Annotated in this window: 43 protein-coding genes and 8 pseudogenes; 35 read left to right on the top strand and 16 right to left on the bottom strand. The window is 55.6% G+C overall.

Annotated elements, in window-relative coordinates; translation table 11 throughout:
- The 3 genes and pseudogenes from DM373_RS23505 to DM373_RS23495 all read left to right on the top strand — a co-directional run.
- A pseudogene (locus DM373_RS23505) lies at nt 1-184 on the top strand (NAD(P)-dependent alcohol dehydrogenase); the annotation flags it as partial.
- Nucleotides 185-251: 67 nt separating this feature from the next.
- Nucleotides 252-1142 (top strand): transporter, encoded by an 891-nt coding sequence (locus DM373_RS23500; protein ID WP_110995835.1) that lies wholly within the window; start codon nt 252-254, stop codon nt 1140-1142.
- Nucleotides 1143-1238: 96 nt separating this feature from the next.
- A complete protein-coding gene (locus tag DM373_RS23495; protein ID WP_021018598.1) occupies nt 1239-3068 on the top strand; it encodes a sigma-54-dependent Fis family transcriptional regulator in 1830 nt (609 codons plus the stop codon).
- Between the two features lie 18 nt (nt 3069-3086).
- Here the strand turns inward: DM373_RS23495 and DM373_RS29465 are convergent, their stop codons facing one another.
- The 3 genes from DM373_RS29465 to DM373_RS23480 all read right to left on the bottom strand — a co-directional run bounded on the left by DM373_RS29465 (nt 3087) and on the right by DM373_RS23480 (nt 3889).
- Nucleotides 3087-3287 (bottom strand): aminotransferase class I/II-fold pyridoxal phosphate-dependent enzyme, encoded by a 201-nt coding sequence (locus DM373_RS29465; protein ID WP_038405178.1) that lies wholly within the window; start codon nt 3285-3287, stop codon nt 3087-3089.
- A gap of 195 nt (nt 3288-3482) precedes the next feature.
- Nucleotides 3483-3650: a transposase gene (locus DM373_RS29800; protein WP_356632538.1), complete on the bottom strand. Its 168-nt coding sequence runs from the start codon at nt 3648-3650 to the stop codon at nt 3483-3485.
- Nucleotides 3647-3889: a transposase gene (locus DM373_RS23480; RefSeq protein ID WP_079386423.1), complete on the bottom strand. Its 243-nt coding sequence runs from the start codon at nt 3887-3889 to the stop codon at nt 3647-3649. The genes DM373_RS29800 and DM373_RS23480 overlap by 4 nt, the downstream gene beginning before the upstream one ends.
- 133 nt (nt 3890-4022) lie before the next feature.
- Between DM373_RS23480 and DM373_RS23475 the strand changes: the two are divergent.
- Both DM373_RS23475 and DM373_RS23470 read left to right on the top strand, forming a co-directional pair.
- Nucleotides 4023-4643, top strand: a pseudogene (locus DM373_RS23475) (Tn3 family transposase); the annotation flags it as partial.
- Between the two features lie 32 nt (nt 4644-4675).
- Nucleotides 4676-5305, top strand: a pseudogene (locus DM373_RS23470) (SdiA-regulated domain-containing protein); the annotation flags it as partial.
- A gap of 89 nt (nt 5306-5394) precedes the next feature.
- On the opposite strand, the gene DM373_RS23465 reads toward DM373_RS23470, so the two are convergent.
- The 5 genes and pseudogenes from DM373_RS23465 to DM373_RS29930 all read right to left on the bottom strand — a co-directional run.
- The gene (locus tag DM373_RS23465; protein ID WP_079384160.1) at nt 5395-5811 is read right to left on the bottom strand and encodes a TetR family transcriptional regulator; all 417 of its coding nucleotides are present in this window, start codon (nt 5809-5811) and stop codon (nt 5395-5397) included.
- Complete coding sequence (locus DM373_RS29115) at nt 5804-7543, bottom strand: tyrosine-type recombinase/integrase (protein ID WP_223271185.1); 1740 nt, start codon at nt 7541-7543, stop codon at nt 5804-5806. Before DM373_RS29115 ends, DM373_RS23465 begins: the two co-directional genes overlap by 8 nt.
- A 98-nt stretch (nt 7544-7641) precedes the next feature.
- Nucleotides 7642-9249, bottom strand: a complete 1608-nt coding sequence (locus DM373_RS23455; RefSeq protein ID WP_032904191.1) for a hypothetical protein — start codon at nt 9247-9249, stop codon at nt 7642-7644.
- Nucleotides 9250-9259: 10 nt separating this feature from the next.
- Nucleotides 9260-10417 carry a tyrosine-type recombinase/integrase gene (locus DM373_RS23450; protein ID WP_028692960.1) on the bottom strand — a complete coding sequence of 386 codons (1158 nt, stop codon included), beginning with the start codon at nt 10415-10417 and terminating at the stop codon, nt 9260-9262.
- Between the two features lie 119 nt (nt 10418-10536).
- Nucleotides 10537-10632: pseudogene (locus tag DM373_RS29930) on the bottom strand (Y-family DNA polymerase); the annotation flags it as partial.
- Between the two features lie 89 nt (nt 10633-10721).
- Between DM373_RS29930 and DM373_RS23445 the strand changes: the two are divergent.
- From DM373_RS23445 to DM373_RS23405, 8 genes and pseudogenes are all read left to right on the top strand, one after another.
- A complete protein-coding gene (locus DM373_RS23445) occupies nt 10722-11867 on the top strand; it encodes a tyrosine-type recombinase/integrase (RefSeq protein ID WP_041506144.1) in 1146 nt (381 codons plus the stop codon).
- On the top strand, nt 11867-13543 hold the full coding sequence (locus DM373_RS23440; protein WP_041506143.1) for a hypothetical protein: 1677 nt from the start codon (nt 11867-11869) through the stop codon (nt 13541-13543). Before DM373_RS23445 ends, DM373_RS23440 begins: the two co-directional genes overlap by 1 nt.
- On the top strand, nt 13540-15429 hold the full coding sequence (locus tag DM373_RS23435; RefSeq protein WP_041506142.1) for a site-specific integrase: 1890 nt from the start codon (nt 13540-13542) through the stop codon (nt 15427-15429). Before DM373_RS23440 ends, DM373_RS23435 begins: the two co-directional genes overlap by 4 nt.
- Nucleotides 15426-15833 (top strand): TetR/AcrR family transcriptional regulator, encoded by a 408-nt coding sequence (locus DM373_RS23430; RefSeq protein ID WP_041506141.1) that lies wholly within the window; start codon nt 15426-15428, stop codon nt 15831-15833. Before DM373_RS23435 ends, DM373_RS23430 begins: the two co-directional genes overlap by 4 nt.
- Nucleotides 15834-16484: 651 nt before the next feature.
- A complete protein-coding gene (locus tag DM373_RS23420) occupies nt 16485-16961 on the top strand; it encodes a cytochrome P460 family protein (protein WP_041506140.1) in 477 nt (158 codons plus the stop codon).
- A 357-nt stretch (nt 16962-17318) separates the two neighbouring features.
- Nucleotides 17319-17567: pseudogene (locus tag DM373_RS29325) on the top strand (helix-turn-helix domain-containing protein); the annotation flags it as partial.
- 88 nt (nt 17568-17655) lie between these two features.
- On the top strand, nt 17656-18000 hold the full coding sequence (gene tnpB / locus DM373_RS23410; RefSeq protein WP_041506139.1) for an IS66 family insertion sequence element accessory protein TnpB: 345 nt from the start codon (nt 17656-17658) through the stop codon (nt 17998-18000).
- Between the two features lie 38 nt (nt 18001-18038).
- A pseudogene (locus DM373_RS23405) lies at nt 18039-18371 on the top strand (transposase domain-containing protein); the annotation flags it as partial.
- A 15-nt stretch (nt 18372-18386) separates the two neighbouring features.
- Here DM373_RS23405 and DM373_RS29320 read toward each other — a convergent pair.
- Nucleotides 18387-18581, bottom strand: a pseudogene (locus DM373_RS29320) (YbaK/EbsC family protein); the annotation flags it as partial.
- Between the two features lie 371 nt (nt 18582-18952).
- On the opposite strand from DM373_RS29320, the gene DM373_RS23395 reads away from it, so the two are divergent.
- The 10 genes from DM373_RS23395 to gpmI all read left to right on the top strand — a co-directional run bounded on the left by DM373_RS23395 (nt 18953) and on the right by gpmI (nt 31147).
- The gene (locus DM373_RS23395; protein ID WP_057978705.1) at nt 18953-19795 is read left to right on the top strand and encodes an MIP/aquaporin family protein; all 843 of its coding nucleotides are present in this window, start codon (nt 18953-18955) and stop codon (nt 19793-19795) included.
- Nucleotides 19796-19892: 97 nt separating this feature from the next.
- The gene (gene glpK, locus DM373_RS23390; protein ID WP_060501489.1) at nt 19893-21398 is read left to right on the top strand and encodes a glycerol kinase GlpK; all 1506 of its coding nucleotides are present in this window, start codon (nt 19893-19895) and stop codon (nt 21396-21398) included.
- A gap of 95 nt (nt 21399-21493) precedes the next feature.
- The gene (locus DM373_RS23385) at nt 21494-22249 is read left to right on the top strand and encodes a DeoR/GlpR family transcriptional regulator (protein ID WP_057978701.1); all 756 of its coding nucleotides are present in this window, start codon (nt 21494-21496) and stop codon (nt 22247-22249) included.
- Nucleotides 22250-22447: 198 nt separating this feature from the next.
- The gene (glpD, locus tag DM373_RS23380; protein WP_057978699.1) at nt 22448-23986 is read left to right on the top strand and encodes a glycerol-3-phosphate dehydrogenase; all 1539 of its coding nucleotides are present in this window, start codon (nt 22448-22450) and stop codon (nt 23984-23986) included.
- A 196-nt stretch (nt 23987-24182) separates the two neighbouring features.
- The gene (pyk, locus tag DM373_RS23375) at nt 24183-25631 is read left to right on the top strand and encodes a pyruvate kinase (RefSeq protein WP_057978697.1); all 1449 of its coding nucleotides are present in this window, start codon (nt 24183-24185) and stop codon (nt 25629-25631) included.
- Nucleotides 25632-25645: 14 nt separating this feature from the next.
- The gene (locus DM373_RS29005) at nt 25646-25816 is read left to right on the top strand and encodes a hypothetical protein (protein WP_166729440.1); all 171 of its coding nucleotides are present in this window, start codon (nt 25646-25648) and stop codon (nt 25814-25816) included.
- The gene (eno, locus tag DM373_RS23370) at nt 25809-27110 is read left to right on the top strand and encodes a phosphopyruvate hydratase (protein WP_060501487.1); all 1302 of its coding nucleotides are present in this window, start codon (nt 25809-25811) and stop codon (nt 27108-27110) included. Before DM373_RS29005 ends, eno begins: the two co-directional genes overlap by 8 nt.
- Before the next feature lie 3 nt (nt 27111-27113).
- Nucleotides 27114-27911: a triose-phosphate isomerase gene (gene tpiA, locus DM373_RS23365; protein WP_057978693.1), complete on the top strand. Its 798-nt coding sequence runs from the start codon at nt 27114-27116 to the stop codon at nt 27909-27911.
- A 78-nt stretch (nt 27912-27989) separates the two neighbouring features.
- Complete coding sequence (locus tag DM373_RS23360; RefSeq protein WP_057978691.1) at nt 27990-29615, top strand: NADP-dependent glyceraldehyde-3-phosphate dehydrogenase; 1626 nt, start codon at nt 27990-27992, stop codon at nt 29613-29615.
- A gap of 8 nt (nt 29616-29623) precedes the next feature.
- Nucleotides 29624-31147 carry a 2,3-bisphosphoglycerate-independent phosphoglycerate mutase gene (gene gpmI / locus DM373_RS23355; protein WP_057978689.1) on the top strand — a complete coding sequence of 508 codons (1524 nt, stop codon included), beginning with the start codon at nt 29624-29626 and terminating at the stop codon, nt 31145-31147.
- On the opposite strand, the gene DM373_RS23350 is transcribed toward gpmI, so the two are convergent.
- Both DM373_RS23350 and DM373_RS23345 read right to left on the bottom strand, forming a co-directional pair.
- Nucleotides 31112-31537, bottom strand: coding sequence for a TraR/DksA C4-type zinc finger protein (locus DM373_RS23350; RefSeq protein WP_110995834.1), 426 nt, complete (start codon nt 31535-31537; stop codon nt 31112-31114). The genes gpmI and DM373_RS23350 overlap by 36 nt on opposite strands.
- Complete coding sequence (locus DM373_RS23345) at nt 31530-32018, bottom strand: phage regulatory CII family protein (RefSeq protein ID WP_110995833.1); 489 nt, start codon at nt 32016-32018, stop codon at nt 31530-31532. Before DM373_RS23345 ends, DM373_RS23350 begins: the two co-directional genes overlap by 8 nt.
- A gap of 489 nt (nt 32019-32507) precedes the next feature.
- Between DM373_RS23345 and DM373_RS23335 the strand changes: the two genes are divergently transcribed.
- The 10 genes from DM373_RS23335 (at nt 32508) to DM373_RS23285 (ending at nt 37975) form a co-directional block, all read left to right on the top strand.
- The gene (locus tag DM373_RS23335; RefSeq protein ID WP_110995832.1) at nt 32508-33305 is read left to right on the top strand and encodes a LexA family transcriptional regulator; all 798 of its coding nucleotides are present in this window, start codon (nt 32508-32510) and stop codon (nt 33303-33305) included.
- A gap of 318 nt (nt 33306-33623) precedes the next feature.
- Nucleotides 33624-34190, top strand: coding sequence for a deoxynucleotide monophosphate kinase family protein (locus DM373_RS23325; RefSeq protein ID WP_110995830.1), 567 nt, complete (start codon nt 33624-33626; stop codon nt 34188-34190).
- Between the two features lie 10 nt (nt 34191-34200).
- Nucleotides 34201-34485 carry a phage antirepressor KilAC domain-containing protein gene (locus DM373_RS23320; RefSeq protein ID WP_110995829.1) on the top strand — a complete coding sequence of 95 codons (285 nt, stop codon included), beginning with the start codon at nt 34201-34203 and terminating at the stop codon, nt 34483-34485.
- Complete coding sequence (locus DM373_RS29000) at nt 34482-34736, top strand: hypothetical protein (RefSeq protein ID WP_167409857.1); 255 nt, start codon at nt 34482-34484, stop codon at nt 34734-34736. Before DM373_RS23320 ends, DM373_RS29000 begins: the two co-directional genes overlap by 4 nt.
- Entirely contained in the window at nt 34733-34969 is a 237-nt protein-coding gene (locus tag DM373_RS23315; protein WP_208642828.1) for a pyocin activator PrtN family protein, read from the top strand. The genes DM373_RS29000 and DM373_RS23315 overlap by 4 nt, the downstream gene beginning before the upstream one ends.
- 36 nt (nt 34970-35005) lie before the next feature.
- A complete protein-coding gene (locus DM373_RS23310) occupies nt 35006-35350 on the top strand; it encodes a hypothetical protein (protein WP_110995827.1) in 345 nt (114 codons plus the stop codon).
- A 47-nt stretch (nt 35351-35397) separates the two neighbouring features.
- Nucleotides 35398-36216: a DUF2303 family protein gene (locus DM373_RS23305; protein ID WP_110995826.1), complete on the top strand. Its 819-nt coding sequence runs from the start codon at nt 35398-35400 to the stop codon at nt 36214-36216.
- A 76-nt stretch (nt 36217-36292) separates the two neighbouring features.
- Complete coding sequence (locus DM373_RS23300) at nt 36293-36703, top strand: hypothetical protein (protein WP_110995825.1); 411 nt, start codon at nt 36293-36295, stop codon at nt 36701-36703.
- A gap of 25 nt (nt 36704-36728) precedes the next feature.
- Nucleotides 36729-37703 carry a DHHA1 domain-containing protein gene (locus DM373_RS23295; protein WP_244215122.1) on the top strand — a complete coding sequence of 325 codons (975 nt, stop codon included), beginning with the start codon at nt 36729-36731 and terminating at the stop codon, nt 37701-37703.
- Nucleotides 37700-37975, top strand: a complete 276-nt coding sequence (locus DM373_RS23285; protein ID WP_110995824.1) for a pyocin activator PrtN family protein — start codon at nt 37700-37702, stop codon at nt 37973-37975. The genes DM373_RS23295 and DM373_RS23285 overlap by 4 nt, the downstream gene beginning before the upstream one ends.
- Before the next feature lie 275 nt (nt 37976-38250).
- On the opposite strand, the gene DM373_RS28840 is transcribed toward DM373_RS23285, so the two are convergent.
- The 4 genes from DM373_RS28840 to DM373_RS29460 all read right to left on the bottom strand — a co-directional run bounded on the left by DM373_RS28840 (nt 38251) and on the right by DM373_RS29460 (nt 40071).
- Nucleotides 38251-38664: a DUF7713 domain-containing protein gene (locus DM373_RS28840; protein WP_157966880.1), complete on the bottom strand. Its 414-nt coding sequence runs from the start codon at nt 38662-38664 to the stop codon at nt 38251-38253.
- A gap of 110 nt (nt 38665-38774) precedes the next feature.
- Nucleotides 38775-39278, bottom strand: a complete 504-nt coding sequence (locus DM373_RS28835) for a hypothetical protein (RefSeq protein WP_157966879.1) — start codon at nt 39276-39278, stop codon at nt 38775-38777.
- 89 nt (nt 39279-39367) lie between these two features.
- Nucleotides 39368-39943 (bottom strand): hypothetical protein, encoded by a 576-nt coding sequence (locus tag DM373_RS23280; RefSeq protein ID WP_110995823.1) that lies wholly within the window; start codon nt 39941-39943, stop codon nt 39368-39370.
- The gene (locus tag DM373_RS29460; protein WP_279630492.1) at nt 39940-40071 is read right to left on the bottom strand and encodes a hypothetical protein; all 132 of its coding nucleotides are present in this window, start codon (nt 40069-40071) and stop codon (nt 39940-39942) included. The genes DM373_RS23280 and DM373_RS29460 overlap by 4 nt, the downstream gene beginning before the upstream one ends.
- Nucleotides 40072-40372: 301 nt before the next feature.
- On the opposite strand from DM373_RS29460, the gene DM373_RS23275 reads away from it, so the two are divergent.
- Entirely contained in the window at nt 40373-40582 is a 210-nt protein-coding gene (locus DM373_RS23275; protein ID WP_110995822.1) for a hypothetical protein, read from the top strand.
- 17 nt (nt 40583-40599) lie between these two features.
- Nucleotides 40600-40809: a hypothetical protein gene (locus tag DM373_RS23270; RefSeq protein WP_110995821.1), complete on the top strand. Its 210-nt coding sequence runs from the start codon at nt 40600-40602 to the stop codon at nt 40807-40809.
- Between the two features lie 61 nt (nt 40810-40870).
- Here DM373_RS23270 and DM373_RS29315 read toward each other — a convergent pair.
- Nucleotides 40871-41060: pseudogene (locus DM373_RS29315) on the bottom strand (site-specific integrase); the annotation flags it as partial.

Here is a 41060-nt window from a genome sequence, read left to right as displayed (position 1 = left end):
AGGCATTGTTGAAGGTGACAGTGTGCCGCAGAAGTTCATTCCCGAGCTCGTCTCCCTTTACCTGCAAGGGCGTTTCCCCTTCGACAAGCTGGTGAAGTTCTATAGCTTCGAGGACATCAACCAGGCAGCCGAAGACAGCGAAAAAGGCATCACTCTCAAACCGATCATTCGCATTGGCGGCTGAGTGACATACCCGGAGCGCATAGCGCTCCGGTGCTTCTCTAATAACAAAAAAAAGCAGGAATCCCTTCGTGCATATCATTTCCCGAAATTCCTTGGGCTTACTGGCGTTCGCGCTGAGTTCAACAAAAGCTCTGGCCGTCGACGTCAATGCTGGCGACTACACCGCCCTGCCCGCCGGTACCAATGTCGCCGCCTGGTATCAGCAATATAGCCATGCTGATCGCTTCAACGCTGATGGTGCGCCCGATAACCGGCGGGATACCAGTCTAAAATCGAATATCAGCATCCTGCGATTGATCCACTTCATGGACATCGGCGGTATGACCGTCGACCCGCAAATACTCCTGCCCTTCGGCCATGTGTACGACGCGCGTATCGCAGGCCAGTCGTTGGGTAGCGCCAGTGGTCTGGCCGACCCGATCATCGGCGCTACCTTCTGGCTGGTCAATCAGCCTGCCGCCGGGGCCAGTGGCCGCTACTTCGGAATTACCCCTTTTCTATACCTGCCGTGGGGCAGCTATGACAAACACGACACACTGAACCTTGGCGAGAACCGTTTTAAGGGCGATTTGCAGTTGGGCTGGGTTGAGCCACTGTGGGGTAAGGTATCCATGGAGCTGTACGGTGATGCCGTGGTGTATGGACATAATGATGATGCTGGCACCGGCAACCAGACGCTCAAACAAGACGCGACCTATCAGCTACAAGGCAACTTGCGCTATGACTTCAATCCGGCCCAACGCGTGGCTCTGGGCTACAGCACCAGCACGGGTGGCAAACAGTATCTAGATGGTAATTACACCGGGCAAAAAACCGAGGTGCAGCAAGTGCGCGCTGAATTCCAGCAAATGGTCGGTCGTACTGTGCAGCTCAGTGCGCAGCTAACCCATGATATCCATGTGGTAGGTGGTTTTCAGGAGGACATAGGCGTCAACCTAAGGGCGCTGCTGCCGTTTTGATCTTGACGTTGGTTTAACGAAGGTATACATCAAAGCGTGTCGTGACCAGCCTATAGCGGTCAACGGCACGACTCCAACCAATAAAAAGGTGTCTCGATGGATGCCCACACCCTGCACGATCAGCAACGTCTGGTAATTGCCCGCCAGCGTTTCGTCGAAGGTGTCGCCCTGCCCTCCAATCTTCTGCCGAGCACCATCGCTCACTCCTGGGCGCGATCACGTGAAGCCGGCCTGTTGCCCTGGCAATCCTGGCTGGCAGAACAGGACGACAGTCTGCTGCCGCTTGATGAGTCAGACCAGCAACTTGCAGAGTGTGTACGACCAGAAATCGACCGACTCTGGCAGCAAATCGGCGGTGCTTCATGGACAATTTTCTGCGTCAATACGCGGGGGGTCATCGTCCACGCGCGCCAAGCACGCACGCTCGACGGGCCACTGCTGCCGTTGCAAATTGGACGTCGCATTCAGGAATCCGACATTGGCACCACAGCACCCAGCTGCACCTTGGCCGAAGGTGTTCCGATGGTACTGATCGGCAACCAGCATTACCTCAGTGACTTCGAGCATTTCTTTTGCGTGAGTGTGCCCATCCGGGGCCTGCATGGTGAAGTGATTGGCGTGCTGGACATCACGGGGATCGGTGACCGTCAGGCTGGTGCTGTATTGGAACAATTGAGTCACGCGGCGATGGCGGCCGAAAATCGCTTTTTTACCACGCTGGGCGATTGCCGGATCCTGTCGCTGCAGCATGACCCACGACTGTTGGGTACGCCATTGCAGGGCCTCTTGGCAGTTGACCAGACAGGACGCATTCAAAATGCCAATCGCGCTGCCCAGCGATTGTTGGGACTTGAACAATTTCGCCCCATAGGCAAACGCCTGGATCAACTGTTCGAAGAAAGCAGCGCTATCGATCTGCACCGAGCACAGCAACAATTGACCCTCAGCGACGGTTCCCGGTTGTATGCACAGGTGATTGAGCAACGTCGAGAATCAACTGCGCTGCACGTCTGCTCCCCGCTCCTTTGCGTGTCCATACTGGGCGCCGACCCTCAGCTCAATCGCCAGTTGGACAACGCCCGCAAGGCCTTCGCTGCAGGCGTCCCCATTTTGCTGCAGGGCGAAACGGGCACCGGTAAAGAGGTATTCGCCCGAGCCTTACATGATCAATGGAACGCCCAAGCTCCCTTCGTTGCGATCAACTGCTCGGCGATCCCGGAAAGCCTGATCGAGGCTGAGCTTTTCGGTTATGTGGAAGGCACTTTCACCGGTGCGCGCAAAGGCGGGGCCAGCGGGCAACTGGAAGCTGCACATGGCGGAACCCTGTTATTAGACGAAATTGGTGATATGCCGGCGGCGCTGCAAACCCGGTTATTGCGGGTGCTCCAAGAGCGCGAGATCACTCGTCTGGGTAGCACGACACGGCGAGCCCTGGATGTACGGGTGATCAGTGCCACCCATTGCGATCTGCAGCAACGCATGCTTGATAAAAGTTTTCGTGAAGACCTTTATTACCGCCTCAATGGCCTGAAAATCCGCTTGCCGGCCTTGCGTGAACGTCAGGATCTGAACACCTTGATCGACCTCCTGCGCCAACGCTACGGCGCTCCACCGCTGGAGCACCAGGCATTAATGGCTCTGCACCGCCAGGTCTGGCCAGGCAACATTCGCCAACTGGAACAGACACTGCGCCTTGCGGCGGCGCTGGCCAGTGACCAACCGATGATACTGCTGGAGCACCTTCCAGCAGATATGCGAGCTGAAAGTGAGCAGGAGAGAGGGAGCGATTTGCAGGACGCCGTGCGCCGTACTGTCGAATCAGCGCTGCAGGCCAACGCTGGAAACATTTCTGCCACCGCCAGCCAGCTCGGTATCTCCAGGACCACGTTGTACAAAAAGCTGGGGCGGATTACCAAGTCTGAGTAATCAGCATCACAATAGGCTTCACGCCTTCCAGACCTCGATCAACGCATGAGCAACGCAAGGCAAGTTCGTCCCGTTGAGCCCAGCCATACACATGCGACCGCTGCCAAAGAGATAAACACCAAACTCATCGCGCAACCGTTCCACTTGCGAATGGGAGAGGCCAGTAAAGCTGAACATGCCCTTCTGCTGAACAAAAAAATCGAAGTTCCGTTCGGGCAATGCTTCTCTCAGGAGTGCTGCCTACATCTGCCGCATACTTGCAATCCGCAGACGTATTGCTTCTACCTCTTGTAACCACAACGCAAAAAGCATGGGATCGCTCAGCACCTGGGCGACAATTTCGGCACCGAAACGCGGGGGCTGGAGGAATTGCGTCTTACGGTCGCTTTCAGCTGGCCTAGGTGGTGTTCTCAATCAGGCCAGCCATATGACGGCTGACACTAGGCTCAACATCGACTGATAGTTTCTTGCCAGTCGTTCATACCTTGTTGCGATCCGGCGAAACTGCTTCAGCTTCTGGAAAAAGCGCTCCACCAAGTTGCGCGCCTTGTAGAGATGCCGATCCAGCTGGCGAGGTTTCAGGCGATTTCTTTTCGAGGGGATGACCGCTTCCGCGCCCCTGCGCTGGATAGCCCAATGAAGGCGTCAGAGTCATAGCCTTTGTCAGCCAATACCGCCTCGGGGGTAAAACCCTCGATCAGCGCTTCGGCTTGTCTGTATTTCGAGGCTTGACCAGGCGTCAGTAGCAGACGCACCGGATTGCCCATGGCATCTACGGCTGCGTAAATCTTGGTGCTCAGTCCCCCTCGGGATTTGCCCATGGCTTCGACGTCCTGATCGGTTTTTTTGCCGCGCCATGCTGATGAACGCGCACGATGCTGCCATCCACCATCAGATGCTCCAGATCAGCGTCAGCCGCGAGTGACGCCATGATTCGCAACCAAACGCCCTTGCGAAACCAAGCTGTATGTACCACAGAGTGTCCAGGACTACCCGACACTGCGGCCAATGATCGGAGGCACCCCACCATCAAGCACATCCGCGCTCACTGGGACGAGATTCTGCGTCTGGCAGCATCGATCAAGCAGGGCACCGTCACCGCCTCGCTGATGTTGCGTAAGCTGGGCAGCTATCCGCGCCAGAATGGCTTGGCCGTGGCCCTGCGGAAGCTGGGCCGGATTGAACGCACGCTGTTTATCCTGGACTGGCTGCAAAGTGTCGAGTTGCGTCGTCGTGTGCATGCCGGGTTGAACAAGGGCGAGGCGCGCAACTCCCTGGCCAGTGCGGTGTTCTTCGACCGCCTCAGTGAAATCAGGGATCGGAGCTTCGAGCAGCAGCGCTACCGGGCCAGCGGCCTCAACCTGATCACCGCCGCTATTGTGCTGTGGAGTCTACCTGGAGCGGGCAACCCAGGGGCTGACTGACGCCGGAAAGCCGGTGAACACCGACCTGTTGCAATACCTTTCGCCGCTGGGCTGGGAGCACATTAACCTGACCGGCGATTACGTCTGGCGGCAGAGCCGCAAGCTGGAAGACGGTAAATTCAGGCCGCTACGGCAGGTCGGAAAACCTTAGCGTACGATTTTTTCCGAATTCTGCGGGCTCCCCTGGAAAGGCGCTATAGCCTGGACGGTTTCCACGATGTGGAGGCGGTGTCCTATGCCGGCAACGGCCAACTGGTAATCGCCGAGGAGCGCCGGCAGAGCCTTGTTATCGTGGATGTCCCCCTCGCCGAAGGCAGTAAGCTTTCTCCCGGTCGCTCATTGAGCCGAGACCAGTATCCAGCTCTGACCTTGGCACTTGGCAAGGCGGACAACAAAGGCCTTGAAGGGCTCGCCTACGACCTGAAAGGTGATCGCTTGTTTGTGACCAAGGAGCGTGACCCTCGCCAATTGCTGGAAGTGGGCGGCCTTCGTGCCAGCCTGGCAGGAGGTTTTTCCCTGCACGTGCGCGACCTGTCCAACTTGGTAAAGGACAAGGTATTTGCCACTGACTTGTCTTCGGTCGTCTTCGATCAACAGAGTGGCCACCTGATATTGCTCAGCGACGAGTCGAAACTGCTGATTGAAATCACCGATGAGGGCAAGGTGGTGAGTTTCCGCTCCTTGGCGAGGGGGTTTGCTGGTTTGCTGAAAGGCATACCCCAAGCCGAAGGCGTAACCATCGACGATGAAGGGTATTTGTACGTGGTCAGCGAGCCGAACTTGTTCTATCGCTTTACCCGCGAGACAGACTGACCAGTCAACAAGCTACAGTCAGGCGTGGCCGGGACGCTTGAACTGTTAGCGTGCGATTTTTACGAATTCTGCGGGTTCCCCATCAGGGCCTAGTTGGGCCCTGGTTTCAGAGGGAGTGCGGTGACCTTACCGTTGGCAACCGCCTTCAGCTGAATCATCTCGAATATTAGTCGCTGGTTAACCGAAGCCAGCCGAGCTACCTCCGCTAAAAGCTGATCATTCTCTGCACGGAGCACCCTGTTCTTTTCTTTCTCGCTCATCAACGCTTGATGCTTAGAGTCTCGCTGGGCTCGCACCGACTTGCCAACGATGTTGCGAATCCTTTCCGCTATGCTTGGGTAAGTGTTATGGATGAGTCCCGGAGTCACACCTGCGGCACGGGCAACGGATGTGATGGAAAGCTTTCCGTCACCAGCAATGAGATCGTCGACGACCTTGTTGAGCGCGGCGAGTGTCTTCGACCTGGAGCGAATAGGAGAGTCAGGGCCCACCGCCTGTCTAGTCATTTGCCGCCTCCTCCATTTCCTCAACTGGAGAAAGGCCAAGGCTGGTAATTACATCTAGTGCAACCTGCAAGTCGCGTTCTGCGCGCTGCCTAACAGCCGGGCCTGCATCCTCAATTTTTATCAGCTCTCGCTGTTGAATGTAGATGTCCTGCCAAGTGCTGGCGAAGACTTCATCGATCACCGAATTTTTGCACCCTGGACACCGTGTGGCTTCGTATAGACCAGCACCTCCGCAGCCCCGCTCTGTGGCGATGCACCAGCCGTGTCCAGTCGCACGAATGTTGGCATGTGGGGCGGTCTGGGCAAGCAAAGCAGCTCTATCCTTGATTGGAATTGCCCGCAATTCCACAATCTTTTCGCCAGCGCCCCCTGCCAGTGGCTGATCATCGAGCCATGATTCGATCAGGTCAATTTTAAACTCTGTCATCTGCTGGAAGATCTCATCAAAGAGAGTCAGGTCTTGCTGCGGATTGGATGCATAGAGTTGGGTCATACTCATGCTGCTGTGTTTGAACTGCCATTTGAGGTAGATCAATGAAGTGCGGCCCATACGGGATTCTACAAAGCATCTTGCATATGTTCGCCTGCATTGATGCGTCCTCAACGGCCAATCGCTTCCAGCGGCTTTAGCTATACGGTCAAACGCAGCATTGGATGCTTGCCCGCTGAGAGCCTCAACATGATGGCTTTCCTGAACTTTCCCTCCTTGTGTGTTTCGTCCCAAAAATAGTTTATTCGCGTCTTTTCGGGCTTTTTCGAGCCTAAGGAGATGTTCAGTTGAATACGAAAAATCCCGATTGCTTGCAAGCTGTCTAATCTCTTCATCCAGCTCTTTTCTGATGGGTGCTGAATATTTTGCCAAAAGACTTAAAGCTTCAATCGTTAGTTCTGGCACAAGATATTCGACTTGGCCTTTACCTGTCTTGTGCTCGACTGTGGTCACCCAGCAAAAATTAATTCCATTTCTTAACTCTTTGCGCCAAGCGCCAACCTCAATTCCAATTGCCTCGTCATTGCGCATGCCGCTAGTGATTGAAACTATATACAGAACAGCATCTCTGCAACGAATTGCCATCCGTTCATCACTAGGATGATATCCAATACCATTGACTGCCAATTCGGCCTTCATCTCCCGGACAATGCTTTCGCAATAGTTGAAAATCCTAGATTGTTCATCATGAGGAATGATATCTGTTCGCCCGACGTTTTTAGTGGCAGCACCCAACCCTTTTACATTCGCGACCCCACAAATCCGCCACAATGTCGAATTACCCCAAGGATAACTCTGAATGGGAAACATCGTGTCGACAGAAAACACCCAAAGAAAATCAATAACCCGTAATCGCCCATACAGCGGGAGAGGCCTTAACTTCAATTCATATTTGCAATGATGAACGTAATTGCTGACATGGATCGGACGGACATCTGCAAAGCTTGAAACTCCTAGATTGTTTAACCAGCGAACAAAAGGCATCACGCTGACGACGGCGAAAGTAGTAATGCCCCGTGCGATAGGAGGTTTGGATCTAGGCATTCCTCTTTTAAACCAAGCATAAGCAACAGCTTTGCAGTCATCAATAAGCGCCCGAGGCATGCCCATATCCCAGTTGATGAATTTATAAGAATGAGCAATATTGGCCTGATCAAAAAACGGGCGAAGATCCCACTGTGCATCGCCAAACCTGCTAAGAACGAAGGTTTCTCCATCTTCATTAACGATAGCGCTGATCACGATTGCATCCCGCTCTGCGGGACTTAGACCATTCGCTGAAACTGGCTGTGCGATGAGGACATCATATGCCTTTAACACCGCATTCGTGGTTCTTATGCTCAAATTTCGCCGCCCAATTTTTTCTTCATGAACTCGATTTTTTTAGCCCAGAACAAGTGCGGAGATGACTCAGCCTGAGCCCTTGCTTGCGAAACCAATGCAAGATCAAACTTCTGGGTGAAATCATCTATCAATCGAATATAGTCAAACTGACGCTTGCGCCATGCGCCCCACTCGTCCGTGAGAAAGTATTCGACTTCTGCATACAAGAATTGTTGGTAGCTGAACAGCCGGTATAAGTCCTCCAAGGTGCCTACAATTGCATAGCTAGGGCAACCGAGGCAGTGGATGAATTCAGAACAATGATTGACGCCATCCTTTGGTGCCAGACTACCGTAAAGGCTATCTTTGCAGCCGCCTGGTGGGGTTGGTATAACGTTTATGCCACGTAGTTTGTCCGGAAAAGCCTCCCCAACAAATGTCGCCCCGTCGACCTTGATCTCATCGTTGATTTTCAAATAGTGATTATCGGCGACACCAGGGGTATGACCCATAACGGAGGAAACTTCTATAATGTCGCCACCGCTCAGTTTCCACAAACGGCTTTCCATAGTCTTTCGCAGCCGACTAAGCGTGACATTTAGCCGATTGCCTTGATCATCCTGAAGCGCATGACGCTCACAAATGCTTTTTGCCGTGACATATAAAGCACCGGGTGTAAGGGTAACGATGTCGTTCGAGCGGCCAGGCTGGCCCGAGCGATATAACCACACACATGAAGATATTTCATCAGGTGCCAGTGCTACGAGTGGCTTAGAAATCTCCAGCGCCTTATTGAGGACTGCCACCCCATCCAGGGGAATAGCACTGTACTCATCTAGCAGATTAGTCTGACGGATTGTTTTGCTCTGTGCGCCTTTACCTCGACGTTTGACGGTAGTAATCAACCTGAGATTAGGAATAAATGGGTGAGGCTGTAGGGCATCCCTTTTCATCTCCAAGAGCGGCGTAGTATTGATTCCAGACCTTGCCGCAGTAATTAGTAGCAATACAGCCATCGCCTCCGCGCCATTTCCAAGGAATGTACCCTTATGGATGGCAATAAGATCTGACTTCAAAGCGCCAATCAGCCTTTGCATTTCACCCAAGGTGAGCGGATCTGCATCTTTAGTGCTCTGCGAATTATTAGGAAATGGATTGAGGGGCAAAAGATCGTCAAGATTAACTTCAATAAATCCATATTCAGCCAAAACAACAACTAACGACTTGAAGCTAGTATAGTAATTCTTGGCTGTCGAGCCGTTAGGGTATTTTAGCCTCAGCCAAGAGACGTATCGATCCAAGTGGCTTTTGGTAAGACTGTTTGGCGTTGCAGGTGGCGACTTGACCGAACCTCCACTCAAGAAATTTATAAAAAATCTCAGCCCGTTCGTAGAGTAACCAATCAAGGTCGTCACTGAGAAGTTTCCTCCTTGTAGCAAAGCTTTGATAACGTGAAGACTTTGAATTGCCCAAGCGTCGAAGCCCAAGCCTAAATATTTCGTATGATCGAGTTGCCTGTGGTTTCTCGGGTTTCTCGGCAGGTCAATCTTGATATCATCTTCGACAGCCTCGAATCCTTTTGTAACCGACCGCATAACCGCCTTGTAGCTTTTTTGCCGAGCCAATGGTGCTACCTCAAATACGCGAAACCGAATCAGTCATAAACATCATGTCAATTTCGTCCTCGTGAGCAAGGACGGATTGGGCTTCAAGCTGGTTTATGAGATGCAAATAGATCATAGTTGTTTGCACATCTGAATGCCCCAGCCTATCTCGGACATACAACAATGGCTCACCTTCAAACTCTTTGCTTTTTCGAAGAGCAAGCAAGGTATAAGTCCCATAGGTGTGGCGTAGCATGTGGGCCCGAACATAGAAACCGCACTTTCTTTCATAGGACTTCATAACGTCCACTACGGAATCTTTTGAATAATGCCTGCCTTCATTAGTCAGCAGCAGCGCGGTAACACGTCCATCACCATTGGACTTACGAACCTCTCGTTGGTGAAGGGAGTAAGACCACATGCTCTCCATCAACGACCATGGCACGTCGATAGTTCTAGGCCGGTCGTACTTGATATGCATGTCTGAAGGATCAAGAGCAACACTGATCATTTGCCTTGGGCGCAGTCCCTTCTTCAACCTGGGGTTGAACACATATTTGAGAGGAAAAGACCTCGCTTCACAGGAGCGAAGGCCGGTACGCACCATGAGGTGGAACAATATCTGGTGGCTTGGATCGGTATCCAGGGCAAGGCATACCTTGACTTGATCCTTGGTCAGGAATTTGGTCAAGCGCTTTCGGTCGCGAACCATCACCGAAACTTTCGTGCTCTCGGCTCCGGGCAGAGCGATATGACTGAGAAGACCGGAATGTTGGGCAACTCTTACCCTTTTCTCACCGAAGGGCAGCACAGTTATCAGGTTGCGCTGCTTAGCCCATCGGTAGAACCTCACGATCAAGGCCAGACGATTGTTCACCGTGCCGGGATCAAGTGCTAATTCTCCGCTCGACCAATCCCTGTACCTCGACAGAGCACTCAGACCGTGAGCCGGGCTTTCCTCGTCCCAGCCCAATCCATTGGCTTCCAGGAAGGCAAAGTAATCGTACAGACGCCGTCCATAGGCTTCCCAAGTCAAATCGCTTAGGGCCTCACCTGACTCGATAAGCGTGTGCCAAAGGAAGGATTGAGCTGGCTCGACTGGCCATCCCTCTGACCCAATCAGCAACGGAAAGCCTTCAAAGGATCGACCTGCTAATGCTAGGTCTTTTGTTGCGAATACCAGCCTCATGCCGCTGCCCTAAAACACTTCCAATGGATTGCCTTATGAAGCCTGGAAACTGCTGTTCCAGAGGGGTTCAGAAGGTGGCGCGGACTCTACAGGATTTACTAACGATTCCCACCCCTCAGATCGTTGTTGCTCAGCACCACGATCGGCGTGCGCGCAAGGTCGGGGCGGAACACCCGCTCGCAGCTGGCGTAGAAGCTGTTGTTCTGGGGCTTGATAAAAGTTAGAAGGTAAGTACTTTATAAACAGTAATTTAGAAAGCAACCATAGAAGCATTGGTTTAGATCATAGGTTGGGGGGGCGGTTGATGGAGCTTGTGTGGGCTACTGAACTCTTGGTGATTGGCGGTCGCCCGTATCCAGGCTTTCCGATCTTGCTTTGGGACACGATGGACAGTTGCGTTCCTGCCAATGAATTCATGCGCCACTTTCTATTGCGGGGAGCCATTGGGTCGCGGAAATCTTGGCCAAGCACGGGGCGTGCTCTTTACGACTTTTTCAGTTTCCTTCAGGCACATGAGCTCGACTGGCGAGACGTAGATCGTGGCGAGGCCAAGAGTGTCGTTGCCGGTTACCGGGACTACTGCCTGGTGGAGTGTCAGTTGGCCCGATCAACAACCCGGCAACGACTCCACTATATCTGCAAGTTTTATGAGTATGCCCAGCAGCAGGAATGGGTGAGCAGACTGCCGTTTGGTTATGAGGAGCGGAAGATCAAGCGGGCTCCCGGCTTTCTTGCACACATCGATGCCAGCGGCGGAAAGGCAATGGTGAACGACGTCATGCCGCGTCAGCATCGGGTGCTGCCGAAGTTCCTCAGCATGGATGAGATTAAGGAGTTGCTGGAGAAGGCGGAAAATCCGCATCACCGAATGATGATTCGACTTGGACTTCAGACTGGCCTGCGGCGAGCGGAAATCGCCTCTTTTCCGTTGGCGTATGTCTTCGATCCGGACAAAGCCGGTAGGCACGAGCGCAACATCCGGATTCGCCTTGATCCACACGATGGTCACGGAATGCGAACGAAGGGAAGCAAGCCGCGTGACATCTATATCAGTCGACGCTTTCTCGCGGATCTGTACCGGTATGTAGTGCAGGTTCGTGGTGAGCGGGCTTCACTGAGTCGTACTCAACACAAATCGCTGTTCTTGAATCAGTTCGGTGAGCCCTACGCCGATGATGGTAAACGCATCGAACGCATTGTCCGAGAAATTGGCAAGCGTGCGGATATCAAGGTTCATACGCACATGCTTCGCCACACCTACGCGACCCATACTCTGGTCGCCCTTCAGCGCAATGGCAGCAGCCTGGAACCGCTCGTGTTTGTGCAGCGGCAGCTCGGTCATAGTTCGATCCAGACGACGATGGTGTACCTGCACTTGGTCAACGAACTGGCCGACAACGCGGTGCTGGCTTACGACGATGAACTGTCTGACGACTTGGGAGCTGTTTAATGGGGAAGCGCAAGGTCTTCTTAAAGACCGACCTCAATATCCCGCAAGTCGAGCATAGTCACGACGCGAACGGGTCTGTCATTGTTCTGCCCGAAGTGATTCCACCTGTCCACACAAAGGTCAATTTCGGAAGGAATGCCACGCGTTCCCGAGGCATCGACTTCGCTTTCTGGTACGGCGTGGGTATCGATTCAATCACGTATGCCTGTCAGCGACAGACTGAACGCTTTCTGGCCCAGCAGGACACTGGGGTCGAAGCGAGTACCGTAGCAAGCTTCTGTAAAGGCGGTTTACGCCACTTCCTTAACTTCATGATTTTGCGTGCAACCGCGCTCAGCCGTGAGTTGACCCTGAACGCCATCGATCGCGCATTGATTGACGATTTTCTTGGCTACCTTGCTGGATTGGGCATTACCACGCTTAGCCAGAGTACTCACTACACCGGTATGAAGTGCGTCCTTCACGCGTTGGGCCGCAGAGGGATAATTTCGTTGGTCACCACAGGGGACGATGCGACGTTTCCGCGAAACCCGTTCCCAAACAGTGGCAAGAGTAAGGGGGAAACGCCACTACCGAAACGTCAGCGACAAGCGTTCACCTCAGCATTAAAACAGGCGACCCTGCCAATCTGGAATGAAGACGCCGTTGTGACAGGTGAGCTACTGGCTTATGCCTTGTTGACCGTTGCGCTGCACACCGGGCGTAACGCCACGCCGCTGCTGGAGATGGGGCACGATTGCCTGCGCGCTCACCCCAAAGACAACAGTGTCTTTTTGGTCCTCTGGAAACGTCGCGGACACAGCAGCAGTAAAGTGGCTCTGCGCGCAGAGAGCGCCACTGAGCGTCGTCTGGAGTCGACCCCAACCATCAAAACCAACATTGAACGCCTGATCCGCCGTGTCCTTGCTCACAGTGAAACGCTGCGTGCGGAGGCTCCGAACGACATCAAGGATTGCGTTTGGCTGTATCGCGTGCACCGTGGTCCAGGCGTCGGCACGGTCATTGTCCTGACGGATTCAGCGTTGAAACTAGCGGCCAAAAAATTGGTGACTGATTATGGACTCGTCGATACGGATGGTCGGCCGCTGCGCATCAACATCTCTCGACTACGTAAAACGTTTGCCAACCGAATATTCGAATTGCTCGCGGGTGACCTGATGACCACGGCCATCGCGCTTGGTAACACACCACAGGTGGCCGGACGAAATTACTTGGCACCTAGCGCAGACGCGAGGCGCAACTGGCAGTTTATGGGCGAGATAATGGTTCAGGAACTGCTCAGCCGGACCATTGGCGCTACTTACAAAACTACCCCAATGGGGCGCTGTGGTGATCCGGTGAACGGCCAATATGCACCAAAACGTGAGGGGGAAGCGTGCTTCTCATTCCTCAACTGTCTGCGATGCAAACATTACGCGGTCACGGGAGACGATTTGCACCGGCTATTTAGTTTTTACTTCCGTGTGTTTGCGGAGCGTACCCGCATGAACAAGCGGCGTTGGGCGCAGGAATACGCGCATATTCCTCGATTGATTGACGACTATATCGTGGCTGAAGGGCTGCGGCGTGGAACCTTCAAATCGGCCGTCGTTGAAGCTGCTCGCGAGCAGGCTCGCCGCGATCCGCACCCGTTTTGGTCGTCCGATGTAGTGGAAAGTCTGGAGATGTTTGCATGAGCAAAAGCAATGTGGCCATGTTGCCTTGGGCAAGCATCGAACTACAACCAGGGGATATACGTGAGTTGCCCGAGGGCGACCGCGAAGCACTCATTGTCAGCGCCATCCATGTTGATGGCCACTGGGTCATCCTCAGTCGCTATCGCGACAACATTTGGCAGCTCGAAGGGTTGACTAGCAATGTACCGGACAACATGAGGAATTTGGACTTCAATCGAGTACCCGCTGCGTTTGTAACGGTGATGAAGTCCCTCTTGTACCGCTACCTACGGCGCGGTCGCGCAGGGCAGAAGCGTCCCGTGGCAAGTACTTTGCGCAATGTTTTTGAAAATGTATTGCCCTTTCTACGGTATCTAAGCGCGCTTAAGCTCGGTCACTTCGGCGCTGTAACGCCCATGATCTGTGCAAATTACGTCGCCGAGTGCAAGGAGATCCGACAGACGCGTCGCAATCGGGGGCAGGCGCTGTCTCCGGCGGCCCTTGAACGTCGTTTTATGTCAGTCGAGGCGCTTCATGAACTCAGTCAGTACACCAACGACCCAATCCCAAGACATCCCTGGCCTGATACATCGGCGAGAGCCCTGGCCGGTAGAGCCTCCCTCAACAGTGAGGCCGGCAAAACGCCGTTGATACCAGATGAGGTGTTTTGTACTTTGTTCGAGAAGGCCTATGAACAGGTTCAGCGCGGTGAGCGTCTGCTCGATCTGCGCGACGCCCTCGATAGCGTCGCAGTAGCGCGCAAGGGACAGGTGATCAGATCAGTTCAGGAGCATAAGGTTCGCCAGCTGACGGCTCTTGGGTGGGAAGGCGGGCTTGAGACATTCAACCAAGCGATTAAAGATTTGAGAACTGCCTCCTATATCGTTCTGGCCAGCACCTCCGGTTGCCGGAATCATGAGTTGGCCAACGTAAAATCTGGCGCGCACCACCGTACGGAAGACGATGAAGGCACGGTCTTCCACTGGCTGCGCTCCACATCGGAAAAAACCGATACCGGCGTGCACGACTGGATGATTCCAGAAATTGCTGTGCACGTGTTGCGCCTAATGGAGCGTTGGGCCGAGCCGTACCAGGCGATGATCGACGCTGAGATCGCCGAGCGAAGAATGCTTAACTCGAGTGATCCGCAAATCGCCACGGCGCAGAAGCATCAGCAGGCTCTCTTTCTCGGGGTGGCTGCCACGAAGCGTAATCAAGTTCGTACCCTCTCGGGTTCGGCATGGAACATGTGCCTCAAAGCGTTCGCGAAGAGCTGTGGTCTGATCTGGATCTTAGCCAGCCATCAATTTCGCCGTAAATTCGCCAACTACGCAGCGCATAGCCAGTTTGGCGACCTGCGTTACCTGCGTGAGCATTTCGCGCACTGGTCCATGGACATGACCTTGGGCTACGCCATGGATCAAGATTGGGGGCAGCATCTCGATATCGAACTGTACGAAGACATCCAGTCAGAACTCGAAGACATCAAGTCCGAGGTCGTCGGTACTTGGCTGGGGGACACACCACTGACTGGCGGCTACGGTCGATCGATCAAGCATTGGCAGCGCGATTCGGCGAACCTCGCGATCTTCAAGAACCACGCCTCGATGGTGACCTCGATTGCTGAGAGCACCGCGATTCGAAGTAATGGTCATGCCTGGTGTACCGCCGCCGATGATCGTTGCGTCGGCAACACCATGGAGCGAACGCGCTGCGGCGACTGCAACAACGCCGTGATTGGAGGTGCCCATGTTGGTATCTACCAGCGTCTTTATGGCAACTTGAAGGGGTTGTTGGATTGCAACGATATTGGTGACGGTGGTCGACAGCGCGTATTGCGTGATTTGGATCGCTGTCGTGACGTGCTTATGCAGCTTGGATACGACCCGGAGGCGAACGTAGTATGACGATCAAACGCAAGCCCTCGGACGCCCGCGAGCGGGATTTGCAACTCGCGCTCGCGCGCATCCAGCGTGGTCGGACGCACACCGGAGAATCCAAGGTCACCATCGCCGCGGTGGCGCGTGAGGCCGGTGTTTCGACGGCGCTGATCCACAATCACTACCCAAATATCGCCGAAGCGATCCGTGAAGCTCAGGGACGTTCGAGTCGTGCTCAGCGGGATGTGAAACACCAGGATCTCTTGGCTGAACGCGAGAAAAATCGAATGCTCCGCCAAGAGAATGAGGAGCTACGCGTGAAGATTGCCAACCTCGCCTCGATTAACGAGGTATTGATAGCCGAGACCCGTGTTCTAAAGGCAAAGCAGAGCGACCCCAAGGTAGTAGATCTACCCTCGGGCAAGTTGTAATTCCGTAAGCTCTCGCTCTCTAAATGTGCTACGAAAATGCTCTGATACTCCCTCCAAGTATGTTCTGTCCGTCGGACGGAATCTGCCAGAAGGGAAGGACTTACAAAAAAATCACTGGGGAGTGTCAGCCAAACAACATGCCGCAGACGAATCGTTTCAAGAAGTGTGCCCATAACCGTCCGTCCAACACACCTTCCTGATCCCAACGCTAAGGGCGATTGTGTGCAAGTGATGCGACTGCTGTTCAGTGGGAATGTGATCTGGCAACGTATCGGTCGGCAACCCATTGAGCAGCAGGTCCCCTCAACACCAGTGTTCCTCGATGCATAATTTGACGAGATAGAGGTAGCAAGCTCTAATTCCAGTAATGCATCGTGGCGATGCTCTAAAGCCAGCGATAGAGGAGTCGGACATGAGCAAGGCTCTGTTTTTTACAACAGCTCTCCGATGTAGTGTCTGTAGAACAGCAGTACTCCAGCGCTCTCGACCCGGCGCGCAATCAGGTTGCAGTGACGCTTCTCGGTGATCAGCAAGGACGCATCGCCCAGGCGGAGGGGTTTAGCGTGAAGTCGGCACCTGCGCTGGTATCGACCACCAATCATTCACATCAACTTCGGTGCCGCGCTCGCGGACTGAAGTACTGAGGCAACCATGAAGCGCTTACTCGCTGCACTGACACTGGCAACCCTCGTCAACCCTGTCCTGGCGACAGATGCGGAAGTGCCGTACCCGACCGGCTACCGCGACTGGCACCACGTCAAGAGTATGGTCATTGACCAGGGACATCCGCTTTACGAAGCCTTCGGCGGCATCCATCACCTGTATGCCAATAAGCAAGCGATGGAAGGTTACCGATCAGGTAAGTTTCCGGATGGCGCGGTCATCGTGTTCGATTTGCTGGACGCGAAGCGGGCCGACAATGCTGTGACCGAAGGAGCGCGCAAGGTTGTGGGCGTCATGCACAAGGATGCGAAGCAGTTCAGTGCGACGGGGGGCTGGGGGTTCGAAGGCTTCGGCAGCGGTGACTCAGCCAATCGCGTCGTGCGTGCCAAGGCGACGACCGCCTGCTTTGCCTGCCATACCCCGCAAAAAGATCACGACTACGTGTTCAGCCGCTTGCGTGACTGAGCGAGAAACATCGACAGTTTTGCGGTGGTCTCAGAGTGACAAATGAGCCAATGGTTCAATAAGGTTTCTGAAATTAATGCGACTTTTCTCAAATTAACGCAGACTTCATATTCGCCTGCTAGCTGAAGCCTTCAATTGATGTGGCGGGGGTAACGCAATCTCTCAAGAATGAAACTCTTGGTCGGATTTACCTTGTTGGGTGGTCGTCATGATGCTCGGACGTTTGCCCTTTACGCGGCGCTGCTCCAAGCGTGACATGGTTCAAAATCATTCATACTGGTTAAAATTGGTTCAGGCTGAATCAATTTACAACCCTAACGAATAGAGCTTACTTGTTTGAGTATTCATATGGATTGAATTGGCTGTCGATTACGAAGCGAAAGGGAGCGCTTACGTCTTTCGCAACGTGCGTTTGGTCAATTAGGTGGTGTGGAGGCAAACGCTGAAGGCAAATACGAAAGTGGCAAACGCATGCCTAAAGCTGATTATCTCGCAGCCATCACGAATCACGGTGTAGACATTCTCTTCGTGCTCACCGGCACGAATACGCCGATTTCTGCCGACAGTCTCAACCAAGTCGAAAAAAAGATACTGGTTAGCTTCAGAACCTTCGGGCATGGGCAGCCCGTAAGCTGCGCATCACTGGCACGCCTGACCCGCAGACCCTGCAACTCATCTTGCAGCAGTTATTGCGATGATTTCTCCTCCCGCTGGAGCCCGCATCTGGATCGCCGCCGGTGTCACGGACATGCGCCGTGGCTTCGACGGTTTAGCCGCACTGGTGCAGACTCAGCTTAAAGCCGATCCGTTCTCCGGTCAGATTTTCGCCTTTCGCGGACGGCGCGGTGACCGGATCAAATTGCTGTGGTGGGACGGCGACGGGTTGTGCCTGTTTTGCAAACGGCTGGAACAAGGGCGCTTCGTCTGGCCGCAAGCAACCAGCGGCAGCGTGTCGCTGACGGCTGCGCAGTTGTCGATGCTGTTGGAAGGCATTGATTGGCGCAGGCCAATTCGTACAGCACCTGTCCTCGCGGTCTGACTTGCCACGCTGAAAAAAATCCCAAGTAACATTCGGTCATGACTCTCGCGACCGACTCTCTGCCTAACGATCTTCAAGTCTTGAAGGCTCTGGTCTCTGCCCAGCGGGCAGAGATTGAGCGCTTGAAAATGATGATCGCCAAGCTGCGTCGTACGCAGTTCGGTCGCAGCTCCGAGCAACTGGACGCGATGATCGATCAGCTCCAACTGAGTCTTGAAGAGTTGCAAGTCAGCCAGACGGAACTGACGCCGCCAACCGAACCGCCACCTCGCCCTATCTCTCGGCGCAAGCCATTACCTGAACACCTGCCTCGCGAAATTCACGTCCATCAGCCCGAATCACAATGTTCTGGTTGCGGTGGGAAACTTCGCCTGCCGTCAGTGCCAAACGACCGGCACCACGGCTACCGGCAACTCGAACTTCTCAGTAGCCGCCCAGCAATGCCTTGAACACTTGCGTAGGTCCAATCCGAAGTTCTCCGCGGGCTCCAGCCCATAAGACGCTGCCTTGGGATAATGTTCGTAACTGCGCGCACGATGTTCGTAACGAACTTTTTTCAACAAATCCAATGCGGGTGTAATGGTAGCTCTTGGCTTGGCGGCTGAAGAAAAATGGTGTGCTGGATTCTAGGTCATTGATCGACACAAGGCTCTATTTGGCCAATTTCCAAAGGGCTACCAGCGCTTGTTGCCGCTCGTCAGAGAGAGGCGCTGATTAAGCAAGAACGATGATTCATGTGACTAATGACTAATAGTTGAATTGGGTTTTTATTCACTTTCGACCTTTGACACCAGTGTTCAATGTCTGTATTTTTCGAATGTGAACATTTTGCGAATGTTCCACTGCAACACTCGGCAGCAAGCTCGAGATCGAAGGGGATCTTGCTTCAGTGAAAATCGCGCTTTGACCCTGATGAAAAAGCGCCCGACAACAACAAAAAACGAGGTTTTCAATGACGACTGCATTACAACAACCTTCGCTCTCGAGCCAATGCATGGCCGAGTTCCTGGGTACTGCTTTACTGATCTTCTTTGGTACGGGCTGTGTTGCCGCGCTCAAGGTCGCGGGTGCCAGCTTTGGCCTTTGGGAAATCAGCATCATCTGGGGGATCGGCGTGAGCATGGCGATCTACCTGACCGCCGGTGTTTCCGGCGCCCACCTCAATCCGGCAGTCAGTATTGCGCTGTGCATTTTTGCCGACTTTGAAAAGCGCAAACTACCGTTCTACATCTTCTCCCAGGTCGCTGGCGCCTTCTGCGCAGCGTTGTTGGTTTACACGCTTTACAGCAACCTGTTCTTCGATTTCGAACAAACGCACCATATGGTTCGCGGCACACAAGCCAGCCTGGAACTGGCCTCGGTGTTCTCGACCTTCCCGAACCCTGCCTTGTCGACGGGCCAAGCATTTCTGGTTGAAGTGATCATCACCGCCATTCTAATGGGCGTGATCATGTCCCTGACCGACGACAACAATGGTCTACCAAAGGGCCCACTGGCGCCGTTGCTGATCGGTCTGCTGATTGCCGTGATCGGCAGCTCGATGGGCCCGCTGACCGGTTTTGCGATGAACCCGGCGCGCGATTTCGGTCCTAAATTGATGACCTTCTTCGCCGGCTGGGGTGAAATATCTTTTACCGGCGGGCGCGATATTCCGTACTTCCTGATTCCGATTTTTGCACCGATCATCGGTGCCTGCCTCGGCGCTGCCGCCTATCGCGGGCTGATTGCCCGCCATCTACCCAGCGTCATACCTGCTACAAAGGATGCAGAACACGCCTGCAGAACACGCCATTGACGGCAAAGTAAAAGTTTCTTGAAAGCGGCGGCGCGAAATCCTGCCCAACCCTGATCTCGCGCCCCCACCCCCCCTTATTTCGTCCAAGGCAATCGACATGACCGACATTCAGAATAAGAACTACATCATTGCCCTCGATCAGGGTACGACCAGCTCCCGGGCGATCATTTTCGACCGCGACGCCAATGTGGTCTGTACCGCTCAGCGCGAATTCGCCCAGCATTACCCGCAAGCCGGTTGGGTCGAACACGACCCGATGGAAATCTTCGCCACCCAAAGTGCGGTGATGGTCGAGGCCCTGGCTCAAGCCGGCCTGCATCACGATCAGGTTGCCGCCATCGGCATCACCAACCAACGCGAAACCACCGTAGTCTGGGACAAGACCACCGGCCGCCCGATCTACAACGCAATCGTCTGGCAGTGCCGACGTAGCACCGAGATCTGCCAGCAGCTCAAACGCGATGGCCATGAACAGTACATCCGCGAAACCACGGGCCTGGTTACCGACCCGTACTTCTCCGGCACCAAGCTGAAGTGGATTCTCGACAACGTCGAAGGTAGCCGCGAACGCGCCCGCAACGGCGAGTTGCTGTTCGGCACCATCGACAGCTGGCTGATCTGGAAATTTACCGGCGGCAAGATCCACGTTACCGACTACACCAACGCTTCGCGGACCATGCTCTTCAACATCCACACCCTGGAGTGGGATGCGAAGATGCTTGAGATACTGGATATCCCGCGGGAAATGCTGCCAGAGGTAAAGTCGTCCTCGGAAATCTACGGCCATACCAAAAGCGGTATCGCCATCGGCGGCATTGCCGGCGACCAACAGGCTGCTCTGTTCGGTCAGATGTGCGTCGAGCCAGGCCAGGCGAAAAACACCTACGGCACCGGCTGCTTCTTGCTGATGAACACCGGCGACAAGGCCGTGAAATCCAAGCACGGCATGCTCACCACCATCGCGTGTGGCCCACGCGGCGAAGTCGCTTACGCGCTGGAAGGCGCGGTGTTCAACGGCGGTTCCACCGTGCAGTGGCTGCGTGACGAGCTGAAAATCATCAACGACGCTCACGACACCGAATACTTTGCCGGCAAGGTCAAAGACAGCAACGGCGTGTACCTGGTCCCGGCCTTCACCGGTCTAGGCGCACCGTACTGGGACCCGTATGCCCGTGGTGCGCTGTTCGGCCTGACCCGTGGCGTACGCGTGGATCACATCATTCGCGCGGCCCTGGAATCGATTGCCTACCAGACCCGCGACGTGCTCGACGCCATGCAACAGGATTCGGGCGAACGCCTCAAAGCCCTGCGCGTCGACGGCGGTGCAGTCGCGAACAACTTCTTGATGCAATTCCAGGCGGACATTCTCGGCACTCACGTCGAACGCCCACAAATGCGTGAAACCACTGCCCTGGGCGCTGCCTATCTGGCAGGTCTGGCCTGTGGCTTCTGGGGCAGCCTGGACGAACTGCGTGGCAAAGCCGTGATCAAGCGCGAATTCGAACCTCACTTGGCCGAAGCAGAGAAGGAAAAACTCTACGCCGGCTGGCTAAAAGCCGTGAGCCGCACCCGCGATTGGGAACCGCACGAAGAGGCTAAGTAAGCCAGAGCACTGACTCGTATCCGTATGTAACTGGCAGGGAGTGGATTCCTGCGGCATCATGGGCAAATTTTGCACGGCAGCCCAAAGGAAGCCCCATGAATCTGCCTCCCCGTCAGCAGCAAATCCTCGAGCTGGTCCGCGAACGCGGTTACGTCAGCATCGAGGAAATGGCTCAGCTGTTCGTCGTTACACCGCAGACCATCCGCCGCGATATCAATCAATTGGCGGAAGTAAATTTGTTGCGTCGCTATCACGGCGGCGCTGCTTACGATTCAAGCGTAGAAAACACTGCCTACGCCATGCGTGCCGATCAAATGCGCGATGAGAAACAACGCATCGCCGAAGCTATCGCCGCCCAGATTCCCGATCACGCCTCGCTGTTCATCAACATCGGCACCACCACCGAATCCATCGCCCGGGCGCTGCTCAATCACACCCAGCTCAAGGTGATCACCAACAACCTGCACGTCGCCTCGATCCTCAGCGCCAAGGATGATTTCGAAGTCCTGCTCGCTGGCGGCAATGTGCGCCGCGACAGCGGTGTCGTCGGCCAGGCCAGCGTCGATTTCATCAACCAGTTCAAGGTCGACTTCGCCCTGGTCGGTATCAGCGGGATCGACGAAGACGGCAGCCTGCTGGATTTCGACTATCAGGAAGTGCGGGTATCCCAGGCAATCATCGCCAATGCCCGACAAGTAATACTGGCGGCCGACTCCAGTAAATTTGGTCGTAACGCCATGGTTCGACTGGGACCGATCAGCCTGATCGATTGCCTGGTCACCGATCAGCCGCCAGTGCCGGCGCTGGCGCAGCTACTGAGTCAACACAAGATTCGCCTCGAGGTTGTTTAACCCCAAGGGCGGTTAAGCCCGCACTACAAATCCCCCCCCCCCGCACATCTAAATGTTCGAAAATGTTCCTTTAGCGGCCCTTCGATGAGTATTTTCAATCGAAGTTAAGTGGTCGCGGGCGTCAATTTCGGTTGCAATTTTCGAAAATGAACATTAATGTTCGAATTCAAATGCACAACAAAGCCCTGAGGCCTGCCGATGCTCACTTCTACCTTGCCTACGCCCCCTCTCGCTGAGGTCTACGATATCGCCGTCATCGGTGGTGGGATCAATGGCGTGGGGATCGCAGCGGATGCCGCCGGTCGCGGTCTTTCGGTGTTCCTTTGCGAAAAGGACGACCTGGCCAGCCACACGTCGTCGGCCAGCAGCAAACTGATCCACGGCGGCCTGCGCTACCTCGAACATTACGAATTCCGCCTGGTTCGAGAAGCCCTGGCCGAGCGCGAGGTGCTGCTGGCCAAGGCGCCGCACATCGTCAAGCAGATGCGCTTCGTGTTGCCACACCGCCCGCACCTGCGACCTGCATGGATGATCCGCGCCGGTCTGTTCCTTTATGACCACCTGGGCAAACGGGAAAAACTTGAAGGTTCGAAAAGCCTGAAGTTCGGTCCGGACAGCCCGCTGAAAAGCGAAATCACCAAAGGCTTCGAATATTCCGATTGCTGGGTCGATGACGCTCGCCTCGTCGTATTGAATGCCATGGCCGCCCGCGAGAAAGGCGCTCATGTTCACACCCAAACCCGCTGCGTCAGCGCCCGGCGCAGCAACGGTTTGTGGCACCTGCACCTGGAACGCGCTGACGGCAACCTGTTTTCGATTCGCGCCAAGGCGCTAGTGAATGCGGCCGGCCCCTGGGTCGCCAAGTTCATTCGCGATGACCTGATGTTGGAATCACCGTATGGCATCCGCCTGATCCAGGGCAGCCACCTGATCGTGCCGAAACTCTACGACGCGCCGAATGCTTTCATTCTGCAGAACGAAGACCAGCGCATCGTGTTCGCTATTCCGTATCTGAACCACTTCACCCTGATCGGTACCACCGACCGCGAATACACCGGCGACCCGGCCAAAGTGACGATCACCGAAGGCGAAACCGATTACCTGCTCAAGGTGGTCAACGCGCACTTCAAGAAGCGACTGAGCCGCGAGGACATCCTGCACAGCTACTCTGGCGTTCGCCCACTGTGCAATGACGAATCCGACAACCCTTCGGCCGTGACTCGCGACTACACCCTGGCCCTGTCCGGCAGTGCGGCAGAGGCGCCATTGTTGTCGGTGTTCGGGGGCAAGCTGACGACTTATCGCAAACTGGCCGAATCGGCCCTGGCGCAACTGGCGCCGTTCTTTAAAGGCATCAAGCCGAGCTGGACCGCGCAATCGACTCTGCCCGGCGGCGAAGACATGACCACCCCGCAGGCATTGAGCTCGCTGATTTGCGACAAGTTCGACTGGATGCCAAGCGAAATCGCAAGCCGTTGGGCCACCACTTATGGCAGCCGCACCTGGCGCATGCTGGAAGGCGTGCAGAACCTGAGCGATCTGGGCGAACACATCGGCGGCGGGCTCTACACCCGTGAAGTCGATTACCTGTGCAGTGAAGAGTGGGCCACCACCGCGCACGACATTCTGTGGCGCCGCAGCAAGCTCGGTTTGTTTATCACACCGGCGGAACAGGAAAACCTCAAGGACTACCTGAATAAGGTCGAGCAGAACCGCAGCAAGATCGAAACGGCCTGATCGGGAGTCCGGTTAAAGCAAAGCCCCTGAACTCTACGATTCAGGGGCTTTCTACCGCGAATCATGACCGACCTTCGAGCATCCCGGCCGGCTTCGGCGTGCCGGGCTCGAACAATTCGCGCATGGGTTAGCGAAGCAGGGCTTCGGATTTATACGGGGCGCTATTCATACGAACGTATTTGAAGTGGTGACTGTCATGCAACGCAGAACAAAAATTGTGGCTACATTGGGGCCAGCAACCGAATCATTCGAAGCCATCGAGGGGTTGGTCAAAGCAGGCGTGGATGTCGTGCGTCTGAATTTTTCTCACGGCAAGGCGGAGGATCACATTGCCCGGGCGAGGTTGGTCCGTGAGCTGGCTGCCAAGCATGGCCGCTTCGTGGCGGTGTTGGCTGATTTGCAAGGTCCGAAAATTCGAATTGCGCGATTCGCGCAAGGAAAGGTGATCCTGGAAAAGGGTCAGCAGTTCGTTCTCGACGCTTCCCTGGACAAGAATGCAGGGGACCAGCAGCGAGTCGGTATTGACTACGAAGCGCTGATCACCGATAGCCGTCCGTACGACATTTTGCTGCTTGATGATGGGCGAATCGAGCTTAGGGTCCTGAAGGTCGAGGCGACGCGATTGATCTGCGAAGTCCTGGTCAGCGGGCCGCTTTCGAACAACAAAGGGATCAACCGCAAAGGTGGGGGATTGTCTGCGTCGGCACTGACCGAGAAGGACTTCGCCGATATCAAGACTGCCGCAGAAATGCAGGTGGACTACCTGGCTGTGTCGTTCCCACGCGATGCTTCGGATATGGAATTGGCGCGTCGGTTGCTGCATGAAGCTGGAGGGCAGGCAGGCTTGATCGCGAAGATCGAGCGCGCAGAAACCGTCAACGATCTACGTATTCTGGACGCGATCATTGAAGCATCGGAAGGTGTAATGGTCGCTCGTGGCGATCTGGGCGTTGAGATTGGCGATGCAGAATTGGTGGCCGTGCAAAAGCTGATTATTGACCGTGCTCGCACACTGAATCGCGTGGTAATCACGGCGACGCAGATGATGGAGTCGATGATCACTCAATCTATGCCGACCCGTGCTGAAGTGTTCGACGTGGCCAATGCGGTGCTGGATGGTACCGATGCGGTGATGCTCTCCGCTGAAACCGCGGCCGGTGCCTATCCGATCGAGACGGTTGAGGCCATGCACCGGATCATTATCGGTGCGGAAAAACACCCTCAATCCCATCGCTCCAAGCACCGTGTCGATCAAGTGTTCCACAAGATCGACGAATCCATCGCGATGTCAGCGATGTATGCAGCCAACCATCTGCATGGCGTCAAAGCCATCATCTGCATGACGGAGAGCGGCGATACCCCTCGTTTGATGTCGCGCATTCGCTCGCACCTGCCCATTTTTGCATTCTCTCGCAATCTGGCTACTCAGAACCGGGTCACGCTGTTCCGTGGTGTCACCACCATTCCGTTCGACAGCGATGATTTCGACCCTGAGTTGGTGAACGAGAAGGCCGTTGCGGAGCTGACCCGGCGTGGCGTCGTCAAGGCTGGCGATCACGTGCTGATTACCAAAGGCGACTACGCCAACGCCCAAGGTGGCACGAACTCCCTTCGAGTCGTGTGCGTCGGTGAAGCCATTCGCTGAGTGAGGAAGGACTGATGAGTAAGACCCATTCAGCAGATCACGACGCAACGAATAACCATGATCGTGAATCGTGGCCAAGAGATTTCGATTTTCGTGAGCAGTACGCGGAGCAGCAGGAATTACTGAAGTCGCCGAGCGACGGCACGCAAGCTCCGAACCATCCGAAGGGGGAAAACCATGCTTAACAAGACCAGCCAGATTCAACACATCAGCGCTCGGGAAATCCTCGACTCGCGAGGCAACCCGACGGTTGAAGCCGTGGTGACACTCGCCAATGGCGTCAGTGCTACCGCCAGCGTGCCCTCTGGTGCTTCGACGGGGTCACGCGAAGCGCTTGAATTGCGGGACAACGCAGCGCGCTACATGGGCAAAGGCGTTATGCGAGCGGTCGAGAACGTGAACAACCCGATCCGCGAGTGCCTGATCGGACTGGATGCTTTGAACCAGCGCGAAATCGACAACGTCATGATTGCGCTGGATGGCACCGAGAGTAAGAGCATCCTGGGGGCCAATGCGATTCTCGCCGTGTCACTGGCGACCGCCAAAGCGGCGGCCAAGGTTCAGAACATTCCTTTGTATGAACACTTGGCGGCGCTGTACGGCTCGCCTGGCCAGTTCAGCATGCCGGTTCCCATGATGAACATCATCAACGGGGGTGAGCATGCCGATAACAACATCGACATCCAGGAATTCATGATCCAGCCCGTCGGCGCATCGTCGTTCCGTGAAGGCCTGCGCATGGGCGCCGAGGTGTTCCATTCCTTGAAGAAGGTTTTGTCGGAGCGTGGCTTGAGCACGGCGGTGGGGGATGAGGGTGGGTTCGCGCCTTCGCTGGCCTCCAACGAAGAAGCACTGGTTGTTATCAAGGAAGCGGTGAGTCGAGCGGGTTATGAGCTGGGCAAGGACATTACCCTGGCACTCGATTGCGCGGCATCCGAGTTCTACGAGGGCGGTCAATATGTGCTCGCCGGTGAAGGCCAGTCGTTCAATTCGGCAGGCTTTGCCGATTACCTGGCGATGCTGTGCGACAAGTACCCGATTATCTCCATTGAAGACGGGATGGACGAAAGTGACTGGGACGGCTGGGCAGGCCTGACCCAAAAGCTGGGTCACGTGCAATTGGTGGGTGACGACTTGTTCGTGACCAACACCAAGATACTGCGTGAGGGCATTCAGAAAGGGATCGGTAATTCGATCCTGATCAAGTTCAACCAGATCGGCACGCTCAGCGAAACGCTGGACGCCATTCGCATGGCGCAAGATGCCGGTTACACCGCCGTCATCTCCCATCGTTCGGGTGAGACCGAGGACACCACCATCGCCGACCTCGCCGTCGCCACTTGCGCGGGACAGATCAAGACAGGCTCCCTCAGCCGGTCGGATCGCGTCGGTAAATACAACCGCTTGTTGCGCATCGAAGAGGCCTTGCAGGAGCGGGCGCCTTACAACACGGCCGCGCTTGTGAACAGGAAAGCCTGAATCATGCAGACCTCTTCGAACAAAAAACAACTGGTGATCGGCAACTGGAAAATGAATGGCAGCAGTGCTGAAAACGCGTCGTTGCTGCTTAGTTTGCTGCCGGTGATTTCACGCTTTGAAAGCGTTGAAGTTGCGCTTTGCCCGCCGTATCCCTACCTGACGACCGTAGCCGATTTGCTTGATGATTCAGATGTTGCACTGGGTGCGCAGAATCTCAGCGCCCAGCTCTCAGGCGCTCATACCGGTGAGGTCAGCGCTTCGATGCTCCACGATATCGGCTGTCGCTTTGTGTTGGTCGGGCATTCGGAGCGCCGTGCACTTTATGCCGAGGACGATGATCTCGTGGCAAAGAAATTTGCTACGGCGCTGCGTGCCGGGCTCATTCCGGTGTTGTGTGTGGGCGAAACACTCGCTCAGCGTCAGAGCGGCGAAACGGAAGTGGTCGTCACCAATCAGCTGAATGCGGTACTGAAGGCTGTTGGCATTCAGGATCTGGTTAAAGGCGTGATTGCCTACGAGCCGGTCTGGGCCATTGGTACTGGCGAAACGGCGACGCCCGAGCAGGCGCAAGCGGTGCATCGACACATCCGCCAATATTTGGCTGACCAAGATCGCGCAGCGGCCGCCGATTGCCGGATTTTGTACGGTGGCAGTGTGAAGGCCGACAACGCAGAACAATTGTTCAATCAACCCGATATCGATGGCGGCTTGATCGGCGGAGCGTCTCTGGATGCGATGTCTTTCGCTGCCATTTGCTGGGCGGCTCAAACCGGGCCGATCACCGACTCTATCGCGATCTGAATTCTTTTGAATGTGCAGGCGCTGCGTGTCCGATCGTTTCTTTCGGGCCGCGCGAGCACCTGCACAGAGGGATGAAAAATGACTTTGAATAATCGACTTGAAGCACTGTTCCCAAGCGCTGACGAAATCCCTGCGGCTTTCCGTCCAGGACCGGCCATTGAGCAGCGAGAGTATCTGGTCAATGGGGAACTGCGGTTGTGGGACGGCCCATTAGCGCCGGTCCGTAGCCCTGTGTGCCTGAAAAAAGAATCGGGACACGAGGCCGTGATTCTGGGCAGTACTCCGCTACTGGATGCGCAAACCGCGATGACGGCATTGGATGCGGCGGTGCAGGCCTATGACCGTGGTCAGGGCACCTGGCCCACCCTGCGTGTGGTCGAACGTATTCGCCACGTCGAGGTTTTCCTCAAGCGTATGCGCGAACAACGGGAAGCCGTGGTGAAGTTGTTGATGTGGGAGATCGGCAAGAACCTCAAGGACTCAGAGAAAGAGTTCGATCGCACCTGCGACTACATTGTCGACACCATCAATGCCCTCAAGGAACTGGATCGTCGTTCCAGCCGTTTCGAGCTGGAGCAGGACACGCTGGGACAAATCCGCCGCGTGCCTCTGGGCGTGACCCTGTGCATGGGGCCTTACAACTACCCGCTAAACGAGACGTTCACCACGTTGATCCCGGCGTTGATCATGGGCAACACCGTGGTGTTCAAACCCGCCAAGTTCGGTGTGTTGCTGATCAGGCCATTGCTGGAAGCGTTCCGCGACAGCTTCCCGGCAGGGGTTATCAACATCATCTACGGCAGCGGCCGGGAAACCGTCAGCGCTTTGATGGCCAGTGGCAAGATCGATGTCTTCGCATTCATCGGCACCAACAAGGCGGCCAGTGATCTGAAAAAGCTGCACCCCAAGCCACATCGCCTGCGTGCAGCCCTCGGTCTGGATGCCAAGAATCCCGGCATCGTCCTGCCTGATGTTGATCTGGATAACGCCGTTTCAGAGGCCGTGACCGGTTCTCTGTCGTTTAATGGGCAACGTTGCACGGCGCTGAAAATTCTCTTTGTTCATGAAAACGTAGTTGACGCCTTTCTGGATAAGTTTCAGTCGAAGCTTGCCCAGCTGAAACCGGGCATGCCTTGGGAAGCGGGAGTGGCCTTAACTCCGCTGCCGGAGCCTGGCAAGACTGATTTCCTTACCGGACTTGTGGCCGATGCTGTCAGCAAAGGCGCCCAAGTGGTCAATGCCGGAGGCGGGGAAGTCTGCGAAACCTTCTTCTACCCGGCGTTGCTGTACCCGGTGACTAGCGAAATGCGGGTGTACCACGAAGAGCAATTCGGACCCGTCGTACCAGTGGTGGTTTACCGCGATCTGGAAACAGTCATCAACTACGTCCTCGACTCCGATTTCGGCCAACAACTGAGCATTTTCGGCACGAACTCCGCAGAAGTGGGGCGTCTGGTCGATGCGTTCGCCAACCAGGTAGGGCGCATCAACATCAACGCGCAATGCCAGCGTGGTCCGGACAGCTTTCCCTTCAACGGCCGCAAAAACTCTGCCGAAGGCACGCTCTCGGTCGATGACGCGTTGCGGGTGTTTTCCATCCGGACACTGGTCGCCACCAAGTTCCAGGAGAGCAACAAGGATCTGGTCAGCGACATCATCCGTCATCGTGAGTCGAGCTTCTTGACCACCGACTACATCTTTTAGGGGGCACGATGACTACGCGCTCTTTGATTATTCTCGACGGTGTCGGCATTCGTCAGGCGACTGAGTCGAACGCTTTTGCAGCGGCCAGGACACCTACATTCGATGCGTTGCTTGCGCGTTTTGCGAACAGCCAAATCGAAACATCAGGTTTGGCGGTTGGGCTTCCTCAAGGCCAGATGGGGAACTCCGAAGTTGGGCATATGAACCTGGGAGCGGGCCGAGTGGTTTATCAAAGCCTGACCCGGGTTGATAAAGCGCTCGCCGATGGCGAGTTCTCCCGCAACCCCGCGTTGCTGGAATTGATCCAGGGAATAAAGACGCGCGAGGGTGCTGTGCACGTCATGGGTCTGCTTTCTCCTGGCGGTGTTCATGGCCACATCGATCAGATTGTCGCGGCATGCGGTTGCCTGGTTGAGCAGGGTGTCGAAAAAATCTATGTGCATGGCTTCCTGGATGGTCGGGATACTCCGCCCAAGAGTGCGCAGGCATCGCTTGATGCCTTGGAGATTGAGTTCGCTCGCCTGGGCGCTGGACGGATCGTCTCGTTGGTCGGTCGTTACTATGCAATGGACCGCGATAACCGCTGGCCTCGGATTGAATCGGCGTACCGCCTGATTGTTTCAGGGGATGCTGAACATCAAGCGGCAACCGCTTCTGAGGCTTTGTCAGCAGCTTACGAGCGCGGGGAGTCGGACGAGTTCGTCAAGCCGACAACGATTGGGCAACCTGTCAGTGTCGGCCCTGATGACGCGATGATCTTCATGAACTTCCGCCCCGATCGGGCGCGAGAATTGACCCAGGCATTGATCAAACCTGACTTCGACGCGTTTGAGCGGCCTTTTGTGTTGCCCAAGGATCGACTGCTGACGTTGACCCGGTATTCCGAAGAGCTGGACTGCCCCTGTGCGTTCGCTCCAGAGGCGATCAGCAACAGCTTGGGCGAACACCTGGCGAATCTTGGGAAGAAGCAATTACGTATTGCCGAAACCGAGAAGTATGCCCACGTCACGTTCTTCTTCAACGGTGGCCGAGAGCAGCCTTTTGCCGGTGAAGAGCGAATCCTGATTCCTTCGCCTGATGTGGCTTCCTACGATCTCCAGCCTGAGATGAGTGCACCGCTGCTGACGGATCATCTGGTCAACGCCATCGCCGGCGGCACATTCGACCTTATCGTTTGCAACTACGCCAATGGTGACATGGTGGGCCACACCGGCTCTTTTGACGCCGCAGTAAAGGCCGTAGAAGTACTGGATGACTGTCTGCGCCGAGTGGTCGAAGCGACGCTCGCAGCAGGAGGCGAATGTCTGATTACTGCCGACCACGGCAACGTCGAACAAATGCTCGACGTCAAGTCTGGTCAGGCACACACGGCTCACACCTTGAATCCTGTTCCCCTGATTCTGGTCAGTGAGCAGCCTGATCGTTTGGGACTGAAAAACGGCCGGCTGTGCGATATCGCTCCAACTTTGTTGCAGATGCTGAGTTTGCCTATTCCGTCAGAGATGGATGGCAAGTCGCTTCTTACCGTCTGATTGGCTTACAGGTGCCATCAGTGCATCGCCGTACAGACGATTTGATTGGTCTCCTATCGTTGAGGTAATGCGGCTTATCACGACTCGCTCATTTGAGCATGCGGGCATCGCCAATTTTTGGTGATGCCTTTTTTTGGGTGCGCCAGGCATGGCGCGTTGCGCGTAGCGCAACCCGCTTGGTTGTGGTGGCCAAAGCGGGTGACTTGGAGGTGAAAGTCCTCTACACACCCGGCAACCCGGCACTGCCAAGCGCCGGGCCTGAGGAATTTCCACATCACAGGAATCGCAGGCCACGGCACTTTCGCCCTGGTACTGCACGCGGTTGTCGATGGCCTGCTGAAGCTGTGTTTCCTGCATACGCTGCGCCATCTCGAACTGGATCTCATCCATCTTGGCGGTCCTCCATCGAGGCGCGTGCGCCGGCCATGATGCCGAGCACGGCACGGATCACCTCGTTACCGTGGTGCTCGAGCAAGGCCACCTCATGAGGCTGCCATACGCTGTCAGCAACGCCACTGTGCAGGCTACCGACAAAGGCGCCCTCCTTCTGCAGCAGCTCACCGACCGCTTTCAGCGCATCGGGGGTAGCAGCAACTGGTTGCGGCCTGAACCACACCGCCCCGGCCGGGCGCAGCAAAGCATCCAACAGACGATGATCTTGGGTGGCACCGATGATCTCCTCCAGCTCATCCGGCGTTGGCCAACGAGCCTCGAAGTTGAACTTCAGCTTTTTCTGCAAGGCATCCAGATCCATGCCCAGATCGAGTGCGAGGCAGGTTAGCCCGCCACGATAGTCACGCCCCGCGCGATAGAGCGCCTGACGGATGTTGAGTACCGGACCAGCGTCCGGCAAAAGGTCTGTGCGACTCATAACCGTAAAAGACTCCTTTACGGTGTAGCCATCGTGCAGGGCAAGCCCTACTCTATGACCACGACCGATGCAGTGCTGTGTCGTCGTATGCCGAACCAAGGAGGTGAGAGTCCTTGCTCGGCACCCCGCCCATCTGGAGGTGAGAGTCCAGAGAGGCACCCACCGGCCCCTTCTGGGGCCGGTACCCTTAAATCAATTAGGCAAATGCCCTCAGGACCCAGCATGACGGCGCTCTGCGAGCGCCTGCTTGAGTGAGTCCAAGTCGAACGATTGACCGCGCGCCTTAGCTTCCGCAGCGATTAAGCCCAAGTAGTTCGTTTCACCCGTGTACTCAGTCCTCGGTACAGAGTCAGCCGCGATCCACTTGTAGACCGCGCGCGGGCTTACACCACAGAGGCAAGAAACCTTCACAGCCCCACCTGCAGCGGCGATTGCATCTTTCAAGGTGCTCATTTCGCATACCCGAATAGTGAACCTGAAGTACATATTATGTCGGAACTGAAAGTACACGCAAGCCTGTGCGATAGTGAACACATGGTTCAGATAAAAGATTTACGCACTGCTTTCGTAATCCGCCTTAAGAATGCCGCCAACGAGGCTGGGATTCCTGAGTGGGGCCTAGGCGCGCGCCTGGCGTCTATAACCGGCAAAACGGCTAAAGCCGCCAGTAAATGGCTCAATGGCGAAAGCATGCCCGCCAGGGAGTCAATGCAGCAGATTGCCGATGCCTTGGAGGTGCCCGTCGAGTGGCTTGCGCACGGCAAAGGCTTACCGATACACACCATTCAGGCTCCATACGCCCTCAAGCACTATGCATATAGGCCTGTCGCAAACGAACAAGCGAACGTTCGAGACACCCCGGAGGCGCACCGGATAACAAGGAGTTACCCATTGATCAGTTGGGTTGCAGCAGGCAGCTGGGCCGAGGCGCCAGACCTCTACACCCTAGGCGACGGTTCAGAACTCCTGGAATCACAAGAGAATGCGGGGCCTCATGGCTACTGGCTGGAGGTCAATGGCACCTCCATGGTCGCCCCGGAGGGCCCCTCCTTCTACCCAGGCTTTCGCATACTGGTTCGCCCTGAAGGCTTTGATGTTATCAGCGGCAAGCTCTACATTGCCAAACTCATGGACACCGGAGAAACCACGTTCAAGCAGTATGTCCGCGACGCCGGCATCGAGTACCTCAAGCCCTTCAATCCCGCCTTCAAGACTATCGTGATCGACGACAACATCCGCCTCATCGGCAGAGTCATAGACGCCAAGCCCCCTCGCAGCATGTTCTAAATATGTACTTTAGGTTCTTGACCAATGTGAACCCCTAGTACATATTTATCGCGTACCCACTCTCACACTCGGAGTACGCGACATGCAAACGACACAGCACGCCTCCCGCTGCCAGGTGCTCCCGCACCCAGCGTGCACCACCAATCCTGACGCCGTACGCGCCGTACAGCAGGCAACCGGCCAACTTTTGGTGATCAACGGAGGCAAGCCTCAGCTCTACTTCGCCACCGGCAAGACGGATCCATTTTCGCCAGGCCCCCACTTACGCCGATTCCTGATCATCGACGAGCACGACTCCCTACTCGGAGGTGACGTCGCATGAGCCAGATCCTGATCGGCCTCGCCGGCCACGCTCGCGTGGGCAAAGATACCGCCGCCCAGTACCTTGAGGCGCACCACACCCTCATCAGCTACGCCTTTGCGGACCCGCTCAAGCAGGCCCTGGCCAGCATGTTCAATCTCGCCGACACCCAACTGGAAGGGCCGGCGAAAGAACTGCCCCTGACCTGGCTAGGGAAATCACCGCGCGAGCTGATGCAACTGCTCGGCACCGAATGGGGGCGCGATCTCGTCCACCCACAGCTTTGGCTGCTGCTCGCCGAGCAGAAACTGCAATTACTCGCCGAGCATGATCAATCCATGAATGGCGTGGTGATTCGCGATGTTCGCTTCGAAAACGAAGCGGACTGGGTACGCAACAAAGGCGGCGTGATCTTTCACATCAGCCGCCGTGGCATCCGCCCGGCGAATGGGCATGTCAGCGAAAGCGGGGTACGTCACAACGCCGGCGATTACGTGATCGAAAACGACGGCACACTGGAAGAGCTATACAGCCAACTGGACCGCGCAGCCTCGAACTTCATTCGCCGCGAACGCGCCGCCTGAGACCACAACCATGAACCGCACCCTGAACCAGGCTGCTCAGGTACTGGGCATCCGCGAGAGCGCATTGCGTACCTGGCTGCGCGAGCAAGGTCACCTCAACAAGGACGGCACCCTGGCCGCCAAACACGTCGGAGGGGGCAAGCTGTTCATGGAGCCTCGTGTGACGGAGCTCAAGCACTCTGGCCGCCGCAAGCACTACGTCGTGTTGATGGTTACCGAGTCAGGCGTTGACTGGCTGGCGAAACAGATGTGTATCGCGATCAAGGAAGTACCACAAAAGGACACTGCCGCATGAACAAGGCCACGCCAGATTCAATCACCAATGCCATGCAGTTGGTAGCGCTCTACACCGCCCTTCTGGCGATCACCCCTCTGGGCTGGCTGCCACATGTCACCCTCACCAATGATCTGGCGCGCCCCTTCGGCGCAGTGATCACAGACGAAGCCGGCGATGTCGCCGCATGGGACAAAGGAAAGACTGTCGACAGTCTTGTTGCGCAACTCCAGCTCCGGCTGCCAGCGGGGTGCGGGGAGGCTCGGGCGTGACGACCCTGGAACTACTGCAGCAACGGTGGAAGGCCAACAGCCTCCCTCTTAACGATGTGCGAGAGCACTACTTCCCACATATCAGAACGGAGAAGCGCCTCCGCGCGCTGATCAAAGCCAAGGAGGTCGCCCTCCCGACCTTCAAGCACACCGATTCCCGCCTGGCGCCGCTGTATGTGCGCCTGACGGATCTGGCCACTTACCTCGACGCTCGCGCTGAGGCAGCGGCTTAACCTGGGCATATCGCCCATCCCCAAGAGGCACAGCACATGAAAGCAACTGATACCGCCGAGTTCCTGCACTCACTCAACGCCGGGGTGTTCGCCCAGCAGGTAGGAGCCGCCTTGTCGGCTGTCGCAGCTGGCTGCGTGACCTACGGAAAACAAGGCCAGGTAACCCTGACCTTCAAGGTCAAGCAGATCGCGCAGAGCCACCAGGTAGCCGTTACCCACACCCTGGACTATGTCGAGCCGACCAAGCGGGGCAAACGTCGTGAGGACACCACCCTCGACACCCCACTCTACGTTACGCCGGACGGCCTGCAGCTGTTCCTGACCAACCCGACAGATCAGCTGTTCAAGCCGGAAGACACCCCGGTGCATGCCCGCACCTGACCCAACCCGCAACACCCTTCAACTCTCACACCACAAGGTAATGAAGAATGAAAGAAGCACTGCAACTGTTCATCCAAACCATCCGCGCAAGTTCTACCCAAATGCTGGACACCAGCGGCGGCCACACTGTTGCCCTCGTGCCCGATGGCTGCCGCCCGCACAGCCTGGAGCAATACCAGATCGGCCGCGATCGTTTCCGCGCCTCCTTACTCACTCACTCCCTGGACGACTTCAGTACCTACGTCGCGAACCACACGACTGAGGACCAGCATCCTGCCGGCTTCGTAGACCAGGACCGCATGAGCGCCACCGTGTTGTTCAACCTCGGCGACGCGACCCAGCCGGGCCACGGGGACGATACCGCCACCCTCACCCTCAAGCCAACCGCAGCCTATTCGGCACTGCAGGCAGTGGCTGGCCAGGCTCTCTCCCAGCAACAACTGGCAGAGTTCCTCGAGGATTGGATGCCGCACCTGCTGGCCAGCGCCAATGACGAGAAACTGGAAATGCCGGCCGCGATCAACGCCGTACGCCGCATGAGCATCAAGGCCACAAGCCAGCAGGACAGCGTGGTAGGCGATCTGGCCGCCAGCCGCAGCGCGATGGATGCTATCGAAGCACGCAGCCTGGAGACCCTGCCCACTACCTTCATCTTCACTTCACCACCCTTCGACGCCCTGCAGCCTGCCGACATCACCCTGCGTGTTTCGGTGATTACTGGCCGCGACCAGCCACTACTGAAGCTGCGCTGGGTCGGCGAGGAGGCACAGCGCGAGGCCTTCGCGGATGAGTTCAAGCAGGTACTGCAGCAGGAAATCGGCAGTCTGGTGAACCTCACCATAGGCACCTTCCAGCAAGGCAAGTAGCCACAACCCAACAACATGACCCCGCCGTCGGACTCTCACACAATTCCCGGCGGCGGGCTCTACGAGGACACAGCCCATGCAACCCCACCACTACGCACTCGCCGCCGGCATCCTCTGGCTGCTTACCCTCATCGCCATGCCTTTCCTGCTCGCAAAGGCGCGCAATCGCGCCCACGAACAGGGCTTTGCAGACGGCAAGCTGGCTCACCAGCACACGCTGAAACTGCAGCTGCAGGACGCGAAGCGAGACCAGGAAGCGTTGCGCACAGAGCTTGCTGAAACTCAGCAGAACTGCGCACGGCAACTGGACGCCCGCGCAGCCAACATCGCAGACCTGGAAGCGCGAATCATGTCCTACACCGGACTGGCTGTGACCAGAAAGGACTACGACCAACTGCTTGCCGCTGCGGAATCCCTTCGCCTCACCAACCGCACCCTCACCGCGTTGAAATCTGGCCCCCAAGCAGCCCGGGCAGGAGCCGCCTGACGTTGAAGGCAAGGACGTTATCATCGTGGACTTCAGCTACAAGTACGACGTGCTTGTGAAGATGAGCTGGAAGGCGCACAGCATTATCATCCTGGACCACCACAAATCTGCAGCTGAAGACCTCAAACCGCTCCTGCCATTTCATGCCGGAGTTAGGGTCGATGGCCGCTATCCCGACAACTCGGTATCGCTGGGATGGGAAAGCGCCCACGAACTGATGCTTTCGCAGGGCGCCCCAGCAATCGCCTGCTGCTTCGACATGCACCGCAGCGGCGCCATGCTCGCTTGGGACCACTTTTTCCCTGGGCAAGAGCCGCCAATGCTGCTACGCCACATCGAGGATCGTGACCTCTGGCTGTTCCAACTGGACGGCACCCGAGAGATCCAGGCCAATCTGTTCAGCTACCCCTACGACTTCGAAGTTTGGGACAAGCTCATGGCCGCCGATGCGGGAACCCTGCGCTCGGACGGCGCTGCGATCGAGCGTAAGCACCACAAGGACATTGCCGAACTGGTCGCCGTGATGAAGCGCCGCATGGTAATCGGCGGCCACGATGTGCCGGCCGCCAGTCTTCCCTACACGCTCACCAGCGATGCGGGTCACCTGATGTCGCAGGGTGAACCGTTCGCGGCCTGCTACTGGGATACCCCTGCCGGCAGGGTGTTCAGCCTTCGAAGCAATGATGAAGGCCTTGATGTGTCGGAGATCGCCAAGCAGTACGGCGGTGGCGGACACCGCAATGCGGCGGGCTTCAGGGTGTCGCTCGACCATGAACTGGTACGAGGCGCTGCTGCCAATGAAGCCTCAGCGTTGGACGCAGAGACCTGCGCAGTCGCTTGGCTCGGCCAGGCCGGGCTGTACCGCACTCGCCTGGAAGCCACGCAGAATGGCGAGCAGCACGTGGAGCCTGTTTCCGCCGACGAACTGATCGAACTCGCACGCGGCCACGTTCGCGAGGGCCTCAGCCATACCCTGCCGCAGAAGGAAAAACATTCATGAACACAGCTTTTGTGTTGATGGCGCAATACAACGGACTGGCTATTATCTCGCTCGAGCAGGTGTGCGCCGATTACTTCACGCACCTCACGCCGCTCGTGTTCCAACGCAAGGTACTGGCCGGTGAGATCAAGCTGCCCATCACTCGACTTGAGCCGAGCCAGAAGAGCGCCCGAGGCATCCATATTGCCGATCTCGCACTCTATCTTGATCAGCAGCGGGACGCTGCGCGCAAAGAGTGCGCGCAGTTGAACAAGACGCTTCGGACAGGTTAGCTGAAAGATTGCACCTCACTTAGTCCGTGTCTGTCGCCCGCACTGACCATCTACTTGCATTGGCACCGGCCAGTTGCATTCAACTCGACCACCTGTTCTCGATGGCCGGCTCCGACCGTCGGCTATCGACCCGAAGCTTTCCTTCGCGAAGGGCAGAAATTGGCCAGAATTGCCGTTCACGCACCACAGCTATAATCCCAAACAGCTCTAACGTCTGGTTAAGGGAGGGATTAAGCCGGTCCAGAGTGAGCGAAGCGAATGATTTGGACCAATTGTTAAGTGTCTCCAAATCTGAGTGCGAACTCCCACCCTTCATGAGATTGCATAATTTCTGTAAACCTCGCCCAAGAGATGAATTTCCCATCAATAACAACTCCGCCATTAGCGACGCGACCTTCGCATTTGTTAGTGAGCAAGTGAGGGAAATTATTCGGGTTAAGGTTCCGCGTGGCCAGAGCGGCACGAATTTTCTCTACTAGCTTTATGAAAGCCTCGTGGGGTGAAGTGTAGGAGAATGATGAGAACTCATAATTTCCATCAGGATTTTCTGACTCCTTGGCGGTAATTGTATAACAAATTGTTTTATAGCCGCTCAGATTGAAAGTTCGGACAGCACCGGTGAAGTCTGCGATTTCCAGAGGCTTGCAGTGCTGCGCAATGAACTCTTCCCACTGTATATCTTTCGTCATTTTGCGTGGCTCGGATGATTAATTTGACACCTAACGACTAAGGCAACGACTGGCCAAAGGGGCAGCTTTTTGCCGGCCAGCGAACGGAGGTAGCAACAGTTGAACGCATTTTATGCGCACAACACAAGACTCTCCAGTGCCTCATAGCTAGCCTGAAGATTTTGAACAAAATCCTCAGCTAGCTCTGGCATGCCATAAACATAAGTATCTCGATAGGATAATTTAAAAATCTTGTAATTTAGCATGCTGCCGATGTGCCCGGTGGAAACTGGCTCAAAGGGCCTACAATTGATTATTTCTGCATTGAGATATTTATCTTCGATAATGTTATATTGATCTGCCGTTATATCTATTGCTGTTTCTCGATACTCCAGCCAGTAGTGGGATATTGTGCCATTTCCGTTATGATCGGCGGCAGTTCCACCCACTCCACGAATAACTATTGAAGGCCATTTTTTAAGTGCGTGGTAAGTGAATAACAAGGAGGATAGCTTGCAATTCATGACCGGAAAATCTTCAGTGACTAGTGGAATGCTTTCTTTTTTACAAAGCTCCAGTGCGAGTCTGAACCTTATCGCCTCGGTGACTACTTCACCTGTGTCTGGCTCGGTCATAGCTCTATGTAAACAACGTTTGGCTGAGGGAGGCGCTTTAGCCAATCCCAGTGAGCGAGGCGAACGGTTTGAGCCAGTTGTTATGTGCCTCACTGCTGAAGCCCATGATTACTGTAGTCGAGTTTGAAGTCAGCAAATGCCGCCAGTGTTCGCTCTGTAGGGTAAGCCCAGAAAATAGGAGTTAAATGATTTTCCTTGCAGAATTTAACAACTTCATTCCCCATAAGCTCAATGGTTTTTGCCTGTTGACGCTCAGATATATTAGAGTTACGCCAATGATTGAAATAAATTCTGTCCTCAAAGTCGGAAACTGCCTTACCTACAGTGCGCACATACTGATGATTGGTGGCTTCAGCAAAGCGAGCAGTTGGAAGCAAGTTATTTAGAAATTCATAGAAATGGATAGGATCGTAGCGATCATGGTTACGACAGTTCATTAGTTGCTCTACGGCTTCCGGGTGGTTTATAAAACCATTCGCATAATTTCCGCTCAACGAGCAAGTAAAGCCTATATTGTGATCTACAAAAGCAAATAGAAATTTCTTTTGGCTTTTAGAGTACGCAGTTTCGATAGCGCAATTGTGATACTGGACAGTGAAAAATGCAACGAAGGTGTCAAGGGCGTCCATTCGCTCTTCAAAAATTTCAATATTGGTAAATATCATGCATCCCTCACTTTTACATAAAGTTTGATCAAAGGGCCGATTTCAGACGGTGCTGCGTGAGCGAAGCTAGACGACACACGCGGGGGCACTGTTTTCACCACTTGTATCGCATAACGTTCCTTGTCCATGGATAACTCGTTCAGTCGCGCATTAGCTGCGATGGAAACGCAACATGAGGCGGGGATAAAAGCGACATGGGCATTTACGGAGATTACAAAGTTGCTGGCAGCGTGTCCATGGCCTGTTTCGGCTTGTAACTGCTGTTCGTAACGAGACACTAGCCACTTCCCCCAAGGGGCCGGTTCTGGCCGTTGGCTGCCCTCTGCCAGGGGCGGCTTTGGGTCGATTGCAGCCGTCACAGACCTTGGTGGATATCTTCGCCGGCACTGGGCCTTCTATACTGCTTTGGTCAAACTACCTGGTTATCGCATGAAACGATCCATCGAGGGACTGGCAGAAGCTGGCGAGGAGCTGATCCAGAAAGCGATCGATGCACAGCACCGCCTGCGGCAAGCTGAGGCAAATGGTGCGCGGCCTGAAGAGATCGAACTCTTAAGGGCGGTCGCGGATTTACGATATCGATTGGTGACCGAACATCAGCTCATCATCCGCGGTGAAGTACCGCACATCCTGCATTGACGCCGGAGGAGTGACTCGTGAAGCGAGATGTGACGAAAGTTCTCCTTCCAGATCACCAGGCCTTCTCTGATGCGATGGAGGCCTTGAAGCGCTACCACGAAGCAAAAGATTTGGGTGCGCCGCCTGAAGAGATTGAGCGTCTAAAGAGCCTGGCCGAGTCGCTGTTCCAAGCCCTCACCGACTACCAGCTGCGGGCTCTCAGCGGACCTGGTTTCACCACCCACTGACAGGGTGTCGCTAATCGGACGTTGCCCAGCCCCTAGTCGATCTGCGCATTATCCAGCCGGACTACTCAACCCGTGCACCGAGGGTAACTGGAGCCCGGATAATCCGCTCTAACCACTTCCATTCTGTGTATCGATCGTCCCGTCCACGCAGGTGGGTATAGCGCCGCAACGAGTTCCAGTCACGATGACCGGAGACACTCGACACCCGTGGGATATCCCAATTCATTTCGAACAGCCGGCTCACTCCCTCA

This window comes from Pseudomonas sichuanensis (assembly GCF_003231305.1).
Taxonomy (GTDB): domain Bacteria; phylum Pseudomonadota; class Gammaproteobacteria; order Pseudomonadales; family Pseudomonadaceae; genus Aquipseudomonas; species Aquipseudomonas sichuanensis.
Note: the sequence above shows the minus strand (reverse complement) of the source record. Positions and strands in the feature narration are given on the sequence as shown.

Excerpts from the sequence above, each read along its gene's own strand:
- DM373_RS23360 (WP_057978691.1), top strand. The coding sequence starts at position 27,990 with ATGACTTTGAATAATCGACTTGAAGCACTGTTCCCAAGCGCTGACGAA.
- gpmI (WP_057978689.1), top strand. The coding sequence starts at position 29,624 with ATGACTACGCGCTCTTTGATTATTCTCGACGGTGTCGGCATTCGTCAG.
- DM373_RS23435 (WP_041506142.1), top strand. The coding sequence starts at position 13,540 with ATGAGCAAAAGCAATGTGGCCATGTTGCCTTGGGCAAGCATCGAACTA.
- tnpB (WP_041506139.1), top strand. The coding sequence starts at position 17,656 with ATGATTTCTCCTCCCGCTGGAGCCCGCATCTGGATCGCCGCCGGTGTC.
- DM373_RS23275 (WP_110995822.1), top strand. The coding sequence starts at position 40,373 with ATGAAACGATCCATCGAGGGACTGGCAGAAGCTGGCGAGGAGCTGATC.
- DM373_RS23325 (WP_110995830.1), top strand. The coding sequence starts at position 33,624 with ATGAGCCAGATCCTGATCGGCCTCGCCGGCCACGCTCGCGTGGGCAAA.
- DM373_RS23385 (WP_057978701.1), top strand. The coding sequence starts at position 21,494 with ATGAATCTGCCTCCCCGTCAGCAGCAAATCCTCGAGCTGGTCCGCGAA.
- DM373_RS23445 (WP_041506144.1), top strand. The coding sequence starts at position 10,722 with ATGGAGCTTGTGTGGGCTACTGAACTCTTGGTGATTGGCGGTCGCCCG.
- DM373_RS23305 (WP_110995826.1), top strand. The coding sequence starts at position 35,398 with ATGAAAGAAGCACTGCAACTGTTCATCCAAACCATCCGCGCAAGTTCT.
- DM373_RS23285 (WP_110995824.1), top strand. The coding sequence starts at position 37,700 with ATGAACACAGCTTTTGTGTTGATGGCGCAATACAACGGACTGGCTATT.
- DM373_RS29000 (WP_167409857.1), top strand. The coding sequence starts at position 34,482 with ATGAACAAGGCCACGCCAGATTCAATCACCAATGCCATGCAGTTGGTA.
- DM373_RS28840 (WP_157966880.1), bottom strand. The coding sequence starts at position 38,664 with ATGACGAAAGATATACAGTGGGAAGAGTTCATTGCGCAGCACTGCAAG.
- DM373_RS23480 (WP_079386423.1), bottom strand. The coding sequence starts at position 3,889 with ATGGGCAAATCCCGAGGGGGACTGAGCACCAAGATTTACGCAGCCGTA.
- DM373_RS23465 (WP_079384160.1), bottom strand. The coding sequence starts at position 5,811 with ATGACTAGACAGGCGGTGGGCCCTGACTCTCCTATTCGCTCCAGGTCG.
- glpD (WP_057978699.1), top strand. The coding sequence starts at position 22,448 with ATGCTCACTTCTACCTTGCCTACGCCCCCTCTCGCTGAGGTCTACGAT.
- DM373_RS23495 (WP_021018598.1), top strand. The coding sequence starts at position 1,239 with ATGGATGCCCACACCCTGCACGATCAGCAACGTCTGGTAATTGCCCGC.
- DM373_RS23395 (WP_057978705.1), top strand. The coding sequence starts at position 18,953 with ATGACGACTGCATTACAACAACCTTCGCTCTCGAGCCAATGCATGGCC.
- pyk (WP_057978697.1), top strand. The coding sequence starts at position 24,183 with ATGCAACGCAGAACAAAAATTGTGGCTACATTGGGGCCAGCAACCGAA.
- eno (WP_060501487.1), top strand. The coding sequence starts at position 25,809 with ATGCTTAACAAGACCAGCCAGATTCAACACATCAGCGCTCGGGAAATC.
- DM373_RS23350 (WP_110995834.1), bottom strand. The coding sequence starts at position 31,537 with ATGGATGAGATCCAGTTCGAGATGGCGCAGCGTATGCAGGAAACACAG.
- DM373_RS23335 (WP_110995832.1), top strand. The coding sequence starts at position 32,508 with ATGTCGGAACTGAAAGTACACGCAAGCCTGTGCGATAGTGAACACATG.
- DM373_RS23450 (WP_028692960.1), bottom strand. The coding sequence starts at position 10,417 with ATGAGGCTGGTATTCGCAACAAAAGACCTAGCATTAGCAGGTCGATCC.
- DM373_RS23440 (WP_041506143.1), top strand. The coding sequence starts at position 11,867 with ATGGGGAAGCGCAAGGTCTTCTTAAAGACCGACCTCAATATCCCGCAA.
- glpK (WP_060501489.1), top strand. The coding sequence starts at position 19,893 with ATGACCGACATTCAGAATAAGAACTACATCATTGCCCTCGATCAGGGT.
- DM373_RS29460 (WP_279630492.1), bottom strand. The coding sequence starts at position 40,071 with ATGGACAAGGAACGTTATGCGATACAAGTGGTGAAAACAGTGCCCCCG.
- DM373_RS23430 (WP_041506141.1), top strand. The coding sequence starts at position 15,426 with ATGACGATCAAACGCAAGCCCTCGGACGCCCGCGAGCGGGATTTGCAA.
- DM373_RS23310 (WP_110995827.1), top strand. The coding sequence starts at position 35,006 with ATGAAAGCAACTGATACCGCCGAGTTCCTGCACTCACTCAACGCCGGG.
- DM373_RS29005 (WP_166729440.1), top strand. The coding sequence starts at position 25,646 with ATGAGTAAGACCCATTCAGCAGATCACGACGCAACGAATAACCATGAT.
- DM373_RS23420 (WP_041506140.1), top strand. The coding sequence starts at position 16,485 with ATGAAGCGCTTACTCGCTGCACTGACACTGGCAACCCTCGTCAACCCT.
- DM373_RS23320 (WP_110995829.1), top strand. The coding sequence starts at position 34,201 with ATGAACCGCACCCTGAACCAGGCTGCTCAGGTACTGGGCATCCGCGAG.
- DM373_RS23300 (WP_110995825.1), top strand. The coding sequence starts at position 36,293 with ATGCAACCCCACCACTACGCACTCGCCGCCGGCATCCTCTGGCTGCTT.
- DM373_RS23280 (WP_110995823.1), bottom strand. The coding sequence starts at position 39,943 with ATGATATTTACCAATATTGAAATTTTTGAAGAGCGAATGGACGCCCTT.
- DM373_RS23345 (WP_110995833.1), bottom strand. The coding sequence starts at position 32,018 with ATGAGTCGCACAGACCTTTTGCCGGACGCTGGTCCGGTACTCAACATC.
- DM373_RS28835 (WP_157966879.1), bottom strand. The coding sequence starts at position 39,278 with ATGACCGAGCCAGACACAGGTGAAGTAGTCACCGAGGCGATAAGGTTC.
- tpiA (WP_057978693.1), top strand. The coding sequence starts at position 27,114 with ATGCAGACCTCTTCGAACAAAAAACAACTGGTGATCGGCAACTGGAAA.